Raw genomic sequence first — 56,785 nt, forward strand, 5'->3', positions numbered from 1 at the left:
TACCGTCGAGGTTTATCCAGGCACGCTGCAGATTGGCAAATACACCATCAAGGACGTTTCGAGGTCTGAAGGTCCGGTACTCGACCTGACCGGCATCCTGATCAATTCCAGTAACGTCGGCATGAGTAAGGTCGCGTTCGATATCGGCGGTGAAACGATTTTCCGCCTGGCGCAGAAAGTCGGTCTCGGCCAGGACACCGGCCTCGGCTTTCCGGGCGAGCGTGTCGGCAACCTGCCGAACTACCGCGAATGGCGCAAGGCAGAGACGGCGACGCTGTCCTACGGTTACGGTATTTCCGTCACTGCGATTCAACTGGTTCACGCCTTCTCGGCGCTGGCCAACAACGGTCGTCTCGCGCCGCTGACGCTGATCAAAACCGACAAGATGCCGCAGACCACGCAAGTGCTGCCGGAAACTGTCGCGAAAACCTTGCAGGGCATGTTGACCCAAGTGATCGAAGCCCCGCGCGGTGTGTTCCGTGCGCAGGTGCCGGCGTATCACGTGGCGGGCAAATCGGGTACGGCGCGCAAGACTTCGGTGGGCACCAAGGGCTACGCCGAAAACTCCTACCGTTCGCTGTTCGCCGGCTTCGGCCCGATGAGCGATCCGCGTTACGCCATCGTTGTGGTGATCGATGAACCAAGCAAGGCCGGTTACTTCGGTGGCCTGGTTTCCGCGCCGGTGTTCAGCCGTGTGATGTCCGGCACCCTGCGCTTGATGAACGTGACCCCGGATAACCTGCCGACCCCACAACAGGCCAACACTACCCCGGTCGTTCCGCTGAAAGCCAATGGAGGGCGCGGCTGATGTCATTAAGTCTGAACAAGATATTCCCCCACGCCGGCCACGATCTGTTGATTCGTGAATTGGCGCTGGATAGCCGTAACGTACGTGCGGGCGACCTGTTCCTCGCGGTGCCGGGCGGCAAATTCGATGGGCGTGCGCACATTGCCGATGCCTTGCAACGTGGCGCCGCTGCTGTGGCCTATGAAGTGGAAGGCGCCACTGTGCTGCCAATCACCGATGTGCCGCTGATTCCGGTCAAGGGCCTGGCAGCGCAGCTGTCGGACATTGCCGGGCGTTTTTACGGTGAGCCAAGCCATCACCTGAACCTGGTGGGGGTGACGGGCACCAACGGTAAAACCAGCGTGACCCAACTGGTTGCGCAGGCGCTGGATCTGCTCGGCCAGCATTGCGGCATTGTCGGCACCCTCGGTTCCGGCTTCTATGGCGCATTGCAAAGCGGCCTGCACACCACGCCGAATCCGATCGCCGTGCAAGCGACTCTGGGCGACCTGAAAAAGGCTGGCGCCAAAGCCGTGGCCATGGAAGTGTCGTCCCACGGTCTGGATCAGGGCCGCGTCACCGCGCTGGCGTTCGACGTTGCCGTGATGACCAACCTGTCCCGCGATCATCTGGATTATCACGGCACGATGGAGGCTTACGCGCAGGCCAAGGCCAAGCTGTTCGCCTGGAATGATCTGAAGTGCCGTGTGGTCAACCTCGACGACGATTTCGGCCGGCAACTGGCCGCCGAAAAACGCGAGTCGCGTTTGATCACCTACAGCCTGCTCGACAGCAGCGCTTACCTGTACTGCCGCGAAGCACAGTTTGACGATCACGGCGTGCGCGCCACCTTGGTCACGCCGCAGGGCGAGCATCATCTGCGCAGCACGCTGCTCGGCCGTTTCAACCTGAGCAACGTATTGGCAGCCGTTGGCGCCTTGCTCGGCCTGGATTACGCGCTCGACGAAATTCTCAAGGTACTGCCGAAACTCGAAGGCCCGGCCGGACGCATGCAGCGTCTTGGCGGCGGCACTCAGCCGTTGGTGGTGGTCGATTACGCGCACACCCCGGATGCGCTGGAAAAAGTCCTGACGGCTTTGCGCCCGCACGTCAAAGGTCAGTTGCTGTGCCTGTTCGGCTGTGGCGGTGATCGTGATCGCGGCAAGCGTCCGTTGATGGCTGAAGTGGTCGAGCGTCTGGCCGATCAAGTGCTTGTCACCGATGACAATCCGCGCACCGAAGACCCGGCAGTGATTTTCGATGACATCCGCGCCGGTTTCACGGCTGTTGATAAAGTCACCTTCGTCTCCGGTCGTGGTCAGGCAATCGCGCAATTGATTGCTGACGCTTCGGCGGATGACGTGATCGTTCTGGCCGGTAAAGGTCACGAGGACTATCAGGAAATCAACGGCGAGCGTCATGCCTTTTCCGATCTGGTCGAAGCGGATCACGCGCTGACCGCTTGGGAGGTGGCCCATGCTTAAGGCCCTGACACTCAGCGAGCTGACCAACGCGCTCGACGCACGCCTGATCAGCGCCGATGCCAGTTTCGACGGCGTGAGCATCGACAGCCGCGGGATCAAACCCGGCCAGCTGTTTATTGCCCTGACTGGCCCGCGTTTCGACGGTCATGATTATCTGAACGACGTCGCCGGCAAAGGCGCCGTTGCTGCATTGGTCGAGCGCGAAGTCGCCGACAGCACCTTGCCGCAATTGCTGGTCAAGGACACCCGTCAGGCCTTGGGCCAGTTGGGTGCCTTGAACCGTGCCGCGTTCACTCAGCCAGTGGCTGCCGTCACCGGTTCCAGCGGCAAGACCACGGTCAAGGAAATGCTCGCCAGCATCCTGCGCACGCGCGGTCCGGTGCTGGCAACACGCGGCAACCTGAACAACGACCTCGGTGTTCCGCTAACCCTGATCGAGCTCGCGCCGGAACACACCTCCGCCGTGATCGAACTGGGCGCCTCGCGTCTGGGCGAAATCGCCTACACCGTCGGGCTGACCAAGCCGCACGTAGCGATCCTGAACAATGCCGGTACCGCTCACGTTGGTGAGTTCGGTGGCCCGGAAAAAATCGTCGAAGCCAAAGGCGAAATCATCGAAGGGCTGGCGGCCGATGGCATCGCCGTGCTCAACCTCGACGACAAGGCCTTTGGTATCTGGAAGACCCGCGCTGCCGGTCGCAAAGTGCTGACCTTCGCGCTGAGCAACACTCAAGCGGACTTCTACGCCAGCGACCTGAGCACTGATGCACGCGGTTGCCCGGCCTTCAATCTGCACACGCCCGAAGGTAGCGAGCGCGTTCAACTGAACCTGCTCGGCACCCATAACGTTGCCAACGCCATGGCCGCCGCCGCTGCTGCCCACGCTTTGGGTGTGTCGCTGTTCGGCATCGCCACTGGCCTTGGCGCGGTGCAACCGGTCAAGGGCCGCACCGTCGCGCAATTGGCGAAAAACGGCATGCGCGTGATTGATGACACTTACAACGCAAACCCCACCTCGATGTGCGCGGCCGTTGATATACTCGCCGGCTTTTCCGGCCGCACCGTCCTGGTGCTCGGAGATATCGGCGAGTTGGGCGATTGGGCGGAGCAGGGGCACCGCGACGTGGGCGAATACGCCCGGGGCAAGGTTTGCGCGCTGTACGCGGTCGGGCCGAACATGGTTCACGCCGTCAACGCATTCGGTGAGCAGGCGCATCACTTCGGCACACAGGCCGAACTGATCCAGGCCCTGGACGCCGAGCAGGACACAAACACCACCATTTTGATCAAGGGTTCGCGCAGTGCAGCGATGGAAAACATCGTTGCGGCTCTGTGTGGGTCCAGTCTGGAGAAACATTAATGCTGCTGCTGCTAGCGGAGTATCTGCAACAGTTCCACAAAGGCTTCGCGGTCTTTCAGTACCTGACCCTGCGCGGGATCCTCGGTGTGCTGACCGCGCTGGTTTTGTCGCTGTGCTATGGCCCGTGGATGATCCGCACTCTGCAGAACCGTCAGATCGGCCAGTCCGTTCGTAACGATGGTCCGCAATCGCACCTGTCCAAGTCGGGTACACCGACCATGGGCGGCGCGCTGATTCTGTCGTCCATCGGCGTCAGTACGTTGCTCTGGGCTGACCTGAGCAACCGCTATGTCTGGACCGTGCTGCTGGTGACCCTGTTGTTCGGCGCCATCGGCTGGGTCGACGATTACCGCAAAGTCATCGAGAAGAATTCGCGTGGCTTGCCAAGCCGCTGGAAGTATTTCTGGCAGTCGGTGTTTGGTCTGGGCGCGGCGATCTTCCTTTATATGACCGCTTCGACGCCGGTGGAAACCACGCTGATCCTGCCGATGCTCAAGGATTACAGCATTCCGCTGGGCTTCGGCTTCATCGTGCTGACCTATTTCGTGATCGTCGGTTCGAGCAACGCGGTCAACCTCACCGACGGCCTCGACGGTCTGGCGATCATGCCGACCGTGATGGTTGGCGGCGGTCTCGGCATCTTCTGCTACCTGTCGGGTAACGTGAAATTTGCTGAATACCTGTTGATCCCGTATGTGCCGGGCGCGGGCGAACTGATTGTGTTCTGCGGTGCGCTGATCGGTGCCGGTCTGGGTTTCCTCTGGTTCAACACCTATCCGGCCCAAGTCTTCATGGGCGACGTTGGCGCACTGGCGCTGGGTGCTGCACTGGGCACCATCGCGGTGATCGTCCGTCAGGAAATCGTCCTGTTCATCATGGGCGGCGTGTTCGTGATGGAAACCCTGTCGGTGGTCATCCAGGTAGCATCCTTCAAGCTGACCGGTCGCCGCGTATTCCGCATGGCACCGATACACCACCACTTTGAACTCAAGGGCTGGCCGGAGCCGCGCGTGATCGTCCGTTTCTGGATCATCACCGTGATTCTCGTGTTGGTTGGCCTTGCCACCCTGAAGCTGAGGTAGAACGAGTGTCTCTGATCGCTTCTGACCACTTCCGCATCGTTGTCGGCCTCGGCAAGAGCGGCATGTCCCTGGTTCGCTTCCTGGCGAACCGGGGCACGTCGTTTGCCGTGGCCGATACGCGGGAGAATCCACCGGAACTGGCCACGCTCAAGCGTGACTATCCGCACGTGGAAGTGCGTTGTGGCGAGCTGGACGTTGAATTCCTCTGCCGTGCCGACGAGCTCTACGTGAGCCCCGGCCTGGCGCTGGCGACCCCGGCCCTGCAAGCCGCTGCGGCACGTGGCGTGAAACTGTCCGGTGACATCGAGCTGTTCGCGCGTAACGCGAAGGCGCCGATTGTGGCCATCAGCGGTTCCAACGCGAAAAGCACCGTTACCACCCTGGTCGGCGAGATGGCGGCTGCGGCCGGCAAAAGTGTGGCGGTGGGCGGCAATCTCGGTACCCCGGCGCTGGATCTGCTCAGCGACGACGTCGAGTTGTACGTGATGGAGCTGTCGAGCTTTCAGCTGGAAACCACCGATCAGCTCAACGCTGAAGTGGCCACCGTGCTGAACATCAGTGAAGACCACATGGATCGCTACAGTGGTCTGCCGGCGTACCACCTGGCCAAGCATCGGATTTTCCGTGGTGCCAGGCAGTTCGTGGTCAACCGTCAGGATGCACTGACCCGTCCACTGATGGGCGAGGGCCAGCCATGCTGGACGTTCGGCCTGAGCAAACCTGATTTCAAGGCATTCGGTATCCGCGAAGAAGAGGGTGAGAAGTATCTGGCCTTCGAATTCCAGAACCTGATGCCGGTCCGTGAGCTGAAAATTCGTGGTGCGCACAACCAGTCCAACGCACTGGCGGCGCTGGCACTCGGCCATGCGGTCGGCCTGCCATTCGACGCGATGCTTGCGGCCCTGCGCACCTTCGCCGGTCTCGAACATCGCTGCCAGTGGGTGCGTGATCTGGACGGTGTCGCTTACTACAACGATTCCAAAGCCACCAACGTTGGCGCCGCACTGGCGGCCATCGAAGGCCTGGGTGCGGACATCGACGGCAAGGTCATTCTGATCGCCGGTGGTGATGGCAAAGGTGCCGAGTTCAACGACCTGCGTGATCCGGTGGCAGCCAACTGCCGCGCCGTGATCCTGATGGGCCGCGACTCCGACAAGATCGGCGCGGCCATCGGCGATGGCGTGCCACTGATTCGCGCAACCTCCCTGGTTGATGCTGTCGCGCAATGCCGCGCCGCCGCCCAACCGGGTGATGTGGTGCTGCTGTCGCCGGCCTGTGCCAGTTTCGACATGTTCAAGAATTATGAAGACCGTGGTCACCAGTTCGTCCGCGCCGTGGAGGAATTGGCATGAACCTGAGAAATATCATCAAGCCGTACCCGTCGCCGCTGATTACCGGGCGCGGCATCGATCTCGACTTCCCGATGCTCGCCGGTTGCCTGGCGCTGCTCGGCCTGGGCCTGATCATGATCGCGTCGGCCTCCACCGAAGTGGCAGCCGCGCAGTCGGGCAGTCCGCTGTATTACATGATCCGCCACCTTATCTATGTGGTGCTGGGATTGGGCGCGTGCATCATCACCATGATGATTCCGATCGCCACCTGGCAACGCCTTGGCTGGTTGATGCTGCTGGGTGCGTTCGGCCTGCTGATCATGGTGATCATCCCGGGGATCGGCCGTGAGGTTAACGGTTCGATGCGCTGGATCGGTTTCAGCTTCTTCAACGTGCAGCCGTCGGAGATCGCCAAGGTATTCGTGGTGATTTACCTCGCCGGCTATCTGGTGCGTCGCCAGAAGGAAGTGCGCGAGAGCTGGATGGGTTTCTTCAAGCCGTTCATCGTGCTGCTGCCAATGGCCGGCCTGTTGCTGATGGAGCCGGACTTCGGTGCCACCGTCGTAATGATGGGGGCTGCGGCGGCGATGCTGTTCCTTGGCGGGGTCGGCTTGTTCCGCTTCTCGCTGATGGTGGTGCTGGCGGTCGGGGCCGTGGTCCTGCTGATTCAGATGCAGCCCTACCGGATGGCGCGTCTGACCAACTTCGCCGACCCGTGGGCCGACCAGTTCGGCGCCGGTTATCAGTTGTCGCAAGCGCTGATCGCGTTCGGTCGTGGTGAATGGCTGGGCGTGGGCCTGGGCAACAGCGTGCAAAAGCAGTTTTACCTGCCGGAAGCGCACACCGACTTCGTGTTCTCGGTACTCGCCGAAGAGCTTGGCGCGGTGGGTTCGCTGTGCACCGTGGCCCTGTTCGTCTTCGTGTGTATCCGCGGCATGTACATCGGTCTGTGGGCCGAGAAAGCCAAGCAGTTCTTCGCTGCTTATGTGGCATACGGCCTGTCATTCCTGTGGATTGGTCAGTTCCTGATCAACATCGGTGTGAACGTCGGTCTGCTGCCAACCAAGGGGCTGACCTTGCCGTTCCTCAGTTACGGGGGCAGCTCGCTGGTGATCTGCTGTGCCTGCCTTGGCCTGTTGCTGAGGATCGAGTGGGAGAGTCGAACCCATTTGGGCAGTGAAGAGATGGAATTCCATGAGAGCGACTTCGCCGAGGAGCCGAATCATGGGCGCTAACGTATTGATCATGGCCGGCGGAACCGGCGGCCACGTATTCCCGGCGCTGGCCTGTGCCCGCGAGTTTCAGGCGCGCGGCTACACCGTGCACTGGCTCGGCACGCCACGCGGGATCGAGAACGAGCTGGTACCGGCCGCAGGGCTGGAACTGCACCGCATCAACGCCAGTGGCCTGCGCGGCAAGGGCAAACTGTCGCTGCTCAAGGCGCCGTTCATGCTGCTCAAATCGGTCTGGCAGGCGCGGGCGATCATTCGTCGGCTGCGTCCGGTGTGTGTGGTCGGCTTTGGTGGTTACGTGACCGGCCCCGGCGGTCTCGCGGCGAAACTGGCCGGTGTGCCGGTGATCGTTCACGAGCAGAACGCCGTCGCCGGCACCGCCAATCGGTTGCTTGTGCCGTTCGCCGCCCGAGTGTGTGAAGCGTTCCCCGACACCTTTACTCTGTCGGACAGCCGCCGTACCACCGGTAACCCGGTGCGCAGCGAGCTGTTCCTCGAAACACCGCGACCTGCTCTGGCCGGTCGCAAAGCGCGTTTGCTGATCCTGGGCGGAAGCCTTGGCGCAGAGCCGTTGAACAAGTTGCTGCCTGAAGCGCTGGCGCAAGTCGCTGCCGATTTGCGTCCGGAAGTGTTCCATCAGGCCGGCAAAAACCACGATGAAGTGACTGCAGAGCGCTACCGCGCCGCCGGCGTGGAAGCGCAGGTGCAGCCGTTCATCAAAGACATGGCCCAGGCCTATGGCTGGGCTGACCTGGTGGTGTGCCGTGCAGGCGCGTTGACCATCAGTGAGCTGGCTGCCGCCGGTCTGCCCTCGATGCTGGTGCCTTTGCCCCACGCGATCGACGATCACCAGACCCGCAACGCCGATTATTTGGCCCGTGAAGGCGCTGCCTTCCTGATGCCGCAAAGAACGACTGGTGCCGCGGACCTTGCCGCGCGCCTGACAGAGGTCTTGATGCAACCGCAACGACTCGAAGAAATGGCCCAAGCGGCCCGCCGTCTGGCGAAACCCGATGCCACCCGTAGCGTGGTCGATACCTGTCTGGAGGTGGTCCATGGTTGAGAATCAGAAAGCCATGCCGCAACCGGAAATGCGCCGCATCCGTCGCATCCACTTCGTCGGTATCGGCGGCGTGGGCATGTGCGGCATCGCCGAAGTGTTGTTGAACCTGGGCTATGAAGTGTCCGGTTCCGACCTGAAAGCCTCGCCGGTCACCGAGCGTCTGGAATCGTTCGGCGCCAAGATCTTCATCGGCCACCGTGCCGAGAACGCTGCCGCCGCCGATGTGCTGGTGGTGTCGAGCGCCGTCAATACCTCCAACCCGGAAGTGGCGACTGCACTGGAACGCCGCATCCCGGTGGTGCCGCGTGCCGAAATGCTGGCTGAGCTGATGCGCTATCGCCACGGCATCGCCGTTGCCGGTACCCACGGTAAAACCACCACGACCAGCCTGATTGCTTCCGTGTTCGCCGCCGGTGGTCTTGATCCGACGTTCGTTATCGGTGGGCGTCTGAACGCTGCCGGCACCAACGCGCAACTCGGCACCAGTCGTTACCTGATCGCCGAAGCCGATGAAAGCGACGCGAGCTTCCTGCACTTGCAGCCGCTGGTGGCCGTGGTCACCAACATCGACGCCGATCACATGGCGACCTACGGCGGTGACTTCAACAAACTGAAGAAAACCTTCGTCGAATTCCTGCACAACCTGCCGTTCTACGGTTTGGCGGTGATGTGCCTGGACGACCCGGTAGTGCGCGAAATCCTGCCACTGGTCAAACGTCCAACCGTGACTTACGGCTTCAGTGAAGACGCCGACATTCGTGCGATCAACGTTCGTCAGCAAGGCATGCAGACCTTCTTCACCGTGCTGCGCCCTGATCGCGAGCCGCTGGATGTCTCGGTGAACATGCCGGGCAACCATAACGTGCTCAATTCGCTGGCAACCATCTGCATCGCCACCGACGAGGGCGTCAGCGATGAAGCCATCGTTCAGGGCCTGTCGGGCTTCCAGGGTGTCGGTCGACGTTTTCAGGTCTACGGCGAACTGCCGATGGACGGCGGCAGCGTGATGCTGGTCGACGACTACGGCCACCATCCGACCGAAGTCGCGGCCGTGATCAAAGCCGTGCGGGGTGGTTGGCCGGAGCGCCGTCTGGTGATGGTTTACCAGCCGCACCGCTACAGCCGCACCCGCGATCTGTACGACGACTTCGTCAATGTGCTGGCTGACGCCAATGTGTTGCTGCTGATGGAAGTCTATCCGGCCGGTGAAGAACCGATCCCGGGCGCCGACAGCCGCAAGCTGTGCAACAGCATTCGGCAGCGCGGTGCGCTCGACCCGATCTACATCGAGCGTGGCGTCGATCTGGCGCCGCTGGTCAAGCCGCTGTTGCGCGCCGGCGACATCCTGCTGTGCCAGGGCGCTGGTGATATCGGTGGTCTCGCGCCGAAGCTGTTGAAAAGTGAATTGTTCGCTGGCGCCGTGGCCGCGCCGGTCGAGGGGAAGTTGAAATGACTGCTGCCTACGCCAATCTGTTCTCCACCATCGCGCCGAAAGACTTCGGCCGTGTCGCCGTGCTGTTCGGTGGCCTGAGTGCCGAGCGTGAGGTTTCGTTGAAATCCGGTAACGCCGTGCTCGAGGCGCTGCAGAGCGCTGGCGTGGACGCGTTCGGCATCGACGTCGGCGACGATATTCTGCAGCGTCTGCTGAGCGAAAAAATCGACCGCGCCTTCATCATTCTCCACGGTCGTGGCGGTGAAGACGGCTCCATGCAGGGCCTGCTTGAGGTCGCCGGCATTCCATACACCGGCAGCGGCATTCTGGCTTCGGCACTGGCGATGGACAAACTGCGCACCAAGCAGGTCTGGCACAGCCTCGGGATTCCGACGCCGCGTCACGCCGTGCTGTGCAGCGAAGCCGATTGTATTTCGGCAGCGACGGAACTGGGCTTCCCTTTGATCGTCAAACCGGCGCATGAAGGTTCAAGTATCGGGATGGCCAAAGTGAGTTCTGCGTCCGAGTTGATCGACGCATGGAAAGCGGCCAGTACCTACGATTCGCAAGTGTTGGTCGAGCAATGGATTCAAGGTCCGGAGTTCACCATCGCCACCCTGCGTGACCAGGTGTTGCCTCCAATCGCCCTGGGTACACCGCACACGTTCTACGACTACGACGCCAAGTACATCGCCAACGATACCCAGTACCGCATTCCGTGCGGGCTGGATGCCGCCAAGGAAAAAGAACTCATGGATCTCACGGCCAAGGCCTGTGAGGCGCTGGGTATCGCCGGTTGGGGCAGGGCAGATGTGATGCAGGACGCCGACGGGCAGTTCTGGTTCCTGGAAGTGAACACCGCACCGGGCATGACCGATCACAGTCTGGTGCCGATGGCGGCCCGTGCTGCCGGTCTGGATTTCCAGCAACTGGTACTGGCCATTCTGGCTGCCAGCGTAGAAGAGGCGCGAGGTTAAGACGATGCAAGGCGCACAGCTCAGACATCAGCCACCCGCACCCGGCCGCAAGCCGGTGCCGCGGGGTGCCAGCCGAATGGTGGCCAAAGAGCCGATGTCCGCGCGCCTGCCAAAAGCCAACTTCGGTTTTGTGAAAAGCCTGTTCTGGCCAGTGCTGCTGGTGGTGCTCGGGTTCGGTACTTACGAAGGTGCGCAGCGGTTGCTGCCTTACGCCGACCGGCCGATCGCCAAAATCGCCGTGCAGGGCGACCTGAGCTACATCAGCCAGCAAGCGGTGCAGCAGCGAATCGCCCCGTTCGTCGCGTCGAGCTTCTTCACCATCGACCTGGCCAGCATGCGCAAAGAGCTTGAGCAAATGCCCTGGATTGCCCACGCCGAAGTGCGTCGGGTGTGGCCGGATCAAGTGGTGATCCGCCTCGAAGAGCAACTGCCGATAGCGCGTTGGGGCGACGAGTCATTGCTCAACAACCAGGGCCAGGCGTTTACGCCCAGGGAGCTGGCGAACTACGAACACCTGCCACAACTGTTCGGCCCACAACGGGCTCAGCTGCAAGTGATGCAGCAATACCAGGTGCTGAGCCAGATGCTCCGGCCTATGGGCTTCTCGATTGCACGCCTGGAATTGCGTGAGCGAGGTAGCTGGTTCCTGACCACCGGTGCCGGCAGTTCCGGCCCCGGCATCGAGTTGCTGCTGGGACGTGGCAACCTCGTGGAAAAGATGCGCCGCTTTATCGCCATCTATGACAAGACGCTTAAAGAACAGATTACGAACATTGCGCGCATCGATCTGCGCTACGCCAACGGCCTTGCTGTTGGCTGGCGGGAACCAGTAGCGCCGACGGCAGCCCAACCCGCTGTCGCAAAGAATTAAGAAGAGGCAGGACCCATGGCAAACGTGCAAAGCGGCAAAATGATCGTCGGTCTGGATATCGGCACCTCCAAGGTGGTGGCGCTGGTAGGCGAGGTCTCGGACGACGGCACGCTGGAAATCGTCGGTATCGGTACACATCCGTCCCGCGGCCTGAAAAAAGGCGTGGTGGTGAATATCGAGTCCACCGTGCAATCGATCCAGCGCGCGATCGAAGAAGCCCAACTGATGGCGGGCTGCCGCATTCACTCGGCGTTCGTCGGCGTGGCGGGTAATCACATCCGCAGCCTGAACTCCCACGGCATCGTTGCGATTCGTGATCGCGAAGTCAGCTCGGCCGACCTTGAGCGTGTGCTCGACGCCGCCCAGGCTGTGGCGATCCCGGCTGATCAGCGAGTGCTGCACACCCTGCCGCAGGATTACGTGATCGATAACCAGGAAGGCGTTCGCGAACCTCTGGGCATGTCCGGCGTACGTCTGGAAGCCAAGGTTCACGTGGTCACCTGCGCCGTCAACGCCGCACAGAACATTGAAAAATGCGTGCGCCGCTGCGGTCTGGAAATCGACGACATCATTCTGGAGCAACTGGCGTCCGCGTATTCGGTGCTGACCGATGACGAGAAAGAGCTGGGCGTGTGCCTGGTCGACATCGGCGGCGGTACCACCGACATCGCGATCTTCACCGAGGGCGCTATCCGCCACACGGCCGTGATCCCGATTGCCGGTGATCAGGTGACCAACGACATCGCCATGGCGTTGCGCACCCCGACCCAGTACGCCGAAGAGATCAAGATCCGTTACGCCTGCGCCCTGGCCAAACTGGCTGGCGCCGGCGAAACCATCAAAGTGCCAAGCGTTGGCGACCGTCCCCCGCGTGAACTGTCGCGTCAGGCCCTGGCCGAAGTGGTCGAGCCGCGTTACGACGAACTGTTCACCCTGATCCAGGCCGAACTGCGCCGCAGCGGCTACGAAGACCTGATCCCTGCCGGCATCGTCCTGACCGGCGGTACGTCGAAGATGGAAGGCGCCACCGAGCTGGCCGAAGAAATCTTCCACATGCCGGTACGCCTCGGTGTCCCGCACGGTGTGAAAGGCCTCGATGACGTGGTGCGCAACCCGATTTATTCCACTGGCGTTGGCTTGTTGATGTACGGCCTGCAAAAGCAGTCCGACGGAGTTTCGTTCTCCGGCATCGGCAGCCGCGACAGCTACAGCAGCGAAGAGCCTCAGGCGCCGCTGCTCGACCGACTGAAAAAGTGGGTCCAGGGCAATTTCTAAAGATTTACCGCAACACCGCAACAAACAGCAGTAGGCGAAAAAACTAGAGAATGTAAGGAGAGGGAAAATGTTCGAACTCGTAGACAACATCCCCGCAAGCCCGGTAATCAAAGTTATCGGTGTTGGCGGTGGCGGCGGCAACGCTGTCAATCACATGGTCAAGAGCAACATCGAAGGCGTTGAATTCATCTGCGCCAACACTGATGCTCAAGCGCTGAAATCCATCGGCGCGCGGACCATCCTGCAACTGGGCACCGGCGTGACCAAAGGTCTCGGCGCGGGCGCCAACCCTGAAGTAGGTCGTCAGGCCGCTCTCGAAGACCGTGAGCGCATTGCCGAAGTCCTGCAGGGCACCAACATGGTGTTCATCACCACGGGCATGGGCGGTGGTACCGGTACCGGTGCTGCGCCGATCATCGCCGAAGTGGCCAAGGAAATGGGTATTCTGACCGTTGCGGTCGTGACTCGTCCGTTCCCGTTCGAAGGCCGCAAGCGCATGCAGATCGCCGACGAAGGTATCCGTCTGCTGTCTGAAAGCGTCGACTCGTTGATCACCATTCCCAACGAGAAGCTGCTGACCATCCTCGGTAAAGACGCGAGCCTGCTGTCGGCTTTCGCCAAGGCTGACGATGTACTGGCCGGTGCCGTTCGCGGTATCTCCGACATCATCAAGCGTCCGGGCATGATCAACGTCGACTTCGCCGACGTACGTACCGTGATGAGCGAAATGGGTATGGCGATGATGGGCACTGGCTGCGCCAGCGGTCCTAACCGTGCACGTGAAGCCACCGAGGCGGCGATTCGCAACCCGCTGCTCGAAGACGTGAACCTGCAAGGCGCACGCGGCATTCTGGTGAACATCACCGCCGGTCCTGACCTGTCCCTGGGTGAGTACTCCGACGTGGGTAGCATCATCGAAGCCTTCGCATCCGAACACGCCATGGTCAAGGTCGGTACCGTTATCGATCCGGACATGCGTGACGAGCTGCACGTCACCGTCGTTGCCACTGGTCTGGGCGCGAAAATCGAGAAGCCTGTCAAGGTCATCGACAACACCGTTCACACGTCCATGGCGGCTTCTCAGGTTCAGCAACCTGCTCCGTCCCGTCAGGAAGCCCCCGCGGTGAACTACCGTGATCTGGACCGTCCGACCGTCATGCGCAACCAGGCTCAGGCCGGTGCTGCGGCTGCCGCGAAGATGAATCCGCAAGATGACCTGGACTACCTGGACATCCCGGCTTTCCTGCGTCGTCAGGCCGATTGATGGAATGTATCAGGGCTATGAAGGTGATTGGTGTTCAGCAAAGGCTCGGTCTGCTATTATCGCCAGCCTTTGTTGATACCAGTTCGCAATTTGCGCTGAAGCGGCCCAAGCCATGATTAAACAACGCACACTGAAAAATATTATCCGTGCCACAGGTGTAGGCCTGCACTCCGGTGAGAAGGTCTATCTGACCCTCAAGCCTGCGCCTGTCGACACTGGCATTGTGTTTTGTCGCGCTGACCTCGACCCTGTGGTGCAGATTCCTGCCCGCGCGGAAAACGTCGGTGAAACCACTATGTCGACGACGCTGGTAAACGGCGACGTCAAAGTGGACACGGTAGAGCACTTGCTCTCGGCCATGGCTGGCCTAGGCATCGATAACGCCTACGTCGAGCTCTCCGCGTCCGAAGTCCCGATCATGGATGGCAGCGCTGGACCCTTCGTATTCCTGATTCAATCGGCTGGCCTGGAAGAACAGGACGCCGCCAAGAAATTCATCCGCATCCTGCGTGAAGTGACAGTGGAAGACGGCGACAAGCGCGCCACTTTCGTCCCTTTCGAAGGGTTCAAGGTGAGCTTCGAGATCGATTTCGATCACCCGGTTTTCCGGGACCGCACCCAAAGTGCAAGCGTGGATTTTTCCAGCACTTCGTTCGTAAAAGAAGTCAGCCGCGCCCGTACTTTCGGTTTCATGAGTGACATCGAGTACCTGCGCAAGCACAACCTCGCACTCGGCGGCAGCGTTGAAAACGCTATCGTGGTCGATGCCGATGGCGTACTGAACGAAGACGGCCTTCGCTATGAAGACGAATTCGTGAAGCACAAAATCCTCGATGCCATTGGCGATCTGTACCTGCTGGGCAATAGCCTGATTGGTGAGTTCAAGGGCTTCAAGTCCGGTCATGCACTGAACAACCAGCTGCTGCGCAAATTGATTGAGCAGACAGATGCCTGGGAAGTGGTGACGTTCGAAGACGCCAGTACCGCACCAATCTCTTACATGCGCCCTGTTGCGGCGGTGTAAGTAAAAAACCTCTCTAGTTTTTTGAAGGCCATCCTCGGATGGCCTTTTTTTATGCCTGGTGTTTTTGTGTTGCCTGAGCAGGCCTCATCGCTGGCAAGCCAGCTCCCACAAGGATTTGAGGTGTGCCGGAAATTTGTGTCTCACCCATAAACCTGTGGGAGCTGGCTTGCCAGCGATAGGGCCGGTGAGGCCACTCCACCTGTCAGGCAGCCACCACCACCCGATTGCGCCCACCTTCCTTGGCCTGATACAACGCCTTGTCCGCCGCGAACAGCAACTGCTCCAGCGTCATTTCGCTCGCCGTCGTCCACGAAGCGATGCCGATACTCACCGTCATCGGCGACTCAGCCCCTGCGACCAACGGCAATTGTTCCACCGCCACCCTTATATGCTCGGCAATCTGCTGCGCGCCCGCACTGTCGGTCTCGGCAAGAATCACCGAAAACTCCTCGCCGCCGTAACGCGCCACCAGGTCCGTCGGTCGTCGCACATTCGCCGTGATCACTTTGGCCAATTCGCGCAATACCCCATCCCCTGCCTGATGCCCATGCCGGTCGTTGAACGCCTTGAAGTGATCGGCGTCGATCATCATCACCGACAGCGGTTTGCCCGAGCGCTGGGCACGAAACCATTCATGGCGCAGCGACTGATCGAGCATCCGCCGGTTGGCCACCCCGGTAAGCGCATCGGTGGCTGCCAATTGCGCCAGTTCGTGTTCGGCCCGGTGACGCAGGCGCAGTTCACGGACAAGCAGCCACGTCAGCCAGAGCAGGCCAAGGCACAGCACGCCGGTGGCGCCACTGATCAGTATTGCAGTGCGGCGCCAGGCGGCGAACACCTCGTTGCTGGACAACGCGACGATCACCGTCAGTGGCAGGTTACCGACCCGTGAATAGGTGTAGAGGCGCTGCTGATAATCCATGCTCGACGTGCTGGTAAAACTGCCGTTGCCACTTCTGTCGTTCAGAATCCGCACCACATTGGGTCGATTGCCGAAACTTTTACCGACGGAGTCGCTTTGCAGGTACGGCTTCTGCGCCAGCAACACGCCATCGTTGTCGATGATGTTCAGTGTGCTGCCATTGCCGATGTCGAGGCTGTTGAATAATTGGTCGAAGTAGTCGAGCTTCAACGATGCCACGGCCACACCGACGAACTCGCCGGTGTCCGAGGAAATACGTCGACTGAAGCTGAGGCGCCATTGATTGGCCTCATCGCAGTCGCAACGGGTCTTGAACGGCCGGCTGATAAACATGCCGACATCGCGGTTGAAAGCATGGGCGAGAAAGTAATCGCGGTCAGCGAAGTTGCCCGGCTTCGGCACGAGCTGCGATGAGTCGGCAACCACATTGCCGAGCTTGTCGAGCAACAGGATATCGCCCTTGAAGCGTGCAGTGGCCGAGCGATCGAACAGCGCCAGATGGCGGATCTGCGGGGTCAGGTCACGCAGGTCATCACGCTGCGACGTGGCGATCAGGCCTTGCAGCGTCAGGTCGTACAACTCGACGGTGCGCAGTACGTCGGCGTCGATCAACTGGGCGATGGTGGCGGCGCTGCGGGTGCCTGACTCCTGAGCGCTGGCGTGCTCACGAATCAACAGGAACGTGACAATGCACACGATCGCGATCACGCTCAGCAGGCTGCCGAAAATCAATAGCCGCTCGGGGCGTCCGGTCTTGCCCGTAACAGGTGGGGTACGGCTCGCGATCATGGTGGGGTTATCGGTTGGGGAGTCTTATAAGCGTAGTAGGACAAACACAGCAGCCAAAGCCAGAAACGATTCCCAATGTGGGAGCGAGCCTGCTCGCGAAAGCGATGTGTCATTCAACCGGATGTCGATTGGAAGACCGCTTTTGCGAGCAGGCTCGCTCCCACAGTGTGCATCATTAAATTCTAGACTGTGTTTGTCGCGCCGATCTTAGAAGACGTTGATCGGGTAGTCGACGATCACGCGGTATTCATCGGTGTCCGAATCAATTACGCCATAACCGTTGCCAACGCGATGGGTGGCCCACTGCAGGCGCACCGCCAGGTCTTTCGCCTGACCGCTTTGTACGACGTACTTCAAATCGAGATCGCGTTCCCAATGCTTGGCGTTGCGGCCGTCGGCGCTGTACCAATTGGAATACCCAACGCTGCTCGGGTCAGCCTTGGTCATGTCAACCGTCCCCCGCGAGTAGGACACTGCCGAGGTCAGCCCCGGTACGCCGACACCGGCAAAGTCGTAGGCGTACTTGAGTTTCCACGAACGCTCGTTCGGGCCGTTGAAGTCCGAGTATTGCTGGGAGTTGTCGAGGTAAACGCTGTCGCCCTGGCTGATGTAGTCGAATGGCGTGTTGCCGTTCACCCGTTGGTAAGCGGCGGTGACGCTATGGCTGCCGATGCCGACGGTGAAATGCAGGCTGTAGGTGTTGTTGTCGATGTTGCCGAGCAGCGCATCGCCGGTGTCCTGGGTGTGATAGAAGTGCAGGCCCGGGTTGAGGCTGACCAGGTCATTCAACTGCCAGGTGTAATCCAGGTCGTAGTAATACTGGTTCCAGATGTCCTTGAGCTCGGACGCATACAGGCTGCTGGTCAAGCCTTCGACACCGCTCCAGGCCACACCGGCCCAGTTCAGGTGTCGGCTTTCGTCACCCTCGGCCAGCGTGCCGTACGAAGTGCCGATGCGCTGGTGACCACTTTGGTTGTAAGGCTTGGTGAAACTGGCCTGGCCACCTTCGATCAACCAGCCATCGAAACTGTGGTTGGTCAGGCTGACGCCACGGAACGTCTGCGGCAGCATGCGCGTGTCGCCGCCGGCAATCACCGGGTTGGTGAGGAACAAGTCACCAGCCTTCAATTCGGTGTCGAACGCACGCATTTTCAAAGTACCGCCGGCTGTTGAAAACGAGCCCGGTGCCTTGCCGTTGCCATCGCTGATCGGCAGGATGCTGGAGCCGTCCGTGCCGCCACCGCCGTCGAGTTTCAGCCCGAGCATGGCGTGGGCATCAATGCCGAAACCGACTGTGCCTTGGGTGTAGCCCGACTGGAATACCCCGAGAAAACCCTGGCCCCACTCGATGTTGTCGTCCGCCTTCTGCAGACGGTTGCGATTCATGTAGTAGTTGCGGGCGTTGAGGTTGAGGCTCGAGCCTTCGATAAAACCTTCTGACGCGGGCTCATCGGCGTGAACGGCGGGGGCAATCGTTGCGGCAATTGCAATGAACAGGGGAGTGAAACGGACTGGGTAACGCACGTGCGGTAAAGCTCCTTGGGTCAACGGCACCTCAATGTTGCGAGGCGCGAAATGTTTCTTGTTGTAAAAGACGCACCAAACAGCTTTCAGACCACAACGAAAAAAGGCCGCTGAAAGGCAGCGGCCTGGAATGACGACGGTTGAACGGGAAGAGCCAAACAACCGCGTCGAGGGAAACGGAGCGATGTGCGACTCAGCTGTCTTTCTCGGAGGCTTGAGCCTGGGTTGCTGCAGCCTGAGGTGTCTGCGTCGCGTCTTTGGCCTTGGCCATCATTTCTGTCTGATGCTGATCGTACGCCTGGGCCCGAGCGCTATTGTGCGCAACGAACGCCTGGGACTCTTCAGCCATCGCCATCGGCGACAGGATCAATGAGGACAAAACGAAAGCGCTGGCAATACCCATACTGTTGGACATCTTGAAAACCTTCTTGCTTGGCAAGTGCTGTTTGGTGCGGGCAAAGATAAGGTTGCCGGGGCTTGGGAAACAGCGTGATTTTCATAAATGACTATTGCGCAGGAGGTAAAAATTGAAGATTGCGGTGATGCCAAGAGCTACCCCCCTCACCCCAGCCCTCTCCCCCAAGGGGGCGAGGGGGAAAGGGAGCAGATCGGGGGCTTTTCAAACCGGCAAACAAATCCCAAAGGTATTCATCCCCCGATCACTGCGCACAAACACATCCCCGCCATGCATCAGCGCAATCGCTTTCACGATCGCCAGCCCCAGCCCATGGTTATTCCCACTGTTGCTGCGCGAGGCATCCACCCGATAAAAGCGCTCGAACAACCGTGGCAGATGCTCGCTGGCAATCGGTGAACCGGGGTTGGTTACGCCGATGCTGACTAGATGTTCTTCTACCTCAATTCGCACCACGATCACCTGACCCGGCCCGGTGTGTTGCACTGCGTTGCTCAATAGATTGATCAACGCCCGACGCAAATGCGCGACCTCGATCTGAACCTGCGCATCGCCGCTGACCTGCACCTGAACCTGCGCGTCTTCGAGAATGAAATCCAGATACTCCAGCGTGGTTGCCACTTCATCGGCCAACGATGCCGACGTCAGTTTGTTCGCCTTGTTGCCCTGGTCCGCACTGGCCAGAAACAGCATGTCGTTGATGATCGAACGCAGTCGCTCCAGCTCTTCGAGGTTGGATTGCAGCACTTCGAAGTAATGCTCGGCTGAACGGCCGCGCGTCAATGCCACCTGGGTCTGGCCGATGAGATTGGTCAGCGGCGAACGCAGTTCGTGCGCCACGTCGGCGTTGAACGACTCCAGTCGCGAGTAGGCCATTTCGACCCGCTCCAGCGTCGAGTTGAACGAGTCGACGAACTGTTCCAGCTCCGGTGGCAATGGCGACAATCGCAAGCGACCGGCTCGCAGCGGCGGGGTCAGGCGCTGGGCTTCGTGGGACAGTTTGATCAGCGGCTTGAGGCCGATCCGCGCCACCCAATACCCCAGCGCCGAGGCCAGCAGCACGCCGACAATCGCCAGGCTGATCAAGGCGATCAGCAACTGATGCTGGGTCTGGTGAAAGGTCTCGGTATCGATGCCGATCATAAAGCGCAGCGGCGGACGCTGATCCTTGGCCGGCAATTCAGTCAACAGCACTTTCAGTGGATAAGCACGCTCCGGCAGCTGCAAGTCATGCATCCCCAGCGGTCCCTGGGCGAAGGCGCGGATCCGTGAATCCGGCGCACCGTATTCGTAACCCGGATCACCACTCACCACCCAGAAACGAATGCGCTTGTCCTCTTCGCCGAGCAGTTTCAACTTGGCGTTGATCTTCACCCAATGCTCCGGGGTGCCGAAGCGATTGAGTGCCGATTCGAGCACGCTGTACCGCGCATCCAGCTCGGCTTCCGGTAACAAGCCCAAACCTTTATCGACCTGCTGATACAGCGCGCCGCCGATCAACAGAAACACCAGCAGCGCCACCAGCGTGAACATGCCGCTCAGGCGCAGGGCAATGGAATTACTGGACACCACGACTCTCCAGCACATAACCCATGCCACGAATGGTGTGCAGCAGTTTCTCGTCGAACGGTCCGTCGAGCTTGGCGCGCAGGCGTTTGATCGCCACCTCGACGACGTTGGCATCGCTGTCGAAATTGATGTCCCAGACCATTTCGGCGATGGCGGTTTTCGAGAGGATTTCACCCTGGCGGCGGGCGAGGACACTGAGCAACGAGAACTCCTTGGCGGTCAGGTCCAGGCGCGTGCCGGCGCGAGTCGCCTTGCGGCTGATCAGGTCTATCCACAGGTCGGCGATGCTCACCTGCACCGGCTCATGCCCGCCACTGCGCCGGGTCAGCGCTTGCAGACGCGCGACCAGTTCGAGGAAGGAAAACGGTTTGCCGAGGTAATCATCGGCACCGTCGCGCAAGCCCTTGATCCGGTCTTCAACCCGCTCGCGGGCGGTGAGCATGATCACCGGGGTTTGCTTGCGCGCACGCAATGCACGCAGCACGCCGAAGCCGTCGAGGCCCGGCAACATGACGTCGAGGACGATCACCGCGTAGTCGCTTTCCAGCGCCAGGTGCAGGCCTTCGACGCCGTCGCGGGCCAGGTCCACGGTGTAACCCTGTTCCGTCAGACCGCGGTGCAGATAGTCCGCGGTTTTTTCCTCGTCTTCGATAATCAGAACGCGCATGACCCGCCTCAGTCTGTGGTCGCCAACGCCGGTACGGGCGCAGGTTTGGGTCTATGGAAAAGTCGCTCAAGCCACAAGTATATGACCGGCGTGGTAAACAGCGTCAGCATCTGGCTGACCAGCAAGCCGCCCACTACCGCGATCCCCAGCGGTTGGCGCAGTTCGGCGCCGGTGCCGTAGCCGAGCATCAGCGGCAAGGCACCGAGCAGCGCGGCGAGAGTGGTCATGATGATTGGCCGGAACCGAGTGATGCACGCTTCGAAAATCGCATCATCTGGTGACATCCCGCGTTGACGTTGGGCTTCGAGGGCGAAGTCGATCATCAGGATGCCGTTCTTCTTCACAATGCCGATCAGCAAGACCAGCCCGATCAGCGCCATGATCGAAAAATCCTGGCCGCAGATCCACAACATCATCACCGCGCCCAAACCCGCTGCCGGCAAGGTCGAAATGATCGTCAGCGGATGCACGAAGCTCTCATAAAGCACACCGAGAATGATGTACACCGCCACCAGCGCCGCGAGAATCAGCCACGGCTGACTGGCCAGCGAACTCTGGAACGCCTGCGCCGCACCCTGGAAGTCGCCGCTGATCGCGGTCGGCATGCCGATTTCGGCCTTGGCCTGATTGAGTAAAATCACCGCATCGCCCAGCGCCACGCCGGGCGCCAGGTTGAACGACATGTTGGCGGCCGGAAACATGCCGTCATGGGCAATCGACAGTGGGCCAATGGTCGGTGCATCGAATCTGGCCAGCGCCGACAGCGGCACCATTTCCCCGCTCAGCGGCGAGCGCAGGTAGAAATAGTTGAGGCTTTCGGCCTTGCCGCGCTGCCGGGTGTCCAGCTCCAGAATCACGTTGTACTGGTTGACCTGAGTCTGGAATTCATTGATCTGGCGTTGGCCGAACGCATCGTAGAGCGCCTCGTCGACATCACTGGCAGTCAGGCCGAAACGCGCCGCCGCGCTGCGGTCGATGCTGATGTGAGTGATGCTGCCGCCCAGTTGCAGGTCGTTGGAAATGTCGCGAAACGCCGGGTTGCTGCGCAGTTTTTCGGTCAGGCGCTGGGTCCAGGTGGCGAGGGTCGCGCCGTCGTTGCTCTTGAGTACGTATTGGTACTGCGCGCGACTTGGGCCGGAGCTGAGGTTGATGTCCTGGCCGGCACGCAGGTAGAGCACGATGCCGGGGACTTTCATCAGTTGCGGACGAATCCGGTCGATGAACTGGCTGGCGCTGACGTCACGGTCGCCGCGTTTCTTCAGGGCGATCCAGAAGCGTCCGTTGGCGATGGTCTGGTTACTGCCGGAAACACCCACCGAGTGGGAAAACGCCTGCACCGCCGGGTCGGCGGCGACGATTTCGGCCATGGCCAAGTGTTTTTTCACCATGTCGCCGTAGGAAATGTCCGCAGCGGCTTCAGTCGTACCGAGCACGAAGCCAGTGTCCTGCACCGGGAAGAAACCCTTGGGGATAAAGATGTAGCCGGCGACGGCCAATGCGAGGGACAAGCCGAACACGCCGATCATCAATTTCTGGTGGGCGAGGGCGCGGCGCAGGCCTTTCTCGTACCAGCCAAGCAAGCGTTCACTAAAGCCCGGTTTCGCGTGGGCGTGATGTACCGGTTTGCGCATGAACAGCGCCGCAAGGGTCGGCGCCAACGTCAGCGAAACCACCACGGAAATCATGATGGTCGAGGTCGCGGTCAGGGCAAACTCCTTGAACAGTCGCCCGACCACGCCACCCATGAACAACAGCGGAATAAACGCCGCCACCAGCGAGAAACTGATCGAGACCACGGTGAAGCCGATCTCGCCTGCGCCTTTGATTGCCGCCTCGCGCATATCGTCGCCGGCCTCCAGGTGTCGGTGAATGTTTTCCACCACCACGATCGCATCGTCGACCACAAATCCCACGGCCACCACGATGGCGACCAGGGTCAGGTTGTTCAGGCTGAAACCGAGGATGTACATCAGCGCAAAGCTGGCGATCAGCGACACACCGAGCACTGCCGAGACAATCAACGTCGCCGACAACTGACGCAAAAACAGCGCCATCACCGCCACCACCAGCAGGATCGCGATCAACAAAGTGATCTCGACCTCGTGCAGCGAGGCGCGGATGGTCTGAGTGCGGTCGATCAGAACGTCGACCTGCACAGAGGCCGGCAGCATCGCTTCGAGGCCGGGCAGGGCGGCTTGAATCCGGTCCACGGTCTCGACGATGTTGGCGCCCGGCTGGCGCGAGATCACCAGGTTTACCCCCGGTCGATCACCCGCCCACGCTTGCACATAATCATCTTCCGAACCGTTAACAACGTTGGCGACATCTCTTAGGTGAACCGGGGCGCCATCCTTGTAGGAAACGATGAGTTGGCTGTATTCCTCGGGATGGAATAACTGGTCGTTGGTCGACAGCGTGGAAATACTCGACTCACCGTACAGCGCACCTTTGGCCAGGTTGAGGCTGGTTTGCTGAATCGCCAGACGAATGTCGGCGAGGGTCAGACCGATGGCCGCGAGTTTATCCGCCGAAGCCTGAACGCGAATCGCCGGACGTTGCTGACCTGTAATGTTGATTTGGCCTACACCGTCGATCTGACTGATCTGACGCGCCAGCAGGGTTTCCACCAGATCGCTGAGTTCGGTGCCAGGCATCTGCGTCGAGCTGACACTCAGGATCAGCACAGGGCTGTCGGCCGGGTTGACCTTCCTCCAGGTCGGCAGCGTCGGCATGTCCTTGGGCAGCTTGCCGGCGGCGGTGTTGATCGCCGCCTGAACTTCCTGCGCGGCCGTGTCGATGCTTTTGTCGAGGCTGAACTGCAGGGTCAGCAGGGTTGAGCCCAAGGCACTGCTGGAAGTCATCTGGGTCATGCCGGGAATGGCGCTGAATTGCACCTCCAGCGGCGTGGCCACGGACGAGGCCATGGTGTCGGGGTTGGCGCCGGGCAATTTCGCGGACACCTGAATCGTAGGAAATTCCGCTTCCGGCAGTGGGGCAATTGGCAAGCGCGGGAAGGCAATGATGCCGACCAGCACCAGTGCGAGGGTCAGCAAAATGGTCGCCACCGGGTGATCAATGCACCACGTCGAAACCCCTTTGTGCGCCTTCATGGTTTCGGCTCCGCCTGCACCACTTGTGGCGGCTCGGTCATGACTTGCACCGTCGAACCGGGTTTGAGCCGTGACTGGCCATCGGTCACCAGCACGTCACCGGCCTTCACGCCTTTGATGATGTCCTGACCGCTGCCCTGATAAACCATCTGCACTTGCACGGCTTCAACCTTGTCGCCGTTCACTCGGTAAACGAAGTGTTGGTCGAGACCGCGTTGTACGACGGTGGGGGGTACGACCAGCGCACCTTTGTCGAGGGCCGTCTGAATTTTTACCGTCACCAGCAGGCCCGGCCAGAGCTTCTGGCTGGCATTGGCGAATTCGGCTTTGGCGCGGATGGTGCCGGTGTTGGCGTTGATCTGGTTGTCGATCAGGGTCAGGTGACCTTCGCCTAGCAGGTTGCCGGTTTCGCCGTCGGTGTCGGCGCCGATGTAAGCCTTGACCTGTGCGTGTTGCGGGTCGTTGATCAGGCCTTGCAGGGTCGGCAGCATTTGTTGTGGCAGGGAGAACTCCACGGCAATCGGGTCGATCTGGGTGACTGTGAACAGGCCCTGGGTGTCGGTCATGCGCAGGAAGTTGCCCTCATCGACTGTGCGAATACCGACGCGGCCAGTGACCGGGGAGCGAATCTGCGTGTAGGAAAGTTGTACCTGCGCTGCATCAATCGAGGCCTGGTTGCCTTGGGCACTGGCCTTCAGTTGGTTGACCAAGGCCTGTTGCTGGTCGTAGGTCTGCTTGGAAACCCCGTCATCGACGCTGAGCAGTTTGTAGCGTTTGAGGTTGACCTGGGCGACTTGCAGTTGGGCCTGACTCTCGCCGAGTTGGGCGCGGGCCTGGTCGAGGCTGGCGCGGATCGAGCGGTCGTCGATGGTGGCGAGCAAGTCGCCTGCTTTGACCAGTTGACCTTCTTTGACGAGGATTTTGGTGAGGGTACCGTCGATTTGGGGGCGTATGACCACGCTGTGCAGGGACAGCACCGAGCCGATGCCGCTGGTGTAGCGGGGGACGTCTTTTTCGCTGACGGCGATCACTCGCACCGGGATGGCGGTAGGGGTGGCGAGTTTGGTAGGGGCAGGTCGGGTTGCAAACCACAGGCCTGCGGCAGCCAGGGCGATCAATAGGGTGGCTAGCAGGGCTTTGTGCTTTTGGATTCGCATGCTTTTTGGGCGCCGAGGTTTGAAGTTTGGGCAGATTGGGTAGGTTATAAACCAGTGTGGGGGTCAGGAGGGTGACGGCTAGCTGTCCTGGCTGTCAGTTTCGGACTTACGTGGACAGCCATCCCTGAGCGAAGCCTGCCGATGCGCGTTTCTGATCAGGATCAAGGGCGGCAGCCGGGCTTGCGCTGATCCTGTTGAGCGGTGGGGGGGGGGAGGGGGATTGATCATTTTTAAATCTGAACTCCCGTTCACCGTTCTAAAGATCCGCTCCCGCCAGCGGATACACGTTGTATACCCCAGCCACTATCGTTGCGGGTCTCTTCGGGAGTGTCTTGCAATGAAGCTCAAAACTGTCATCTCCAGTGTGCTTGTTTTACTTCCGCTAACGGTCTGCGCCGCGCCTCAGATCCTCTCGGGCGAGATCCGCTTCACCGGGCAAATCGTCGATTCCGGATGTGAAGTCGGGCGAGTGGGTGCGCTGGTGACCAGCGAGTCCCGGCAGATCGAACTCAAGCCAGGGGTGAACGTTGATGTAGACACTTACCGCAACGCTTGCAGCCGCGGGGCGTTGCCGTTTTCCATAACCTATGAGCCGCTGAAAACCTCCACCGACAATGGCATCGTGACCATCAATTACCTGTAAGCCGTTCGGCGTGCGGTGCAAATCTTCAGGTGCCGAGCCACGGCGCGCAGGTATACTGCGCCCCTTCGCGGCCCACTTACCGGGCGCGACTTTTTGTTTTGCGGAGCTTTCATGACTTCCCCGATCCAACCGCCGGTTGACGACGCTGTGAGCGATGTCCCGGCCGATATGGCCGACGCCAGCGATTCCAAAGCCGAGATCCCGGCATTCAAGTTCCCGTTCAAGCCGGGCGAACTGGCAGGTGCCAAAGGCTCTAACCAGCCGTGGTACAAGAACGGCGCCAAGAACGGCCATACCAAGAGCCCAGGCATGGCGCCGCCGGGCACCCGTCGTTCGATGGGCAAGCGCTGACTTTTCTGCTCGGGAATTTGCGTTGGGTGGCGTGAGGGAACCGGGCGCGACGACAGGTCTGGGGTTGGGTCGCCTTCACTGGCCCCATCGCTGCCAAGCCATCTCGGTTGTTCACTTCATTGATGTACGACACAAGACCCTGTGGGAGCTGGCTTGCCAGCGATGGGGCCCGAGCAGCCACTCGAGCATCTGTATCAAGCCGCCCGCAACGAAATAAACGCATAGGTCAGCGCCGGCTCCGTCACCACCAGCGCCCCCGCCGCCCGCACTTGCGCGGCCACATCATCCCCGGACAAATGAAACAGCCATTCACTGGCCACTTCACCCTGTGGTTGCGCGTTGACCTGGTCAATTACCTTCGCAAAAGCGTCCATATTCGGCAAATACGCGGTAAACCCGTCGCCCTTGAGCGCCGTGGTCCGGATACCCAGCGCAGCGCAGATGGCATCCTTTGTCCGAATGTCATCACGATCAGCCTGACGCGAACGCTGGATCAGCTCGATCAGTTCCTGGTCGACCAGCTCGCCACCGACGATCAACACCGGCCCCTGTTCCCACGATTCGGGCGGGCAATCCTTGGCGGCAGGATTGAGCGGAATGTGCGGATTGATCTCCGCTGGATAAATCCGACACACCAACGGTCGACGCTCGTAGATGCGGCACAGCTTGTCATCGTCAAGATTCCGACAAGGTCCGACATTGTACGCGGCGAAAGTGATGGCCACGTGCACCGCCGATTCACCGCTGCGCACCGCTACCGAACGCCGTTCGGCATGTTCACGCTGCTGCGCCGGCAAGCCCAGACCGTTGCCGAGAAAAGCCTCTACCAGCACGATCACCTGACCACCGTCGGCCGCCCACATGCGGGCTTCGGCGAGGGTCAGGGGGACATGGTGGTCGGTGCAGCACTTGCCGCAGCCTACGCAGGAAAACGTCGTATTCATTGAACGATCAATCTTCAATCAGGGTGTGAATCAGCGACGTAAAGCCGCCATGGGATCACCGATCGAAGCAAGTTATGCGCCATTCATTGGGTTTTGGCAGTCGGGCGGATCGAGTCCCATTCGGTGACGAATGCGGTTTTCGATTTTTTGTTGTACAGGCACAGCTCGGTGCCTTGTTGGCCTTTCATGTGTTTCTGCGGGTACTGGCCTTGCAGCAGCACGGCGGTGTAGCCGACGCGGTCGTCGAATTGCGCGGCATTGCCGACCGGTTTGGCGTTCTTCAAACCGCTGGCTTTGGTGCAACTGGCGAGCACGGTTTTGTCGTAGGCGGCCCAGGCGTCAGGGCTGGACGCGTGGGCGTTGGAGGCGAGGGCGGTGAGGCAGAGCAAGCTTGCGGTGAAGGTTTTCATGGTTGGGGCATCCTTGGATTGAGTGGCCAAGGGTTGGAGTATGCCTAAAGACTATTGTTACTTGGGCCAACGTTAAAAAATCGCAGCCTTCGGCAGCTCCTACATGGAAATGCGATATCTGTAGGAGCTGCCGAAGGCTGCGATCTTTTGATTTTCTTCAGGTCGGTACGATTTCCCGGCGGACTACGTACATTCCGGCACTTTCATACAATCGCTGTGCCCGCAGGTTGTCTTCCAACACTTTCAAATCGACAAACCCTTCGCGCCTTTGCTGAAACACCTTGAATGCATTCAACAGCAATGCCCGGCCCAATCCTCGACCCTGGGCGCGCGGATGCACGACCAGATTCTTGATGTACGCACTCGTCCAGCACTGCGCCACACCAACGACACCCTCGGCATCAATGGCAATGAAACACAGAGCCGGGTCATATTCCGGATCGCGTTCAAACCGTTGCTGCCAAACCTCTAGCGCCGGTACCCGGCCGCCACCTTCGCGGTGACCGAGTTGCATCAAGTCATGCACGGCGCCAGCCAGTTCCGGGCGATAGGTGCTGATTTCAATGCCCTGCGGCCACAAGACATCCGGAACGTCTGCACTCAGATCGCGCCGCAGCAAAAAGCAGTAAATCTCGCCCAAGAGTCAATAACCGTTGGCCGCGACGTGTTTGGCCGCTTCGATCAGACGTTGGGTCAGCTCCGGCGAGGAGAACTTCGTCAGCACCGCGTTGGCCCCGGCCAGCCGTGCCTTTTCGCTGTTCATCGCGCTGTCGAGCGAGGTGTGCAGCAGCACGTAGAGATGGGCGAAATCCGGGGTCTCGCGCAGGGTGCGGGTGAAGGCGTAGCCGTCCATCTCGGACATTTCGATGTCGGAGACGATCAGGTTGATCTGCTGGGCGGTGCCCTGCAAATCGAGCAGGCAGTCGATGGCTTCCTTGGCGCTGCGTGCGGTGTGGCATTGCAGGCCGAGATTGCGCAGGGTGTGCACCGATTGTTGCAGCGCCACCTGACTGTCGTCGACCACCAGAATCCGCGCGTTGCCGAGGACGTCTGCGTCTTCCATGGTCAGGTCGGTCGGGGCCATTTCGATTTGCGCCGGAGCGATGCTGTGGATGACTTTTTCGATATCCAGCACCTGCACCAGCGTGCCGTCCACCGAGGTCACCCCCGTGATGTAGGCGCGCGGTCCGCCAGAACCGAATGGCGGTGGTTTAATGTCGGTAGTCAGGCAGTGGACGATTTTGCTCACCGCTTGAACATGCAGGCCCTGTTTGGAGCGGCTGACGTCAGTGACGATCAGACAGCCACCGTTGGGGTCTTCCAGCGGTCGCTCGCCGATGGCGCGGCTGAGGTCGATGACCGACAGCGCGGCACCGCGCAGGGTGGCGATGCCTTTGACGTGCGGATGCGACTCCGGCAGCTTGGTCAGCGGCGGGCAGGGAATGATTTCACTGACTTTCAGCAGGTTGATCGCCATCAGCTTGCCGCTGCGCAAGGTAAACAGCAGAAGCGAAAGTGAATCTGCGCGGGCTTTGTTGGAAGACATAAAAACCTTCTGTGGAAAAAGGTGATGGGCGAGGGTGGAAATCGCCAGAAACTATTGATGCCGGGTTATCGGCGCTAATGGGGTGGGCTTTAGGTCAGTTGTCGGGTGGTGTTGCGTTCCAAAGCCAAAGCCCCTCACCCCAGCCCTCTCCCTCCGGGAGAGGGGGCCGACCGAGGTGTCTTGCGCAATACATCGACCTGAAAGACCCAGTCGATTATGGATTCGACACTGCACGTTCGCGTGAAAGACCAAGCCGATTATGGATTCAGCACTGCACGTTCACGTTGGCGCAGCTCTTCAATATCCCCCAATCAGCCCCCTCTCCCTCCGGGAGAGGGTTAGGGTGAGGGGGCTTTTAGTTTTTCATGCCCAACCGCTTGGCCATCCGTCCCAGATTCGCCCGATCAAGTCCCAACTCCCGCGCCGCACTCGCCCAATTATCCTGATGACGCTCCAGCGCAGCACTGATCAACTGCCGCTGGTACGCCTCGGTAGCACTGCGCAAATCCCCGCTGATCAATGGCGCTGACGCCACAACCGCAGCAAGCGGCTCAGGCAAGTTATCCACAACCTCACGCGGCAAATCGAGATCCGCCGCACTCAAACTGAGAATCTTCGGCCGCACCTTGCAGTTGCCCAAGGCCTTCAACGCGCTGCGCCCGATCAAGTGTTCCAGTTCGCGCACGTTGCCTGGCCAAGTGTAGGCGAGGAGGGCTTCCTGGGCGTCACTGTTCAGTCGCAGGCTATTAAGGCCCATGCGCGAACGGTTCTGTTCGAGGAAGAAGCCGCTGAGCAGCAACACATCACGTCCACGATCACGCAAGGCCGGCACCCGTAGCGGGTAGACGCTCAGGCGGTGGTAAAAGTCGGCACGGTAGCGACCGCTGCGCACTTCTTCGGCCAGATCGCGGTTGGTCGCAGCGATCAGGCGCACGTCGACCTGATGCTCCTTGTCCGAGCCTAAACGTTGTAACTGGCCGCTCTGCAGCACGCGCAACAGTTTGGCCTGAACGGTCAGCGACAATTCGCCCACCTCATCGAGAAACAGCGTGCCGCCATTGGCCAGTTCAAATTTGCCGCGGCGGTCGCTGGTAGCGCCGGTGAAGGCGCCGCGCACGTGGCCGAACAACTCGCTTTCCACCAACGTGTCGGGCAGTGCCGCGCAGTTGAGGCTGATGATCGGTTTGTCGGCGCGGGCTGAGGCAGCGTGGATCGCCTGAGCCACCAACTCCTTGCCAACCCCGGTTTCGCCGGTGATCAACACGGTCAGGTCGCTACCGCCGACCAGGTTGATCTCTTCCACGAGGCGCTTGTGCGTCTTGCTCTGGCCGATCATTTCGCGGTTCTGCTGACCGCTGGCCTGACGGTAAATCTCGGCGCGCTGGTGCTCGTCTTCGACCCGGATCGCCAGACGCTCGATGCGTTCGGCGGCGTTGACCGTGGCCGAGGCAAGGCTGGCGAAGGCTTGCAATACGTCCAGTTCGATCGGCTCGAAGCGTTCCGGATCAAGCGCGTCGAGGGTGATCAGGCCCCAGAGTTTTTCATCGACAAACAGCGGACAGCCGAGGCAGTCGTGGACTTCCAGGTGATCGTCGAGGCCGTCGATCAAACCGTCGTAAGGATCGGGCAAGTCGCTGTCGGCGGCAAACCGGGTCGGCCCGGACCCTGCCAGCAACACTTCAAAGCGCGGGTGCTCACTGACCTTGAAGCGGCGGCCGAGGGTGTCCGTACTCAAGCCATCCACTGCCAGTGGCACCAGCGATTCGCCGTCGAGGCGCAACAACGCGGCGGCATCGCAGGGCAGCAGGGCGCGCATGGCTTCGAGCAGTCGACGATAACGCTCACCCTCCGGCAATTCGCGGGAGAGGTCGGAGACCAGCGGCAGTAAAGCGGTCAGCAAGGATTTGGCGATCATGGTCGTGTAGTCAAAGAGACAAGATGTAGTCGGAGTGACTATAAATAGCGTTGGGTCGAATTGACTACATATTTTTTAAAATGCTGATTTATATGAATAAATAAGTTGGCATGGAAACTGATAACTCTAGGGTAACTTTTCCAGAAAGCCCAGGAGTCCCCCTTATGCTTAGCGTCCAGGATCGTGCCATCGTCAAATCCACCGTGCCTTTGCTGGAAAGCGGCGGTGAGGCGCTGATCACGCACTTCTACCGCATGATGCTCTCCGAATACCCGCAAGTGCGCCCATTGTTCAACCAGGCGCATCAAGCCAGCGGCGACCAGCCGCGTGCGTTGGCCAACGGTGTGTTGATGTACGCCCGGCATATTGATCAGCTCGACCAGTTGGGCGATCTGGTGGCGAAGATCATCAACAAGCACGTCGCCTTGCAGATCCTGCCGGAGCACTACCCGATTGTCGGTGCCTGCCTGTTGCGCGCCATCTCTGAAGTGCTCGGCGAAGAGATCGCCACGCCAGAAGTGATGAGTGCCTGGGGCGCGGCGTACGGTCAACTCGCCGACATCCTGATCGGCGCCGAAACCGCCATCTATGACCAGAAAGAGCAAGCCGTTGGTGGCTGGCGCGGGGCGCGCGAATTCATCGTTGCGGCCAAGGTCGAAGAGAGCGCGGAAATCACTTCCTTCTACTTTGAGCCTGCGGACAAAGGCCCGATTCTGGCGGCCGAGCCGGGTCAGTACATCGGCATGAAGCTGGTGCTCGATGGCGAAGAAATCCGCCGCAATTATTCGCTGTCGGCGCTGGCGAATAAAGGTCAGTACCGTATCAGCGTCAAACGCGAACCGGGGGGGCGCGCGTCCAATCACTTGCACGATCAGTTGCATGTCGGCGCGAGCCTTCAGCTGTTCCCACCATCGGGTGAGTTCACCCTGGCTGCCAGCGACAAACCACTGGTGCTGATCAGCGGCGGCGTTGGTATCACCCCGACGTTGGCGATGCTCGAGGCGGCGCTGGAAACCGAGCGCCCGGTGCACTTCATCCACTGCGCGCGCAATGGCAGTGTGCATGCGTTCCGCGACTGGATCGACGGCCTGGCTGCGCGTCATCCGCAACTCAAGCGTTTCTATTGCTACGCCGAAGACGACGGCGTGAGCCCTGCAGCGGACAAGGTCGGGATACTGAGCCAGGAGTTGCTCGCTCAATGGCTGCCGGAGCAGCGCGATGTCGACGCCTACTTCCTTGGGCCGAAAGGTTTCATGAGCGCGATCAAGCGGCATCTGAAAGCGCTGGGTGTGCCGGAGAAACAGAGCCGGTATGAGTTCTTCGGGCCGGCTGCTGCCTTGGAATAAATAGTCGAGACCGAGTAGTCCGTATCGCGGGCAAGTCCGCTTCCACAGGTTTTATGGCGTACGCAAAATTCATGTACGACGCTGGACGTGTGGGAGCGGGCTTGCCCGTGATGGCCGTTACACGGTTCCGTTCTGAAATATCCCTTTGAATTAATGGTTCCTTAACCGCTTTATCGTTTATTTCCCCGGTGTAGACTTGCGACAACTTTCAGTCGCCAGACGGCTGAACCATGGACATATAAGGGAAACGCGATGAGCGAGGAAACAATTCGATTGGGACGTGAGCGGCGCTTTCTGGTGCTGCTGGGCATTATCTGCCTGGCATTGATCGGCGGCGCGCTGTACATGCAGATCGTGCTCGGCGAGGCGCCGTGCCCACTTTGCATCCTGCAGCGTTATGCGTTGCTGCTGATCGCGCTGTTCGCCTTTATCGGTGCGGCCACGCGCACCCGGCGCAGCATCACCGTATTCGAAGTGCTGGTGGTGATCTGTGCGATTGCCGGGGCGGCAGTCGCCGGGCATCACGTGTACACCCAGTTCTATCCGGCGATCAGCTGTGGCATCGATGTGTTGCAGCCTATTGTTGATGATCTGCCGCTGGCGAAGATCTTCCCGCTGGGCTTCCAGGTCGACGGTTTCTGCTCGACGCCGTACCCGCCAGTCCTCGGTCTGTCGCTGGCGCAATGGGCGCTGGTAGCGTTCGTACTGGTGGTGATCCTGGTTCCGCTGCTGGCCTCGCGTAATCGAAAAGCACTGCGCTGAGTCAACTATTGCGCGTTATTGCCGATACAGAAAACGCCCCGATTTGCGGTTCAGCAGATCGGGGCGTTTTGCATTTCAGAGTGTTTGTGAAAACACCGTGACGAACGGCAAGGAAGGGTGTGGCAGGTGTGCGACATGTTGTCACACAGGCGGTGTCGCGAGCCGATCCACCTACCCGGATTGGCGCACTGTTACAAAAAAGGATTGGTCTGTTTCGGTGTTTTTGGGCTTTTGAACGCGTGTGCCAGATCAGGCAGTTTTAACAAGCGCGGGCAAATGGCCAGAAGCCTTGGGGTATCGGGCTTTGCGCCGATCCAGCCCTCGGAAAAAGCCTTCAGAGCTGTCTGAACTGAGGCGGATACACCTACAAATTTTGGCGTTTTTGTTGAGAATCTATTTCGATAACATGCGGCACTTTTGCAAAAATGGCGATGGATTGTTGCTTGAACGGATAAAAATTATTTCGGGATAAGACATGGTGTATAGGGCGCTACCTATCTACAATCGCCCGCACTGAATTCCCGGCGCTGTTCAGCCTTTATTAAGGAGGCGAGCAGGAAGTCGGGTGTCGAGCAGGCTGTGAGGCTTTCAAGACACCCAGGTGTCGGTGCCTTCCAACTTTCCGCACCAAATGGAATTGGTCTGTAACAAGGCCTTTGACCACGAATTCGAATAAGAACTTACCGCTGTCCCAGGTTTTGTCGAGCGTCTGACGCGCGACGGGCGGCCCTTATTCAATCCAAAGAAAATGCCAACCCTTGGCAGGGTGAAGTGTTGGCGATCAAAACCCAACTGCATTGCGCAAGCTGCTTTAGAGGTCGTGAGATGAGTAAAAACAGGTACCCCAGATTACTAGGCCTAGTGCCGCTGCTCGGCACGTTGTTGCTGGGAGGCTGCAACATGACCCTGCTCAATCCAACGGGCCAGGTCGGCCTGGAACAGCGCAACCTGATCATCACCGCGACCCTGCTGATGCTGTTGGTCGTTGTGCCGGTTATCGTCATGACCTTCCTGTTCGCCTGGAAGTATCGCGCCTCCAACAAAGACGCCATCTACACGCCGAAATGGTCGCACTCGACCAAGATCGAAGTGGCCGTCTGGACCATTCCGGTTCTGATCATCATCGCGCTGGGTTACATCACCTACATTTCGACCCACGAACTGGACCCGTATCGTCCAATCGAATCCGACGTCAAACCGATCACCATCGAAGTGGTTGCGCTGGACTGGAAGTGGCTGTTCATCTACCCGGAACAAGGCATTGCCACGGTCAACAAGATCGTGTTCCCGGCGCACACGCCAATCAACTTCCGGATCACCTCCGACGCCGTGATGAACTCGTTCTTCATCCCGGGCCTGGGCGGCCAGATCTACGCGATGGCGGGCATGCAGACCAAACTGCACCTGATCGCTGACCGCAACGCTGAAATGGACGGTATCTCCGCCAACTACAGCGGCGCAGGTTTCACCGGCATGAAGTTCAAAGCCATCTCGACAACTCAGGAAGATTTCGACGCCTGGGTAAGTGAAGTCAAGAAGTCACCTAAACAGCTTGATCAAGCTGAATACGCAGCCCTTGCCAAACCGAGCCAGAACAACCCAGTCGAGCTCTACTCCTCGGTCACGCCGAACCAGTTCCAGATCATCGTCGACAAGTACGAAGGTATGAAGCCGGGCAAGCCGCTGAAGCACGAGAAGAAAGAGAAAGAAGTGGCGGCCACGGAAATTGACTCGAGTTCGCATTCAGCTGCCGGGGCAGAGGAGTAAACAATGTTTGGTAAATTAAGTTGGGAAGCGGTTCCTTTCCACGAGCCGATCGTGATGGTGACCATCGCCATGATCGCGCTGGGTGGTCTGGCACTGTTCGCTGCAATCACTTACTTCAAGAAGTGGACTTACTTGTGGACCGAGTGGTTGACCTCGGTTGACCACAAGAAAATCGGCGTGATGTACATCATCGTCGCCATGGTCATGCTGCTGCGCGGTTTTGCCGACGCCATCATGATGCGTACCCAGTTGGCCATGGCCACCGAGGGTTCGCCTGGCTACCTGCCACCTGAACACTATGACCAGATCTTCACCGCTCACGGTGTGATCATGATCATCTTCATGGCGATGCCATTCTTCACCGGCCTGATGAACCTTGCAGTGCCGCTGCAGATCGGCGCGCGTGACGTTGCCTTCCCGTTCCTGAACTCCCTGAGCTTCTGGCTGCTGGTATCCGGCGTTGTGCTGATCAACCTGTCGCTGGGCGTTGGCGAATTCGCCAAGACCGGTTGGGTTGCTTATCCACCACTGTCGGGCCTGCAATACAGTCCGGGCGTGGGGATGGATTACTACATCTGGGCGCTACAGTTATCCGGGTTGGGTACAACGCTGACGGGGGTTAACTTCCTCGCCACCGTGCTGAAAATGCGTACCCCTGGCATGAAACTGATGGACATGCCGATCTTCACCTGGACCTGCACCTGGGCAAACGTTCTGATCGTGGCTTCGTTCCCGATCCTGACCGCTACCCTGGCACTGCTGACCCTTGACCGTTATATGGATTTCCACATTTTCACCAATGAACTTGGTGGCAATCCAATGATGTACGTCAACCTGTTCTGGGCGTGGGGCCACCCTGAGGTATACATCCTGATCCTGCCGGCATTCGGCATTTTCTCGGAAGTCATCTCGGCCTTCACCGGCAAGAAACTGTTCGGCCACCACTCGATGATCTACGCCTCGGGCGCGATCTCGGTACTGGGCTTCATGGTTTGGCTGCACCACTTCTTCACCATGGGTTCGGGTGCAAGCGTCAACGCCTTCTTCGGTCTGGCGACGATGCTGATTTCCATCCCGACGGGTGTGAAGCTATTCAACTGGCTGTTCACCATTTACCAGGGCCGTCTGCGCTTCACCAGCCAGGTGCTGTGGACGCTGGGCTTCATGGTGACCTTCGCCATCGGCGGCATGACTGGCGTACTGCTGGCCATCCCGGGTGCTGACTTCGTTCTGCACAACAGCCTGTTCGTGATCGCTCACTTCCACAACGTGATCATCGGCGGCGCGGTATTCGGTTACATCGCAGGTTTTGCGTTCTACTTCCCGAAAGCGTTCGGCTTCAAGCTGCACGAAGGCTGGGGTAAAGCAGCGTTCTGGTTCTGGATCTCGGGCTTCTTCGTCGCGTTCATGCCGCTCTATGCACTGGGCTTCATGGGCATGACCCGTCGTCTGAACGCCACCACCAACCCTGAGTGGGTACCGTACCTGTACGTTGCCATGTTCGGTGCGGTGATGATCGCTGTCGGTATCGCCTGCCAACTGATCCAGCTGTACGTCAGTGTGCGTGACCGCAACAAGCCAGAGAACGTTTGCGATCACGGTGACCCGTGGAATGCACACACCCTGGAATGGTCGACCTCGTCGCCACCGCCGTTCTACAACTTCGCCGTGCTGCCTAAGGCTGACTGCATCGACCCGTTCACCGAAGCCAAGGAAAACGGTACCGCGTACCAGCGTCCGGCCAAGTACGAGCCGATCCACATGCCGAACAACACCGCCACTGGCGTTGTGATGGGCGCGCTGTTGACCGTCTTCGGTTTTGCCATGATCTGGCACATCTGGTGGCTGGCAATCGCGAGCCTGGTAGGCACTGTTGTCTACTTCGTGATCCACGCTGCACGTGACGACCAGGGCTATATGGTTCCGGTTGAAACGATCGAGCGCATCGAAGCCGAGCAGCACAAGCGTCTGGTTGCGGCAGGGAAAATCCCGGCCGGTGCCACCCGTGTTGAAACCTCGTTGGAACAGGCTTAAACCATGTCGAATTTAGTGACCAATGCTGGACACGCCCATGGCGAACATGGGCACGATGACCATCACCACGATTCGGGCGAGATGACCGTATACGGTTTCTGGCTCTACCTGATGACCGACTGCATCTTGTTTGCGTCGATCTTCGCGGTATACGCGGTACTGGTAAACAACGTTGCCGGTGGCCCGTCGGGCCACGACATCTTCGAACTGCCATACGTGCTGGGCGAAACCGCTCTGCTGTTGTTCAGTTCGATCACCTACGGCTTCGCCATGCTGGCGTTGTACAAAGGCAAGAAGCAGCAGGTTTTGGGCTGGTTGTTCATGACCTTCCTGCTCGGTGCTGGCTTCATCGCCATGGAGATCAACGAGTTCCACCTGCTGATCTCCGAGGGCTTCGGTCCTAGCCGTTCGGGCTTCCTGTCCGCGTTCTTCACCCTGGTCGGTACCCACGGTCTGCACGTATCCGCAGGTCTGATCTGGATGGGCATCATGATGTACCAGGTCAACAAGCACGGCCTGACGGCGACCAACAAGACCCGTCTGAGCTGCCTGAGCCTGTTCTGGCACTTCCTGGACGTGGTGTGGATCTGCGTATTCACCGTTGTTTACCTGATGGGGACTCTGTAATGGCTAACGCACACTCCCATGACAGCCATGATGCTGGCCACGGCAGCGCCAAGTCGTACGCCATTGGCTTCATTCTCTCGGTAATCCTGACTGTCATTCCGTTCGGCCTGGTGATGTACCCGACCTTGCCGAAGATGACGACACTGGCAATTGTCATGCTGTTCGCAGTGATCCAGGTGATTGTTCACCTGTATTACTTCCTGCACCTGGACCGTTCCATTGCTCAGCGTAACAACGTGATTGCGTTCGTCTTCACGGCCATCGTGATCGTGCTGCTGGTTGGCCTGTCGCTGTGGATCATGTTCAGCATCCACACGTACATGATGGCGAAGTGAGGTAGACCCGATGTCGCTCAAGCACTTTATCCAAATCACCAAACCGGGGATCATTTTCGGTAACGTGCTTTCTGTGGCAGGCGGGTTCTTCCTGGCCTCGAAAGGGCATGTCGATCTGGCGGTGTTTCTGGCAGCCATGATCGGCACCTCCCTGGTTGTAGCCTCCGGTTGCGTGTTCAACAACTGCATCGACCGCGACATCGACCTGAAGATGGAACGCACCAAGAACCGGGTGCTGGTCCAGGGCTTGATCTCCCTGAAACTGGCCCTGATCTACGCGACCATCCTTGGTGTTCTCGGCGTTGCATTGTTGTACAAGGTGGCCAATCCGTTGGCCGCCCTGTTCGCGGTAATCGGCTTCGTGATCTACGTCGGCTTCTACAGCCTGTACCTCAAGCGCAAGTCGGTTCACGGCACGCTGGTGGGCAGTCTGTCGGGCGCCATGCCGCCAGTGATCGGTTACGTCGCTGTAACCAATAGCTTCGACATGGCCGCGCTGGTTCTGCTGGTGATGTTCAGCCTGTGGCAGATGCCGCATTCCTACGCCATCGCGATCTTCCGCTTCAACGATTACCTGGCCGCATCGATTCCGGTGCTGCCAGTGAAGCGCGGGATTAAAGTGGCCAAGAAGCACATCCTGCTCTACATCCTGGCGTTCCTCGTGGCGACCTTGATGCTGACCTTCAGCGGCTACGCCGGCATGAGCTACCTGGCCGTCGCCGCCGCGATGGGCATGTACTGGCTGTACATGGCCTGGACCGGCTACAAGGCAGTGGATGACACTGTCTGGGCACGCAAGCTGTTCGTGTTCTCGATCTTCACCATCACTGCGTTGAGCGTCATGATGTCCCTGGACTTCAAGGTGCCGAGCGAGTTGTTGCTGACGTACGCGCCGTAAGGTTTGGATGCTTCGAGAAAAACCCCGCCATCGAGAGATGTGCGGGGTTTTTTGTTGGCTGAATTTCGGTGATTGAGGCGCCATCAATCGCGAGCAGGGGCCACCTCGACGCGATACCCTTGCAGGAGCTGCGGCACGCTGCGATCTTTTGATCCTGGTCTTTAAAACTACAATCAAAACCAAAAGATCGCAGCGTGCCGCAGCTCCTACAGGGTTGAGTTGCGGTATCGGAGTAAACCCCCTAGATTCGGATCCAACCATGACAGTGATAGCGCCATACCATTTCCCGGGGGGCTCAACTGTACTTCATGCACCGATAACGAGGCTGGGCGAAATGACTGAGAGGATGACCTGCGACGAACGCTTCATTGCCCTGGCACAAGAGCTGAACTACGACATCCACGGTGAGAACACCGCCGGCGGCAACTACGCGCCGCTGATCCGTCATCACGATGAGCTGTACATCAGCGGCATGGTGCCACGTACCCACGGCAAGATTCAGTACCCCGGTCGGGTTGGCCTGGAGTTGACGCTCAAGGACGCACAGGCCGCCGCGAGCATCAGCGCGATGCGGTGTCTGGCGCTGATCGTCGATGCGGTCGGTTCGCTGGACAAGATCCGGGCGCTGTTGCGGGTCACGGTGTACGTGAAGTCCACGCCTGACTTTGTTGACCTGAGTGAAGTGGCCAACGGTGCGTCGGATGTGTTCAGCCATGTGCTCGGCGATGCTGGCCGGCACACGCGCACCACGGTGGGCGTCTATCAGTTGCCGAAGAATGCGGCGATTGAAGTCGACATGATTGCGGCATTGCACTCGGGCGCATAATCCTCGCGCCGGAAAACAAAAAGCCCCGCCTGATCACGCAGTGCGGGGCTTTTTCGTCAGCGTGGCCGGGTTACTGCGCGGCGATGCTGTAGCCATCAAATGCGGTCCGCTGCTGCAGGGCCGTGATGATGTTCTTGCGGTTGACGGCCTGTTCGGTGCCGGCATTATCGACGAAGGTTTCGCTATCTATTTCGGCTTCCTCACCTTCACCGACGAAGGTGAAACCAAGGAACTCCAGCGCTTCACGGTCCACATTCAGACGCGAGCGTGGCGTGCGCAATGGCAGGGTCACGCTGCTGCCATCCTTGCTGATGGTGAAGATTTCGACTTCTTTCTTCGCACGTGCCGCTTTGCTCTTGCCGCCACTCGGGTTGCTGATCGCCTGATGGGTCTGGTTCAGCACTTTGAGCGCCAGGCCGTAAACGATTTCCTGGAAAGCCGGATCGTCCTTGAAGCTGGAGAGGATGCGGCCGATCGAGAACTTGCTGCTCAGGTCTTCGAGGGCGGCGATGTCGGCAGCCTCGGCATCCTTGAGGCTCTTGAGTTCGCCCATCAGTTCGTAGGCCTTGTCGTCATCGAAGCGGTCGTGCGCCTCTCGGATCGCCGTGCGCAGTTCACGGATCTGGTCGCTCTCGCGGCTCGACTGGAACGCGTCCAGCACCATCTCGCTGATGATTTTGGCTTGTGGCAGGTGTTGTGAAAGATTGATGGAGTTTTCGTATTCCGCTTTGGACGATTCGGTGACTACGGATTCAGCGGTGTTGAAATCGGACATTGAAATTTCACTACTTTTTAACTTGAGTGGAGATGAGCAAGCACGGGGCTTTTTCAGGTCGACTAATTTAGGGGAGCGGGGCGACGTTGTCACGGAGCAACGGGCTGGCGGTCGAGTTTTTTCCGTAGCTCACCGCTGAATCAGGATCTGCCCCAGGCTGTCATCGCAAACTCGACGAAACGTCTGAGCTTGGGCAGTCGATACCGATCCGGGGCGTATAACAGGTGCAATGGACGGCTGGGCGGCTGGTAGTCGGGGATGACCGTCACCAGTCTGCCATCGCGCAGGTCCTGTTCCACCAGTGCATCGGGCAGCATCACGATGCCCATGCCGGTGCGTGCGGCCTGATGCAAACCGGCGGAGCTGTTGATCAGCATCGGGCCACTGACGTCGACCATGATTTCCCCGTCCGGGCCGCTGAGGCGCCAGCGCTTTTCCACCGATTGCCAGTCATCGCCGGTGGGGTAGGCGAAGGACAGGCAGTCATGCTGTTGCAGGTCTTGCGGCGTCAGCGGCATGCCGCGCCGTGCCACATAGTCCGGCGACGCGCAGACCGTCAGGGTGTAATCGATCAATGGCCGCGCGATCAGGTTGGACTGCTCGAAGTTGCCCAGCCGAAAAGCGACGTCGAGCCCGTTTTCGAGCAGGTCCGGACGGCTGTTGGTCAGCACCACATCGAGTTTGACCTTTGGCCATTGCAGGGAAAACTCACTGAGCGCCGGGGCCATGCGTTCAACGCCGAAGGTCAGCGGTGCGGTGATGCGCAAGATGCCGCGAGGTTCGTCCAGAGCCTGTTCGGCGAGGCGTTCGGAATCGGCCAGCAGGCCCAGCACTTCGAGGCAGCGCTGGTAGTAGACGCTGCCGAACTCGGTCAGTCGTTGGCGGCGGGTGGTGCGCTGCAGCAGTTGCACACCAAGCCGTTGCTCCAGCGCTCGCAGATGATTGCCTACCATCGTCGTCGACATATCGCACTGCAACGCGGCCGCCGTCATGCTCCCCGCTTCGACGACTTTGACGTAGACGTTCATCGACTGAAACAAATCCATTATCAAGCCCAGCTTATAAATGATTGAAGTTTTGCCGAGTTTATCCAGTTCTGGTGGCTAACCATACTGCAAACACACCGACCTTCACTGGAGTTTGAAGTCATGACCGCCGCCCTGATGAACACCTACCAACCACTGGCCCTGAGCTTCACCAAGGGCCTGGGCACTCGACTGTGGGATCAGGCTGGCCGCGAGTATCTGGATGCGGTCGCCGGGGTCGCCGTGACCAACGTCGGCCACTCGCACCCGCGGATCGTATCGGCCATCAGCGAGCAGGCCGGACTGCTGCTACACACTTCAAATCTGTACAGCATCGACTGGCAGCAGCAATTGGCAAAGCGGTTGACCGAACTGTCGGGGATGGAGCGCGCGTTCTTCAACAATTCCGGGGCCGAGGCCAATGAAACTGCACTAAAACTGGCGCGGCTCTACGGCTGGCGCAAAGGGATCGAGCAACCGCTGGTGGTGGTGATGGCCAACGCGTTTCATGGCCGCACGCTCGGCACGCTGTCTGCCAGCGACGGGCCGGCGGTGCGTTCGAGCTTCAGTGAACTGCCGGGTGATTTCGTCAAAGTCCCGTTCGGTGATCTCGCCGCAATCGGGCAGATTCAGCGCAAGCACGGCGAGCGGATCGTGGCGATACTGGTCGAACCGATTCAGGGCGAAAGCGGCGTGCAACTCGCGCCGCCCGGTTACCTGAAGGCCCTGCGCGACATCTGTAACCGGCATGCCTGGTTGCTGATGCTTGACGAGATCCAGACCGGCATCGGCCGCACTGGCCAGTGGTTTGCGTTCCAGCACGAAGGGATCGTCCCGGACGTCATGACATTGGCCAAAGGACTCGGCAACGGCGTGCCAATCGGCTCGTGTCTGGCGCGGGGCTGGGCGGCGGATCTGTTTACACCGGGCAGTCATGGCAGCACGTTTGGCGGTAACCCATTGGCCTGTCGGGTTGGCTGCACCGTGCTGGACATCATCGAAGAGCAAGGCCTGCTGGAGAACGCCCAAGTACAGGGTGAGCGCCTGTTGACGCGGTTACGCGCAGAATTAGCGGACAACCCCAATGTGCTGGCGATTCGAGGGCAGGGATTGATGATCGGCATCGAACTGAAACAGCCGATTCGGGATCTGACACTGATCGCGGCGCGGGATCATGGGCTGCTGATCAACGTCACGCGTGGCAAGACGATACGGCTGCTGCCACCGCTGACGATTGATGAGCGGGAGGTGGGGATGATTGTTAGAGGTGTCGCGCGGGCTGTGACTTCGATTTGATAGCTACGCGATAACCCTGTGGGAGCGAGCTTGCTCGCGATAGCGCATTGTCAGGCGACATTCATTTTGAATGATCGATCGCAATCGCGAGCAGGCTCGCTCCTACATGGGAAAGGTGCATAGCTCTACTTCGGATAATCCGCCAAATCCGGCGCCAGCATTCGCGTTTGGGGCGCGCCGTTCGAGTTGTGCTGAATGATCTCTCGCGGCTGTCCCTGTTCATTGAAAAACACCTGACCGATCCCCGCCGAATTCCATAACCGTTCGCCGGCTTCAGCATGTTCTGGCGTGTACGGCACGATGCGCATGCGGCGGCGTTTGGTCAGCCAGTTGAGTGGCGAGCGTGGTGAATAAAGCCAACGGTTGAGGCGATCAAACCACTCCAGCAACGTAGGCGGGAACTCGTTCTTGATGCCGCTGCTGGTGATCTGCCAGATTCGCGGGCCGGCCTTGCGGTGTCGGATAAGTACTTCGTAGACGAAGGAATAATGCACATCGCCGGACAGCACCACGTAGTTTCCGGGCGTGCGCGAGTGTCGGAAAATGTTCAGGATCACCTGCGCGGCGCCCCGGTGGGCCATCCAGTTTTCGGCATCGACCAGCAGTGGAAAACCGCACCAGCTAAAGATTTTTTGCACGGTTTCAATCAGCTTCACACCGAAGATCGGCGCGGGTGAAACGATGATCGCCGACGGGTGATCGAGCAACTCCTGCTGCAGTTCGCTCAACGCTTCCCAGTCGAGCAGTCCTGAGGGTTGCTTGAGCACCATTTCGCTGCGCCAGCGTCGGGTCCGGGTGTCGATGACCACCAGCGCCGGGCTGGTGGGCAGCACGAAATGCCAGTGCTGAAAGCGCAGCAGTTCATCGATCAGATCGTCCTGCACCGGGCTGTCGAGGTAATGGTCATCGCCGCTGGCAATCAGACGTCGAGTCTTCACCAGCACATCCTTAAACGCGTCCGGGTTATTGCCCCAGCCCTGGCACAACATGTAGGCGATCAACGCATTGCCGATGATGCGTTTGGAGAACGGATGGCCGTAGGCCGTTTCCTCCCATTGCGCAGAAAGATTCCAGTCATCGGTGATGTCGTGGTCGTCGAAAATCATCAGGCTCGGCAGATGCGCCAGCGCCCGGGCAACGTTGCCCAGGCCAGCCTTGAAGGCGTCGATACGAGTTTGTTCGAGGGTATAGCGCTTGAGGCGCTCGGGCGTCAGCGTTGGTGTCGTCGGATTGATCAATGTCCAAGCCACCGGCGACCACACCAGCAAATACATCGCCATGACTTCGGCAAACGTCACCAGATGATTGTCGGCGCTGCTGCTGGTGAAAATCGGCTTACGCGCACCGCCGAAAAATCGCTCGCGCAATGTCTCGTTGCTCTCAAGTGCCGGTAATAAATCCGCACGATGGTAGTAGCTTGCCGGATGGTTATAGAGCTTGGCGCTGTCGCTGACCACGGCGCCTTCGAGGTGTTCGTCGAACAGGCCGAGGCGTCCGATCAAGGCATGAATCGCTCGTAGCGTCGGCCCGGCGACGTCATCGGCGTAGACCTGATCGCCACTCATCATCAGCAGCGCCGGGCGCTGTTGCGGGTCGGTTTCGGTGGCCAGCAGATGGTCGACGCAGAGCAAACCATCCACCGCCGGATGGTGCGGCTTGCGGCAAGAACCGTGGAGCAACTGGTCGATCCGCGAACGCACCACGAAGTTTGGGCACCTGGCGTCGCCATACAACAGATGCGGCGCCCAATCGGCGATGCACGCGTCGCCATCAATCAACACGTCGTAATCGACAAACTCGTCGAGGGGCAGGGCGTTTTCGAGGCTGACATCAATGAGATGAACGAATGCGCGAGTGCCTACGGGAATGACCGTGCATTTCTCGGCATCCAGAGGAATGTCTCCTACACCTTGCACGCGCAAAGTCAGCGACAGTTGGCGCGTGCCAACCAGCCACAGCACCAGTCGCTTGGGCTCAAGCCGTCGCAACAACGGGCCGGCCAAAACCGGTGGCAGCGGGATCAGTTCATCAAGTGTTGGAGACATCCGGGGACAAGACTCAAGGCGCACGGCCGGCGATGATAGCGCAGCCGGCGCCTTGAACGCTTAAGTGAGGCTTAAGAGTCGGCTTTTTGCAGTTTCAGATCCAGCAGACGCCATTCGGCAGGCGTCGCGTCAACTCTTGGCTGCTCTTGCACGGAGCAATCGAACCGGTAGGTGACATCGTCGCCGGTCATGTTGCGAGCGATGACGGTGTTGCTGAAGGTGTAAACCTGATCCTTGAAACGGTGGCTGACGAGGCTTTTGCTGTCAGCAAAACGAGCCGACGCGGGGAAGCGCAACGTGCCGGTCACGAACGGGCTGCACATGACATACGCGAGCATCGACTTGTCGGCTTGTGCGTCACTGCGAAACTTTTTGCTCAACGCCGCGAGGGCTTTGCGCCCCTGGTCGTCACTCTGGTTCAGCACGATCTGTACCGCCATCGACTTCGGCGCTCGGCTGGCGTAGTTCGGCAGCAAGGCAGAGTCGGCGGGCGAAGGTTTGTCATCCGGTTCGATGGCGGCAAACACCGGCGCATCCTTCAGCGCAGCGGCGGGCGTGACTGACTCGGCCTCAGGCAATAAAGAGGTCGGTTCGGCGACCTGCGTGTTTTCAGCCTTCGCCGCCTCGTAGTCATTCGACGAAGGGAACAGCGACAGGGTGATCGACAACACCACCATGGCCACAATAAAACCGCCGGCCGCGCCAACAATGTTGCCGTAGAAAATATTCCAGCTGCCACGGTTCTTGACCACCCAGCGCCACATGAAACCCCAGGCCGCGAAAAACGCCAGAAAACGCAAAAACTCCATTTGATCCTTTCCTTAAACCTGCAAAAACGCTCAAGGCAGCACGCTTCGAGCACGCTGCAATAATGGGCAGCAAGATAACAAAATAGAAGCGTCGCGCTTCTTGCTCATCGAGCTGATCAGTTACCGGTCAGTTCGAAGCGCAGGTCCAGCAACTTCCAGTCGTCAAAACCTTCGTTCATGGTTGGCAAAGCCTGCAGGGTGCATTCGTAACGATAGGTCAGATAGTTTCGCGCAGCGTCCTGGATCTTCATCAGACTTGTGCTGGTATAGATCTGGTCTTTGTAACGCTGAGTCGAGAGAGCCTTGTCGTCGGCAAACAGGGCGAGTTCCGGCTGACGCAGAACGCTGCGTAAAAACGGCTCGCACATCTGGAACGCGATCAGTCTTTTGTTGGCGTCCGGCCCGCCAATGAGCCCTTTTCGTAACTGCGCATGAGCCAGAGTCTGTTGCGCAGTCATCCCTTGAACCGTCGCCAGTTCAGAACGGGTTGTCGGTATTTCATTGAGATAGTTTTCCACCAGGCCAGACTTGAGCGGTTCTGGCGTAGCAGCAGGCGCAGCAGCGACATACTCGGGCAATGCTTCCCGGGACGATGTGTTGGCAGAACCCGCAGGGCCTGATTTTCCTTGCATGGTCAACTCCAGCAGGCGCCATTGGTCATCCTTGATCCCGTTGCCGGAGACGAACTGCACGGCGCAGTCATAGCCGAGACTGACCATCGTGCCTTCCATGTTTTCGCCACTGATCCTGCTCATGACGAGGTAGGTCTGGGATTTGTAGCGGTCGAATCGAAAGTCCTCAGTCTCGTCGAAGGAGGCGGAATCCGGAATGCGCAGCGTGGATTTTGCCGCTGACCGACAGATCAGGCCCGCCAGGCTTCCGTTGACCCCGTTGGCCATATCTGCGCTGGCTCGCCATTGCTCGTATTGGCTTCTCCACTGTGGATCGAGACTGGCGGAAAGCAGCGGTGTAGAGAGCCGTGGATAGCGCGGGCTGTCGGTGGGCAGCAAGGGCGATGTCGGAGCGGATGTACGGCTGACCGGAGTACGTGGGACAAAGGATCTGAGCTGGCTTTCGTTCGCGATTTGCGGCTGAGTGTCGCTGGATGTCGCGGGGGTAGATTTTTCGGGCAGAAGTCCGTCGATGATAATGAACACCACGGCTGCCACGATAAACCCGGCAATCAGGCCGGCGAGGTGGCCAAAGAATACCGGCCAGTTTCCACGATTCTTGACGACCCAGACCCACATCCCTGCCCAGACCAGCAAAAACATCACGATCAACGATGTTTCCATCCCATCCATTTCCTTTCTTTAATTCGTTTCAGCTCACTAAGCAGATCCGCTTTTGCGGGCGGCAAGATAGCAAAACAATTACGCCTCAGTTCACGTGTTGGGAAAATAATTCACGGCAAGAAACAGCAGGGTCGCCATGCCGGCGGCAAACCCACACACCGCGCCCAGCAACTGACGTGCAATCGGATGTTCGGGTTGACGGCGATTGGCAATCCACAACCATACCCCCGCCAGAACGCCCGCGCTTGTGGTGAGCACCACCAAGCTGCGATCCAGGTTTGGTGTCGCCATCGACGTTCCAATGACTGCGTCGTAAATCAGCGTGAACACAATGCCGGTTACCACGCTACTTCCAGCGCCAGCAAGGTTGCCAAGTAGCAAGTTCCACTCACCCCGTTGCTTCACCACCCACAACCAGGTTCCGGCCATCACTAGCAAGCACAACAAAGCATCCATTGATTTATTCCCGAGTGCGCGATAACGGAGGCGGTTGTCAGGCCTCCAGCGAGAGTGGACGGCAAGATATCAAAATAGTAGCTTCGCGCCACTTCCTTCGAACACGTAACGGACTACACATGCCGATTGTTTCTGCTACCCCGCGCCTGCTCGGCGCGTTCCTTCTCGCCATCGTCATGACCCCGGCGCTTGCCGACCGGGATGAAACCCCAGAGGTTGCCTGGAAGGAATACCTCTCAGATTGTGAGCGTTTTCAGCAAGTAGTGAACAACGTTCAAAACGGGACCATGACTGCCAGGGCGGCGATGGTCCGCATCGATAGCTTGAAGCGAACTGTTTTCGTCCATCGGGAGCACCTCGCCCAGGCAAGCCTTGCCTCTCCCGATTATGCCCGTTGCGAAAACATCATTGCCCAGGCGACCGAGATCTGGAACAAGGAACATGACGTCCAGGACAAAGAGATTCAACAGCAATACTTCAAGGCTCAGGCCGAGCACGAGAAGTCCCCGGAATACGAGCGCGCCCTCGCTCTGGGCTTTAGCGACGTCGGCGGAATCGGCAAGCTCAAAGAACTGGCCGAGGAATCGGAAACGGATGGCGAAGCGTATCTGAAGACCTTGATGATTACAGTCGACTGGGGTTGCGGCCGACATTTCCGTGCCGTGAGATACGTCAAACCCTATGTGATCTACACCGCCCACCCTGATGAGGGCAGCTGCGCCGTCTATAAAGAGGTCGCGGCGCTCGGCGGAGAGAGTGTGGAGAGGGGCGAGACCATCGATCAGGACGCGATTTTTCAATACGTGGGATGGAAGACGCTGGAAGGGCCAGGTGGGTTTCCCGTCGACATTCGAGTCGTAAAAGTGCGGAAGTAATCAGCAGGGCTGTTTCTTCAGATGCGCATCTGATTACAGAATGTCTTTCAAATAACCCTTGAGCGCGAGGAGCGGCTGATCGAGCTGCTCCAGCGATTGCGCCTGGTTGAAATCGGCTGACAACTTGTGCAGCTCACGCCCCAACGGTTTCTCGACACCGCCCAAGGCGTCCATTGCCAGACCAAGACACTCGTTCATCTTCAACTGAATAGTCTCGACATCACCCCGCCGCACCAGCAACTCGAAAATATCCTTCTGGTAATCACCCATGACCATGTCGTCCCGCAGAATCGGGCTCAGGCCTTCTTCCTCGTAAGCGAGCTTGAGGGAGAAGAGGGCGACTGTTTCCAGTGACGTTTCCATGGGGTGCCTTTTGCGATGTCCTTCGTAACAAGATGAGGGTTCTGGGGGCAGCCAACGCTGCACCGGGGACGGGCGCGATTATACGTATCCGCCTGCATTCGGGGGAGTGATCAACAACGATACCGCCCACTTCAGTACAGCCAGGACTCGAGAGTGGTGACGCTGCATTCAAAGCAGTTCTGATAAATTCTCCATCGCTAAAATCGCTGACAGGGAGTCATGTATGGCAAAACCATTCGCACAAATAACCGAACCCAAAACGCGGCAGTTGCCACCATCAGCACCGCAACGATGAAAAAGTTACTGATCGGGGCGGCGCTCGTGATGGGGGCTATTCTCTACATCGGCTACTACCAAGCCCTTGAAGACGGTGACATTGAAACCATTCTGTTTATCAAAAAGCATCCGACGTGGCAGATGAGGTTTCACAACATCCACGCCAACGACGGGGAGATCAGGCAAGTGGAACGGCTTACGGCCGAGGAGCGAAAAATGATCATCGATTACTGTCGGTATCGACTGGGGCTCGATACGGCGCTGAGAACACAGGATGATGTTGAGAGATGCAGAATTAAATAGCCCCGTTCGATAAGGGCTACGGGTACAGGCCCGGTCGAATGGGAATCGGAGTTGTGCCACCCACGAACTCGACGTTAGATGTTGAACGCAAGCGGAGTTACGACCATTGAATACGACGACAAGCTGATTGAGGATGCCGCTCGCCCTGTTGGCAGCCTTAAGTTCAAATGACGGCAATGCCTGGAAAGGCTTCGACTTCGTGATCATGAACCGATTGCATGAGCAGGGTTTCATCAGTAATCCGGTGAACAAGAACAAGTCGATCTGGTTGACAGATGAAGGCATGCAGCGAGGTCGGAAGATAGCTGAGCGGTTGTTTGGGCCGAGTGGTAAATCCATGCCTGCGCCCAACCTTGAGACGTGATCTCATGCTGCGGCCAGGCTGCTTGTATCTGAAAATCCTTTAGCCGAAGGCTACCGGTTTTCTACAGACGAAAAAAAAGGCCTTGCCTAAGCAAGACCTTTCTTAATTTTGGTGCCCCGAGGGAGACTCGAACTCCCACTCCTTTCGAAAACGGATTTTGAATCCGCCGCGTCTACCAATTCCGCCATCAGGGCTCAATGGCGGCGAAGTATAGAGATGAGATTACCGTTGGTCAATCACGTTTCATGGTCAATTTTCGATATTTCCGCTAGACTTTCGGCCCCTGCTAGACGAACCCCATCATGCGCGTTGCTGACTTTACCTTCGAACTCCCTGATTCGCTGATCGCCCGCCACCCTTTGGCCGAGCGTCGCGGTAGTCGCCTGTTGACCCTTGATGGGGTCAGCGGTGCTCTGGCACACCGTCAATTCACTGATTTGCTTGAGCATTTGCGCTCGGGCGATTTGATGGTGTTCAACAATACCCGGGTGATTCCGGCGCGGCTGTTTGGGCAGAAAGCGTCCGGTGGCAAGCTGGAAATCCTCATCGAACGGGTACTCGATACGCATCGCGTGCTGGCGCATGTGCGTTCCAGCAAGTCGCCGAAGCCGGGTTCGAAGATTCTCATCGACGGCGGTGGCGAAGCCGAGATGCTCGCGCGTCATGACGCGTTGTTCGAATTGGGCTTTGACGAAGAAGTGCTGCCGCTGCTTGATCGCGTCGGGCACATGCCGTTGCCTCCTTATATAGACCGCCCGGATGAAGGCTCGGATCGCGAGCGTTATCAGACGGTGTACGCCGAGCGCCTGGGCGCGGTGGCGGCGCCGACGGCGGGGCTGCATTTCGATCAGGCCTTGATGGAGGCGATTGCCGCCAAAGGCGTCGAGACCACATTCGTCACGTTGCACGTTGGCGCCGGTACATTCCAGCCAGTGCGCGTCGAAAAGCTTGAAGATCACCACATGCACACCGAGTGGCTGGAAGTCGGCCAGGACGTGGTCGATGCAGTCGCCGCGTGTCGTGCGCGCGGTGGTCGAGTGATTGCCGTGGGCACCACCAGCGTGCGTTCGCTGGAGAGTGCGGCGCGCGATGGCGTGCTCAAGCCGTTCAGTGGCGACACCGATATCTTTATCTTCCCGGGCCGACCGTTCCATGTGGTCGATGCTCTGGTGACCAATTTCCATTTGCCTGAATCCACGCTGTTGATGCTGGTTTCGGCCTTCGCCGGTTACCCCGAAACCATGGCCGCCTATAAGGCTGCCGTCGATAACGGTTACCGCTTTTTCAGCTACGGTGATGCGATGTTCATCACCCGAAATCCCGCGCCGACTGCCCCTAGTGAATCGGACCCAGAGGAAACAGTATGAGTCGCACCTGTCGTATGTCGTTCGAGCTGCTTGCCACCGATGGCAAGGCCCGTCGTGGTCGTCTGACCTTCCCGCGTGGCACCGTCGAGACTCCGGCCTTCATGCCGGTCGGTACTTACGGCACGGTCAAGGGCATGTTGCCGCGTGACATCGTCGCCACCGGCGCGGAAATGATCCTGGGCAACACCTTTCACCTGTGGCTGCGTCCTGGCACCCAAGTGATCAAGGAGCACGGCGACCTGCACGATTTCATGCAGTGGAAGGGCCCGATCCTGACCGACTCCGGCGGCTTCCAGGTGTTCAGCCTCGGCGCCATGCGCAAGATCAAGGAAGAGGGCGTGACCTTTGCCTCTCCGGTCGACGGCGCCAAAGTGTTCATGGGCCCGGAAGAGTCGATGCAGGTTCAGCGCGATCTCGGTTCCGATGTCGTGATGATTTTCGACGAATGCACGCCGTACCCGGCTGACGAAGACGTCGCCCGTGTGTCGATGGAGCTGTCGTTGCGCTGGGCTCAGCGTTCGAAGAACGCTCACGGCGAGAATACCGCTGCACTGTTCGGCATCGTCCAGGGCGGCATGCACCAGGATCTGCGCAAGCGCTCGCTCGAAGGCCTCGACAAGATCGGCTTTGATGGCCTGGCCATTGGCGGTCTGTCGGTGGGCGAACCGAAGCACGAGATGATCAAGGTGCTCGATTATCTGCCGGGCATGATGCCGGCTGACAAACCTCGTTACCTTATGGGCGTTGGCAAACCGGAAGATCTGGTTGAGGGTGTGCGCCGCGGTGTGGACATGTTCGATTGCGTGATGCCAACCCGTAATGCCCGCAATGGGCATCTGTTCATTGATACAGGCGTGCTGAAGATCCGTAACGCGTTCCATCGCCATGATGAATCGCCGCTCGATCCGACCTGCGATTGCTATACCTGCCAGAACTTCTCCCGCGCTTATCTGCATCACCTGGACAAGTGCGGCGAAATGCTGGGAAGCATGCTCAATACCATCCATAACTTGCGCCATTATCAGGTGCTGATGGCTGGTTTGCGCGAGGCTATTCAACAGGGTACATTGGCCGCCTTTGTCGATGCCTTCTACGCCAAACGCGGGCTCCCCGTTCCGCCTTTGGACTGAGTTTTCTGACCCCAAGATTCAACATTTGCAACTGGAGTGCTAAATGAGCTTTTTTATCTCTAACGCCATGGCTGACGCTGCTGCACCGGCTGCTGCAGGCCCAATGGGCGGCGGCTTCGAGTGGATTTTCCTGGTCGGCTTCCTGGTCATCTTCTACCTGATGATCTGGCGCCCACAGGCCAAGCGTGCCAAAGAGCAGAAGAACCTGCTGAGCAGCCTGCAGAAGGGCGACGAAGTAGTCACCACCGGCGGCATCGCCGGCAAGATCACCAAAGTGGCCGATGACTTCGTGGTTCTGGAAGTTTCCGACACCGTGGAAATGAAGTTCCAGAAAGGCGCCATCGCCGCCACGCTGCCAAAAGGCACGCTGAAAGCGATCTAAGGTTCCAACTTCTACTCAATCGACGGGGCGCGCAAGGCGCCCCGCGTTCATAACGGGCGGCGTGATGCTGAACAAATACCCTCTGTGGAAATACATTCTGATCCTGGCGGTGCTGGCGGTCGGTCTGATTTATTCCGCTCCCAATCTTTATCCTGATGACCCGGCCATTCAGGTCAGCGGCGCCAGCACGGCACTGCAGGTCAATCAGGCCGATCTGGATCGCGTAAGCACCGCGCTGAAAGAATCCGGGATCAACGTCAAGGCTGCCACGCTGGCGGCGAACGGCAAGGGCGGTCTGATCCGTCTGACCAAGGCTGAAGATCAGCTGCCGGCCAAAGACGTTGTGCGCAAGGCATTGGGTGATGACTACGTCGTCGCGCTGAACCTGGCACAGACCACCCCGCAATGGCTGCGCAACCTGGGCGCGCACCCGATGAAGCTGGGTCTGGACTTGTCCGGTGGTGTGCACTTCCTGCTGGAAGTGGACATGGATAAAGCCCTCGATGCACGCCTGAAAGTCTACGAAGGCGACGTCAAGAGCCTGCTGCGCAAAGAGAAGCTGCGCTATCGCAGTCTGCCGCAGCTCAATGGTGCCATTCAGCTGGGCTTCAGCGATGAAGATTCCCGCGAACAGGCCCGTGCGCTGATCCGCAAGAACTTCAACGATTTCGACATTGTTCCGGCCGATCTCAATGGTCAACCGGTGCTGCGTCTGGCGATGACCCCGGCCAAGCTGGCGGAAATCCGTGAATACTCCATCAAGCAGAACTTGACCACGGTACGTAACCGCGTCAACGAGCTGGGTGTTGCCGAACCGATCGTCCAGCGTCAGGGCGCCAACCGCATCGTGGTTGAGCTGCCGGGCGTGCAGGACACTGCCGAAGCCAAGCGTATTCTCGGCAAGACGGCCAACCTTGAGTTCCGTCTGGCGGCAGAGCCTGGCGCTTCGAAAGCCACTTCCGAAACTTTCGAGTTCCGTGAAGGTAATCGTCCTTCGGCGCAGATCGAGCGCGGCCTGATCATCACGGGTGACCAGGTAACCGACGCCAAGGCTGGTTTCGGCGAGCACGGCACGCCTGAAGTGAACATCCGTCTGGATGGTCACGGTGGCGAGCTGATGAGCCGTGCGACCCGCAGCAACGTTGGTCGCAGCATGGCTGTGATCTTCATTGAGCAGCGTCCGGTCACCACTTACACCAAGCAAATGGTGAATGGCGTCGAAAAAGACGTCGCGGTGCAGACGTTCAAGGAAGAGAAGAAGATCATCAGTCTGGCGACCATCCAGTCGCCGCTGGGTGCTCAGTTCCGTATCACTGGCCTGAACGGTCAGGGTGAGTCGTCCGAGCTGGCGCTGCTGCTGCGTGCCGGTGGTCTGGCGGCTCCAATGTACTTCGCTGAAGAGCGCACAATCGGCCCGAGCCTGGGTGCTGACAACATCACCAAGGGTATCGATGCGTCGTTGTGGGGCATGTTGTTCGTTTCGCTGTTCATCATCGCGATCTATCGCTTCTTCGGCATCATCGCCACTGTCGCTCTGTCGGTGAACATGGTGTTGCTGCTGGCGCTGATGTCGCTGCTGGGTGCAACGCTGACCCTGCCGGGTATCGCCGGTATCGTCTTGACCATGGGTATGGCGGTCGACGCCAACGTGCTGATCTTCTCGCGGATACGTGAAGAGATCGCCGCGGGCATGTCCGTGCAGCGCGCAATCAACGAAGGCTTCGGCCGGGCATTCACCGCGATTCTCGACGCCAACCTGACCACTCTGTTGGTCGGCGGGATTCTCTTTGCGATGGGCACAGGCCCGGTCAAAGGTTTCGCAGTGACCATGTCCCTCGGGATCTTTACCTCGATGTTCACGGCCATCATGGTGACCCGCGCAATGGTCAACCTGATCTTCGGCGGACGTGACTTCAAGAAGTTGTGGATTTAAGGGGCTGCCATGTTACGTACAATCAACTTCATGGGCGTTCGCAACTTCGCGTTCGGCGTCACAGTATTCCTCACCCTGCTGGCTATGTTCAGTGTCGTCACCAAGGGCATGAACTGGGGTCTGGACTTCACCGGCGGTACGCTCATCGAGCTGACCTACGAGCGTCCGGCCGATGTCACCAAGGTGCGCGAGCAGCTGGTGAGTTCGGGTTACCACGAAGCCATCGTGCAGAGCTTCGGTGCGACGACCGATTTGCTGGTGCGGATGCCGGGTGAAGACCCGCAGCTGGGCCATCAGGTCGCGGAAGCGCTGCTGAAGGTTGGCGGCGACAACCCGGCGATGGTCAAGCGTGTCGAGTTCGTCGGCCCGCAGGTCGGTGAAGAGCTGCGCGACCAGGGCGGCCTCGGCATGCTGCTGGCGCTCGGCGGCATCCTGATCTACCTGGCTTTCCGCTTTCAGTGGAAATTCGCGGTCGGCGCTATCGTTTCGCTGATCCACGACGTGATCGTGACCATCGGTATCCTGTCGTTCTTCCAGATCACTTTCGATCTGACGGTACTGGCAGCGGTGCTGGCGATCATCGGTTACTCGCTGAACGACACCATTGTGGTATTCGACCGGGTTCGTGAGAACTTCCGTGTACTGCGCAAGGCAACGCTGATCGAGAACATCAACATCTCGACCACCCAGACCCTGCTGCGCACCATGGCGACGTCGATCTCGACCTTGCTGGCGATCGCTGCGCTGCTGTTCTTCGGTGGCGACAACCTGTTCGGCTTCTCGATTGCCCTGTTCATCGGTGTTCTGGCGGGTACTTACTCGTCGATCTACATCGCTAACGTGGTGCTGATCTGGCTGAACCTGACGACCGAAGACCTGATTCCACCGGCTAACACCGAGAAGGAAATCGACGACCGTCCATAACGGCCATCGTTTTCCCAGTTGTCAGCCAAAAAAGGCGCGAGTTGAACTCGCGCCTTTTTTTATGCTCCAAGGCTGGGAGAAGCGCGGGCCCGTCCCGCATGTGATGGTCAGGAGGTTCATGTGAACAAGTCGTTGCTGGTTGGTGCGGTATTGGGTGCTGTCGGTGTGACTGCCGGGGGTGCTGTTGCCACCTACAGCCTGGTTAAAAGCGGCCCTGAGTATGCGCAAGTATTAGCCGTTGAACCGGTCAAGACACAGATCAAGACGCCACGTGAAGTGTGCAAGGACGTAGCAGTGACCCGGCAGGCGCCGGTCAAGGATCAACACCAGATTCTCGGTACCGCCATCGGTGCCGTAGCGGGTGGTTTGCTGGGGAACCAGATCGGCGGCGGCAACGGCAAGAAGATCGCCACGGTCGCCGGCGCGGTCGGTGGCGGTTATGCCGGTAACAAGGTTCAGGAAGGCATGCAGGGTCGTGACACCTACACCACGACACAGACTCGCTGTAACACCGTAAACGACATCAGTGACAAGGTTGTTGGTTACGACGTGCGTTACTCGCTGGATGGCAAGGAAGGCAAAGTGCGCATGGATCGTGATCCGGGCAACCAGATTCCGGTCGACAAGGAAGGCAAACTGGTCCTGTCGCAGAATGAGCCAGGTCAGTAACGGCCTGGTCGTTTAAAAAGAAGCATCCTTCGGGGTGCTTTTTTTGTGCCCGTATTCTTGCCAGCCGACTGATCCGTCGGTGATCACCTGATACCCAATGTAGGAGTCGCCGAAGGCTGCGATCTTTTGATCCTGTTTTTAAAAACCAGAAGCAAAAAATCGCAGCCTTCGGCAGCTCCTACAGGGGGAATGTTGAATTTCGGGCATAAAAAAACACCCCGAAGGGTGCTTTTTTCGTTTCGCGAAAAGCTTAGCGCTTCAGCGAAGCCGGCAGGTGCGGCTGGATCGCCGTCAGCACTGCCTTGAAGCATTTGGTGTTGCCGGCAACGATGTGGCCTTTTTCAAGGAAGTCGTGACCACCGGTGAAGTCGCTCACCAGGCCGCCAGCTTCTTGAATCAGCAGGGCGCCTGCAGCCATGTCCCACTCGGACAGGCCCGACTCCCAGAATGCATCGAAACGACCGGCAGCCACGTAGGCAAGGTCGAGGCTTGCCGAGCCAGCACGGCGGATGCCGGCGGTCTGGCCAACCAGAGCGCGGAACATGCCCAGGTAGTTCTCGAGGTTGTCCATCTGGTCGTCACGGAACGGGAAGCCAGTGCCCAGCAGGGCGCCGTCGAGGCTGGTGCGACCGCTGACGCGCAGGCGGCGACCGTTCAGTTGAGCGCCGCGACCACGGCTGGCGGTGAATTCTTCCTGGCGAACCGGGTCCAGAACAACAGCGTGTTCCAGGCGACCGCGGTATTTGCAGGCGATGCTGA

Annotated in this window: 53 protein-coding genes and 1 tRNA gene (2 of these 54 cut by a window edge); 33 read left to right on the forward strand and 21 right to left on the reverse strand. The window is 59.2% G+C overall.

What is annotated here, in order from left to right; genetic code table 11:
* From H8B20_RS05465 to lpxC, 13 genes are all read left to right on the forward strand, one after another.
* On the forward strand, positions 1–808 hold the final stretch of the coding sequence (locus tag H8B20_RS05465; protein WP_210622952.1) for a peptidoglycan D,D-transpeptidase FtsI family protein. Its footprint begins 932 nt before the window's first position; 808 of the gene's 1,740 nt are visible here — the last part of the coding sequence; its start codon lies off the left edge, out of view; its stop codon occupies positions 806–808.
* Positions 808–2,271 (forward strand): UDP-N-acetylmuramoyl-L-alanyl-D-glutamate--2,6-diaminopimelate ligase, encoded by a 1,464-nt coding sequence (locus tag H8B20_RS05470; RefSeq protein ID WP_200616143.1) that lies wholly within the window; start codon positions 808–810, stop codon positions 2,269–2,271. Before H8B20_RS05465 ends, H8B20_RS05470 begins: the two co-directional genes overlap by 1 nt.
* Positions 2,264–3,631, forward strand: coding sequence for a UDP-N-acetylmuramoyl-tripeptide--D-alanyl-D-alanine ligase (locus tag H8B20_RS05475; protein ID WP_210622576.1), 1,368 nt, complete (start codon positions 2,264–2,266; stop codon positions 3,629–3,631). The genes H8B20_RS05470 and H8B20_RS05475 overlap by 8 nt, the downstream gene beginning before the upstream one ends.
* The gene (gene mraY, locus H8B20_RS05480; protein ID WP_047303084.1) at positions 3,631–4,713 is read left to right on the forward strand and encodes a phospho-N-acetylmuramoyl-pentapeptide-transferase; all 1,083 of its coding nucleotides are present in this window, start codon (positions 3,631–3,633) and stop codon (positions 4,711–4,713) included. Before H8B20_RS05475 ends, mraY begins: the two co-directional genes overlap by 1 nt.
* Positions 4,714–4,718: 5 nt before the next feature.
* Positions 4,719–6,065 carry a UDP-N-acetylmuramoyl-L-alanine--D-glutamate ligase gene (gene murD / locus H8B20_RS05485; protein ID WP_210622577.1) on the forward strand — a complete coding sequence of 449 codons (1,347 nt, stop codon included), beginning with the start codon at positions 4,719–4,721 and terminating at the stop codon, positions 6,063–6,065.
* Positions 6,062–7,279, forward strand: a complete 1,218-nt coding sequence (ftsW, locus tag H8B20_RS05490) for a putative lipid II flippase FtsW (protein ID WP_047303079.1) — start codon at positions 6,062–6,064, stop codon at positions 7,277–7,279. Before murD ends, ftsW begins: the two co-directional genes overlap by 4 nt.
* On the forward strand, positions 7,269–8,339 hold the full coding sequence (gene murG, locus H8B20_RS05495; RefSeq protein ID WP_115148181.1) for an undecaprenyldiphospho-muramoylpentapeptide beta-N-acetylglucosaminyltransferase: 1,071 nt from the start codon (positions 7,269–7,271) through the stop codon (positions 8,337–8,339). Before ftsW ends, murG begins: the two co-directional genes overlap by 11 nt.
* Positions 8,332–9,792 (forward strand): UDP-N-acetylmuramate--L-alanine ligase, encoded by a 1,461-nt coding sequence (gene murC, locus H8B20_RS05500; protein WP_210622578.1) that lies wholly within the window; start codon positions 8,332–8,334, stop codon positions 9,790–9,792. The genes murG and murC overlap by 8 nt, the downstream gene beginning before the upstream one ends.
* Positions 9,789–10,748, forward strand: a complete 960-nt coding sequence (locus tag H8B20_RS05505; RefSeq protein ID WP_115148182.1) for a D-alanine--D-alanine ligase — start codon at positions 9,789–9,791, stop codon at positions 10,746–10,748. Before murC ends, H8B20_RS05505 begins: the two co-directional genes overlap by 4 nt.
* A gap of 4 nt (positions 10,749–10,752) precedes the next feature.
* Positions 10,753–11,619 carry a cell division protein FtsQ/DivIB gene (locus H8B20_RS05510; protein ID WP_047303073.1) on the forward strand — a complete coding sequence of 289 codons (867 nt, stop codon included), beginning with the start codon at positions 10,753–10,755 and terminating at the stop codon, positions 11,617–11,619.
* A 15-nt stretch (positions 11,620–11,634) separates the two neighbouring features.
* Positions 11,635–12,894, forward strand: a complete 1,260-nt coding sequence (ftsA, locus tag H8B20_RS05515; RefSeq protein WP_047303071.1) for a cell division protein FtsA — start codon at positions 11,635–11,637, stop codon at positions 12,892–12,894.
* Between the two features lie 67 nt (positions 12,895–12,961).
* A complete protein-coding gene (ftsZ, locus tag H8B20_RS05520) occupies positions 12,962–14,158 on the forward strand; it encodes a cell division protein FtsZ (RefSeq protein WP_042560977.1) in 1,197 nt (398 codons plus the stop codon).
* Positions 14,159–14,270: 112 nt separating this feature from the next.
* Complete coding sequence (lpxC, locus tag H8B20_RS05525) at positions 14,271–15,182, forward strand: UDP-3-O-acyl-N-acetylglucosamine deacetylase (protein WP_007939852.1); 912 nt, start codon at positions 14,271–14,273, stop codon at positions 15,180–15,182.
* Between the two features lie 202 nt (positions 15,183–15,384).
* Here lpxC and H8B20_RS05530 read toward each other — a convergent pair whose 3' ends face one another.
* The 7 genes from H8B20_RS05530 to H8B20_RS05560 form a co-directional block, all read right to left on the reverse strand.
* The gene (locus H8B20_RS05530) at positions 15,385–16,893 is read right to left on the reverse strand and encodes a sensor domain-containing diguanylate cyclase (RefSeq protein ID WP_210622579.1); all 1,509 of its coding nucleotides are present in this window, start codon (positions 16,891–16,893) and stop codon (positions 15,385–15,387) included.
* 207 nt (positions 16,894–17,100) lie between these two features.
* The gene (locus H8B20_RS05535) at positions 17,101–18,417 is read right to left on the reverse strand and encodes an OprD family porin (RefSeq protein WP_210622580.1); all 1,317 of its coding nucleotides are present in this window, start codon (positions 18,415–18,417) and stop codon (positions 17,101–17,103) included.
* 193 nt (positions 18,418–18,610) lie between these two features.
* Positions 18,611–18,832 (reverse strand): hypothetical protein, encoded by a 222-nt coding sequence (locus H8B20_RS05540; RefSeq protein WP_042560974.1) that lies wholly within the window; start codon positions 18,830–18,832, stop codon positions 18,611–18,613.
* A gap of 204 nt (positions 18,833–19,036) precedes the next feature.
* Complete coding sequence (locus tag H8B20_RS05545) at positions 19,037–20,401, reverse strand: heavy metal sensor histidine kinase (RefSeq protein ID WP_210622581.1); 1,365 nt, start codon at positions 20,399–20,401, stop codon at positions 19,037–19,039.
* Entirely contained in the window at positions 20,391–21,068 is a 678-nt protein-coding gene (locus H8B20_RS05550; RefSeq protein ID WP_007916978.1) for a heavy metal response regulator transcription factor, read from the reverse strand. The genes H8B20_RS05545 and H8B20_RS05550 overlap by 11 nt, the downstream gene beginning before the upstream one ends.
* Positions 21,069–21,076: 8 nt before the next feature.
* Positions 21,077–24,178 (reverse strand): multidrug efflux RND transporter permease subunit, encoded by a 3,102-nt coding sequence (locus H8B20_RS05555; protein ID WP_210622582.1) that lies wholly within the window; start codon positions 24,176–24,178, stop codon positions 21,077–21,079.
* The gene (locus H8B20_RS05560; RefSeq protein ID WP_210622583.1) at positions 24,175–25,335 is read right to left on the reverse strand and encodes an efflux RND transporter periplasmic adaptor subunit; all 1,161 of its coding nucleotides are present in this window, start codon (positions 25,333–25,335) and stop codon (positions 24,175–24,177) included. Before H8B20_RS05560 ends, H8B20_RS05555 begins: the two co-directional genes overlap by 4 nt.
* Positions 25,336–25,672: 337 nt before the next feature.
* Here H8B20_RS05560 and H8B20_RS05565 point away from each other — a divergent pair, with 337 nt between their 5' ends.
* Both H8B20_RS05565 and H8B20_RS05570 read left to right on the forward strand, forming a co-directional pair.
* Positions 25,673–25,978, forward strand: a complete 306-nt coding sequence (locus H8B20_RS05565; RefSeq protein ID WP_210622584.1) for a type 1 fimbrial protein — start codon at positions 25,673–25,675, stop codon at positions 25,976–25,978.
* Positions 25,979–26,089: 111 nt separating this feature from the next.
* A complete protein-coding gene (locus H8B20_RS05570; RefSeq protein WP_047303058.1) occupies positions 26,090–26,329 on the forward strand; it encodes a hypothetical protein in 240 nt (79 codons plus the stop codon).
* A 194-nt stretch (positions 26,330–26,523) separates the two neighbouring features.
* On the opposite strand, the gene H8B20_RS05575 is transcribed toward H8B20_RS05570, so the two are convergent.
* From H8B20_RS05575 to norR, 5 genes are all read right to left on the reverse strand, one after another.
* A complete protein-coding gene (locus H8B20_RS05575) occupies positions 26,524–27,273 on the reverse strand; it encodes a YkgJ family cysteine cluster protein (protein ID WP_210622585.1) in 750 nt (249 codons plus the stop codon).
* An 83-nt stretch (positions 27,274–27,356) separates the two neighbouring features.
* The gene (locus H8B20_RS05580; RefSeq protein WP_210622586.1) at positions 27,357–27,683 is read right to left on the reverse strand and encodes a hypothetical protein; all 327 of its coding nucleotides are present in this window, start codon (positions 27,681–27,683) and stop codon (positions 27,357–27,359) included.
* 157 nt (positions 27,684–27,840) lie between these two features.
* On the reverse strand, positions 27,841–28,323 hold the full coding sequence (locus tag H8B20_RS05585; RefSeq protein WP_228732653.1) for a GNAT family N-acetyltransferase: 483 nt from the start codon (positions 28,321–28,323) through the stop codon (positions 27,841–27,843).
* Between the two features lie 3 nt (positions 28,324–28,326).
* Positions 28,327–29,229, reverse strand: a complete 903-nt coding sequence (locus tag H8B20_RS05590) for a chemotaxis protein CheV (RefSeq protein WP_042560964.1) — start codon at positions 29,227–29,229, stop codon at positions 28,327–28,329.
* A 355-nt stretch (positions 29,230–29,584) separates the two neighbouring features.
* The gene (norR, locus tag H8B20_RS05595) at positions 29,585–31,144 is read right to left on the reverse strand and encodes a nitric oxide reductase transcriptional regulator NorR (RefSeq protein WP_210622587.1); all 1,560 of its coding nucleotides are present in this window, start codon (positions 31,142–31,144) and stop codon (positions 29,585–29,587) included.
* Positions 31,145–31,308: 164 nt separating this feature from the next.
* Here norR and hmpA point away from each other — a divergent pair, with 164 nt between their 5' ends.
* From hmpA to H8B20_RS05635, 8 genes are all read left to right on the forward strand, one after another.
* Positions 31,309–32,490, forward strand: coding sequence for an NO-inducible flavohemoprotein (gene hmpA / locus H8B20_RS05600; protein WP_210622588.1), 1,182 nt, complete (start codon positions 31,309–31,311; stop codon positions 32,488–32,490).
* Positions 32,491–32,742: 252 nt separating this feature from the next.
* Positions 32,743–33,252: a disulfide bond formation protein B gene (locus tag H8B20_RS05605; RefSeq protein WP_210622589.1), complete on the forward strand. Its 510-nt coding sequence runs from the start codon at positions 32,743–32,745 to the stop codon at positions 33,250–33,252.
* An 825-nt stretch (positions 33,253–34,077) separates the two neighbouring features.
* Positions 34,078–35,019, forward strand: a complete 942-nt coding sequence (gene cyoA / locus H8B20_RS05610; RefSeq protein WP_042560960.1) for a ubiquinol oxidase subunit II — start codon at positions 34,078–34,080, stop codon at positions 35,017–35,019.
* 3 nt (positions 35,020–35,022) lie between these two features.
* Entirely contained in the window at positions 35,023–37,053 is a 2,031-nt protein-coding gene (cyoB, locus tag H8B20_RS05615; protein ID WP_042560959.1) for a cytochrome o ubiquinol oxidase subunit I, read from the forward strand.
* 3 nt (positions 37,054–37,056) lie between these two features.
* The gene (cyoC, locus tag H8B20_RS05620; RefSeq protein WP_042560958.1) at positions 37,057–37,680 is read left to right on the forward strand and encodes a cytochrome o ubiquinol oxidase subunit III; all 624 of its coding nucleotides are present in this window, start codon (positions 37,057–37,059) and stop codon (positions 37,678–37,680) included.
* Positions 37,680–38,015: a cytochrome o ubiquinol oxidase subunit IV gene (gene cyoD / locus H8B20_RS05625; RefSeq protein WP_042560957.1), complete on the forward strand. Its 336-nt coding sequence runs from the start codon at positions 37,680–37,682 to the stop codon at positions 38,013–38,015. Before cyoC ends, cyoD begins: the two co-directional genes overlap by 1 nt.
* Positions 38,016–38,025: 10 nt before the next feature.
* Positions 38,026–38,913 (forward strand): heme o synthase, encoded by an 888-nt coding sequence (gene cyoE / locus H8B20_RS05630; protein WP_042560956.1) that lies wholly within the window; start codon positions 38,026–38,028, stop codon positions 38,911–38,913.
* Positions 38,914–39,247: 334 nt separating this feature from the next.
* Complete coding sequence (locus H8B20_RS05635) at positions 39,248–39,739, forward strand: RidA family protein (RefSeq protein ID WP_042560955.1); 492 nt, start codon at positions 39,248–39,250, stop codon at positions 39,737–39,739.
* 70 nt (positions 39,740–39,809) lie between these two features.
* Here the strand turns inward: H8B20_RS05635 and H8B20_RS05640 are convergent, their stop codons facing one another.
* Positions 39,810–40,514: a hypothetical protein gene (locus H8B20_RS05640; protein ID WP_210622590.1), complete on the reverse strand. Its 705-nt coding sequence runs from the start codon at positions 40,512–40,514 to the stop codon at positions 39,810–39,812.
* Between the two features lie 140 nt (positions 40,515–40,654).
* On the reverse strand, positions 40,655–41,560 hold the full coding sequence (locus H8B20_RS05645) for a LysR family transcriptional regulator (RefSeq protein ID WP_115147738.1): 906 nt from the start codon (positions 41,558–41,560) through the stop codon (positions 40,655–40,657).
* 102 nt (positions 41,561–41,662) lie between these two features.
* Between H8B20_RS05645 and H8B20_RS05650 the strand changes: the two genes are divergently transcribed.
* Positions 41,663–42,835, forward strand: coding sequence for an aspartate aminotransferase family protein (locus H8B20_RS05650; protein WP_210622591.1), 1,173 nt, complete (start codon positions 41,663–41,665; stop codon positions 42,833–42,835).
* 125 nt (positions 42,836–42,960) lie between these two features.
* Here H8B20_RS05650 and H8B20_RS05655 read toward each other — a convergent pair whose 3' ends face one another.
* The 4 genes from H8B20_RS05655 to H8B20_RS05670 form a co-directional block, all read right to left on the reverse strand.
* The gene (locus H8B20_RS05655; protein WP_210622592.1) at positions 42,961–44,880 is read right to left on the reverse strand and encodes an alkaline phosphatase D family protein; all 1,920 of its coding nucleotides are present in this window, start codon (positions 44,878–44,880) and stop codon (positions 42,961–42,963) included.
* Between the two features lie 71 nt (positions 44,881–44,951).
* Positions 44,952–45,689 (reverse strand): hypothetical protein, encoded by a 738-nt coding sequence (locus tag H8B20_RS05660; protein WP_210622593.1) that lies wholly within the window; start codon positions 45,687–45,689, stop codon positions 44,952–44,954.
* Between the two features lie 116 nt (positions 45,690–45,805).
* Complete coding sequence (locus H8B20_RS05665; protein WP_210622594.1) at positions 45,806–46,984, reverse strand: hypothetical protein; 1,179 nt, start codon at positions 46,982–46,984, stop codon at positions 45,806–45,808.
* Between the two features lie 90 nt (positions 46,985–47,074).
* The gene (locus tag H8B20_RS05670) at positions 47,075–47,440 is read right to left on the reverse strand and encodes a hypothetical protein (protein ID WP_042560948.1); all 366 of its coding nucleotides are present in this window, start codon (positions 47,438–47,440) and stop codon (positions 47,075–47,077) included.
* A 119-nt stretch (positions 47,441–47,559) separates the two neighbouring features.
* Here H8B20_RS05670 and H8B20_RS05675 point away from each other — a divergent pair, with 119 nt between their 5' ends.
* The gene (locus H8B20_RS05675; protein WP_210622595.1) at positions 47,560–48,315 is read left to right on the forward strand and encodes a hypothetical protein; all 756 of its coding nucleotides are present in this window, start codon (positions 47,560–47,562) and stop codon (positions 48,313–48,315) included.
* A gap of 33 nt (positions 48,316–48,348) precedes the next feature.
* Here the strand turns inward: H8B20_RS05675 and H8B20_RS05680 are convergent, their stop codons facing one another.
* A complete protein-coding gene (locus tag H8B20_RS05680) occupies positions 48,349–48,678 on the reverse strand; it encodes a hypothetical protein (RefSeq protein WP_210622596.1) in 330 nt (109 codons plus the stop codon).
* Positions 48,679–48,969: 291 nt separating this feature from the next.
* On the opposite strand from H8B20_RS05680, the gene H8B20_RS05685 reads away from it, so the two are divergent.
* On the forward strand, positions 48,970–49,257 hold the full coding sequence (locus H8B20_RS05685) for a hypothetical protein (protein ID WP_210622955.1): 288 nt from the start codon (positions 48,970–48,972) through the stop codon (positions 49,255–49,257).
* Positions 49,258–49,390: 133 nt separating this feature from the next.
* Positions 49,391–49,621, forward strand: a complete 231-nt coding sequence (locus H8B20_RS05690) for a DUF6429 family protein (protein WP_210622597.1) — start codon at positions 49,391–49,393, stop codon at positions 49,619–49,621.
* A gap of 109 nt (positions 49,622–49,730) precedes the next feature.
* Here H8B20_RS05690 and H8B20_RS05695 read toward each other — a convergent pair.
* Positions 49,731–49,815 (reverse strand) — tRNA-Leu (locus H8B20_RS05695).
* A gap of 108 nt (positions 49,816–49,923) precedes the next feature.
* Between H8B20_RS05695 and queA the strand changes: the two genes are divergently transcribed.
* The 6 genes from queA (at position 49,924) to H8B20_RS05725 (ending at position 56,026) form a co-directional block, all read left to right on the forward strand.
* Positions 49,924–50,988 (forward strand): tRNA preQ1(34) S-adenosylmethionine ribosyltransferase-isomerase QueA, encoded by a 1,065-nt coding sequence (queA, locus tag H8B20_RS05700; protein WP_042560939.1) that lies wholly within the window; start codon positions 49,924–49,926, stop codon positions 50,986–50,988.
* A gap of 14 nt (positions 50,989–51,002) precedes the next feature.
* A complete protein-coding gene (tgt, locus tag H8B20_RS05705) occupies positions 51,003–52,118 on the forward strand; it encodes a tRNA guanosine(34) transglycosylase Tgt (protein ID WP_164979451.1) in 1,116 nt (371 codons plus the stop codon).
* Positions 52,119–52,161: 43 nt separating this feature from the next.
* The gene (gene yajC, locus H8B20_RS05710; protein WP_007916913.1) at positions 52,162–52,500 is read left to right on the forward strand and encodes a preprotein translocase subunit YajC; all 339 of its coding nucleotides are present in this window, start codon (positions 52,162–52,164) and stop codon (positions 52,498–52,500) included.
* 64 nt (positions 52,501–52,564) lie between these two features.
* Positions 52,565–54,433 (forward strand): protein translocase subunit SecD, encoded by a 1,869-nt coding sequence (gene secD, locus H8B20_RS05715; protein WP_042560937.1) that lies wholly within the window; start codon positions 52,565–52,567, stop codon positions 54,431–54,433.
* A 9-nt stretch (positions 54,434–54,442) separates the two neighbouring features.
* Complete coding sequence (gene secF / locus H8B20_RS05720; protein WP_200616968.1) at positions 54,443–55,357, forward strand: protein translocase subunit SecF; 915 nt, start codon at positions 54,443–54,445, stop codon at positions 55,355–55,357.
* Between the two features lie 120 nt (positions 55,358–55,477).
* Positions 55,478–56,026 (forward strand): glycine zipper 2TM domain-containing protein, encoded by a 549-nt coding sequence (locus H8B20_RS05725; protein ID WP_042560935.1) that lies wholly within the window; start codon positions 55,478–55,480, stop codon positions 56,024–56,026.
* 250 nt (positions 56,027–56,276) lie between these two features.
* Here H8B20_RS05725 and suhB read toward each other — a convergent pair whose 3' ends face one another.
* A protein-coding gene (gene suhB / locus H8B20_RS05730; protein WP_008084666.1) for a type III secretion system regulator SuhB crosses the window boundary here: on the reverse strand, positions 56,277–56,785 show its 3' portion. It continues 310 nt past the right edge of the window; the window shows 509 of its 819 coding nt (coding positions 311–819); the start codon falls outside the window, past its right edge; the stop codon is at positions 56,277–56,279.

The sequence above is a fragment of the Pseudomonas sp. P42 genome, assembly GCF_017973755.1.
Classification (GTDB): Bacteria; Pseudomonadota; Gammaproteobacteria; order Pseudomonadales; family Pseudomonadaceae; genus Aquipseudomonas; species Aquipseudomonas iridis.

Excerpts from the sequence above, each read along its gene's own strand:
- H8B20_RS05530 (WP_210622579.1), bottom strand. The coding sequence starts at position 16,893 with ATGATCGCGAGCCGTACCCCACCTGTTACGGGCAAGACCGGACGCCCC.
- H8B20_RS05560 (WP_210622583.1), bottom strand. The coding sequence starts at position 25,335 with ATGCGAATCCAAAAGCACAAAGCCCTGCTAGCCACCCTATTGATCGCC.
- H8B20_RS05655 (WP_210622592.1), bottom strand. The coding sequence starts at position 44,880 with ATGTCTCCAACACTTGATGAACTGATCCCGCTGCCACCGGTTTTGGCC.
- H8B20_RS05580 (WP_210622586.1), bottom strand. The coding sequence starts at position 27,683 with ATGAAAACCTTCACCGCAAGCTTGCTCTGCCTCACCGCCCTCGCCTCC.
- mraY (WP_047303084.1), top strand. The coding sequence starts at position 3,631 with ATGCTGCTGCTGCTAGCGGAGTATCTGCAACAGTTCCACAAAGGCTTC.
- H8B20_RS05650 (WP_210622591.1), top strand. The coding sequence starts at position 41,663 with ATGACCGCCGCCCTGATGAACACCTACCAACCACTGGCCCTGAGCTTC.
- tgt (WP_164979451.1), top strand. The coding sequence starts at position 51,003 with ATGTCGTTCGAGCTGCTTGCCACCGATGGCAAGGCCCGTCGTGGTCGT.
- H8B20_RS05675 (WP_210622595.1), top strand. The coding sequence starts at position 47,560 with ATGCCGATTGTTTCTGCTACCCCGCGCCTGCTCGGCGCGTTCCTTCTC.
- H8B20_RS05555 (WP_210622582.1), bottom strand. The coding sequence starts at position 24,178 with ATGAAGGCGCACAAAGGGGTTTCGACGTGGTGCATTGATCACCCGGTG.
- secF (WP_200616968.1), top strand. The coding sequence starts at position 54,443 with ATGTTACGTACAATCAACTTCATGGGCGTTCGCAACTTCGCGTTCGGC.
- H8B20_RS05550 (WP_007916978.1), bottom strand. The coding sequence starts at position 21,068 with ATGCGCGTTCTGATTATCGAAGACGAGGAAAAAACCGCGGACTATCTG.
- H8B20_RS05575 (WP_210622585.1), bottom strand. The coding sequence starts at position 27,273 with ATGAATACGACGTTTTCCTGCGTAGGCTGCGGCAAGTGCTGCACCGAC.
- H8B20_RS05640 (WP_210622590.1), bottom strand. The coding sequence starts at position 40,514 with ATGTCCGATTTCAACACCGCTGAATCCGTAGTCACCGAATCGTCCAAA.
- H8B20_RS05670 (WP_042560948.1), bottom strand. The coding sequence starts at position 47,440 with ATGGATGCTTTGTTGTGCTTGCTAGTGATGGCCGGAACCTGGTTGTGG.
- H8B20_RS05505 (WP_115148182.1), top strand. The coding sequence starts at position 9,789 with ATGACTGCTGCCTACGCCAATCTGTTCTCCACCATCGCGCCGAAAGAC.
- cyoE (WP_042560956.1), top strand. The coding sequence starts at position 38,026 with ATGTCGCTCAAGCACTTTATCCAAATCACCAAACCGGGGATCATTTTC.
- ftsZ (WP_042560977.1), top strand. The coding sequence starts at position 12,962 with ATGTTCGAACTCGTAGACAACATCCCCGCAAGCCCGGTAATCAAAGTT.
- yajC (WP_007916913.1), top strand. The coding sequence starts at position 52,162 with ATGAGCTTTTTTATCTCTAACGCCATGGCTGACGCTGCTGCACCGGCT.
- H8B20_RS05590 (WP_042560964.1), bottom strand. The coding sequence starts at position 29,229 with ATGTCTTCCAACAAAGCCCGCGCAGATTCACTTTCGCTTCTGCTGTTT.
- H8B20_RS05470 (WP_200616143.1), top strand. The coding sequence starts at position 808 with ATGTCATTAAGTCTGAACAAGATATTCCCCCACGCCGGCCACGATCTG.
- H8B20_RS05645 (WP_115147738.1), bottom strand. The coding sequence starts at position 41,560 with ATGGATTTGTTTCAGTCGATGAACGTCTACGTCAAAGTCGTCGAAGCG.
- ftsW (WP_047303079.1), top strand. The coding sequence starts at position 6,062 with ATGAACCTGAGAAATATCATCAAGCCGTACCCGTCGCCGCTGATTACC.
- H8B20_RS05565 (WP_210622584.1), top strand. The coding sequence starts at position 25,673 with ATGAAGCTCAAAACTGTCATCTCCAGTGTGCTTGTTTTACTTCCGCTA.
- secD (WP_042560937.1), top strand. The coding sequence starts at position 52,565 with ATGCTGAACAAATACCCTCTGTGGAAATACATTCTGATCCTGGCGGTG.
- murG (WP_115148181.1), top strand. The coding sequence starts at position 7,269 with ATGGGCGCTAACGTATTGATCATGGCCGGCGGAACCGGCGGCCACGTA.
- H8B20_RS05605 (WP_210622589.1), top strand. The coding sequence starts at position 32,743 with ATGAGCGAGGAAACAATTCGATTGGGACGTGAGCGGCGCTTTCTGGTG.
- hmpA (WP_210622588.1), top strand. The coding sequence starts at position 31,309 with ATGCTTAGCGTCCAGGATCGTGCCATCGTCAAATCCACCGTGCCTTTG.
- cyoB (WP_042560959.1), top strand. The coding sequence starts at position 35,023 with ATGTTTGGTAAATTAAGTTGGGAAGCGGTTCCTTTCCACGAGCCGATC.
- H8B20_RS05475 (WP_210622576.1), top strand. The coding sequence starts at position 2,264 with ATGCTTAAGGCCCTGACACTCAGCGAGCTGACCAACGCGCTCGACGCA.
- cyoD (WP_042560957.1), top strand. The coding sequence starts at position 37,680 with ATGGCTAACGCACACTCCCATGACAGCCATGATGCTGGCCACGGCAGC.
- cyoA (WP_042560960.1), top strand. The coding sequence starts at position 34,078 with ATGAGTAAAAACAGGTACCCCAGATTACTAGGCCTAGTGCCGCTGCTC.
- H8B20_RS05685 (WP_210622955.1), top strand. The coding sequence starts at position 48,970 with ATGAAAAAGTTACTGATCGGGGCGGCGCTCGTGATGGGGGCTATTCTC.
- H8B20_RS05510 (WP_047303073.1), top strand. The coding sequence starts at position 10,753 with ATGCAAGGCGCACAGCTCAGACATCAGCCACCCGCACCCGGCCGCAAG.
- H8B20_RS05635 (WP_042560955.1), top strand. The coding sequence starts at position 39,248 with ATGACTGAGAGGATGACCTGCGACGAACGCTTCATTGCCCTGGCACAA.
- H8B20_RS05540 (WP_042560974.1), bottom strand. The coding sequence starts at position 18,832 with ATGTCCAACAGTATGGGTATTGCCAGCGCTTTCGTTTTGTCCTCATTG.
- norR (WP_210622587.1), bottom strand. The coding sequence starts at position 31,144 with ATGATCGCCAAATCCTTGCTGACCGCTTTACTGCCGCTGGTCTCCGAC.
- queA (WP_042560939.1), top strand. The coding sequence starts at position 49,924 with ATGCGCGTTGCTGACTTTACCTTCGAACTCCCTGATTCGCTGATCGCC.
- ftsA (WP_047303071.1), top strand. The coding sequence starts at position 11,635 with ATGGCAAACGTGCAAAGCGGCAAAATGATCGTCGGTCTGGATATCGGC.
- H8B20_RS05665 (WP_210622594.1), bottom strand. The coding sequence starts at position 46,984 with ATGGAAACATCGTTGATCGTGATGTTTTTGCTGGTCTGGGCAGGGATG.
- murC (WP_210622578.1), top strand. The coding sequence starts at position 8,332 with ATGGTTGAGAATCAGAAAGCCATGCCGCAACCGGAAATGCGCCGCATC.
- cyoC (WP_042560958.1), top strand. The coding sequence starts at position 37,057 with ATGTCGAATTTAGTGACCAATGCTGGACACGCCCATGGCGAACATGGG.
- lpxC (WP_007939852.1), top strand. The coding sequence starts at position 14,271 with ATGATTAAACAACGCACACTGAAAAATATTATCCGTGCCACAGGTGTA.
- H8B20_RS05680 (WP_210622596.1), bottom strand. The coding sequence starts at position 48,678 with ATGGAAACGTCACTGGAAACAGTCGCCCTCTTCTCCCTCAAGCTCGCT.
- H8B20_RS05660 (WP_210622593.1), bottom strand. The coding sequence starts at position 45,689 with ATGGAGTTTTTGCGTTTTCTGGCGTTTTTCGCGGCCTGGGGTTTCATG.
- H8B20_RS05690 (WP_210622597.1), top strand. The coding sequence starts at position 49,391 with ATGCCGCTCGCCCTGTTGGCAGCCTTAAGTTCAAATGACGGCAATGCC.
- H8B20_RS05570 (WP_047303058.1), top strand. The coding sequence starts at position 26,090 with ATGACTTCCCCGATCCAACCGCCGGTTGACGACGCTGTGAGCGATGTC.